Source organism: Nitratireductor pacificus pht-3B (genome assembly GCF_000300335.1).
Lineage (GTDB): Bacteria > Pseudomonadota > Alphaproteobacteria > Rhizobiales > Rhizobiaceae > Nitratireductor > Nitratireductor pacificus.
The window spans coordinates 1-55,807 of sequence record NZ_AMRM01000007.1 but is presented as its reverse complement, the minus strand read 5'-3'; the positions used below and the strand labels follow the sequence as shown (position 1 = coordinate 55,807).

Below are 55,807 nucleotides of genomic sequence, written 5' to 3'. Positions count from 1 at the left end.
GTCGTCGCCTGCGTCGTGCGGGAGCGGCGCGGCGCGCTGATCGAGTTGCGCGCCGAAACGGACTTCGTCAGCCGCAACGCGCAGTTCCAGACGGCAGCGGGGGATCTGGCGCGCATCGCCCTCGAGGCCGGCGGCGATCTCGCGCGCACGCTGGACGCGCCGTCGCCGGACGGGCGTGACACGGTTGCAGGCTATCTCCACCATCTGTCGGCACGGTTCGGGGAAGCCGTCACTCTGCATCGGACAGCCGGGATCGACACACCGGAAGGCTGCCTTGGCGCCTATGCGCACAACGGCCCGACGCCCGATGTCGGTCGCATGGCTGCCCTTGTCTCGGTCTCCGGCGGAGGAGCATCGGTCGAGATCGCCCGAAGACTGGCAATGCATGTGGTCGGCGCGGCCCCGTTGTGGACGTCTCCGGATGACGTGCCCGCGTCGGTCAGGGAATTGAAGCACACCGGAAGCGGCGACGGCTCCGGCGACGCAAACGAGAGCCACCGTGTCATCCAGAGCCGTCTCGACAGGTTCTATGGAATGACGGTGCTTCTGCACCAACCCTTCCTGTTCGATCCCGGTGTCACGGTCGCTGAGGCGCTGGCGGACGCTGCCGGCGATCAGGCACGCGTTGATGGTTTCGTCTGCTTTCGCGTCGGGGAGGACGCCGCCCATGACGCGCGCGTCGCACAGGCGGCCGCGTTCGAATGGACATTCGGAAACGACTGGTCGAGCGAAGCACCGGCTCACATTCGGGAGGTCGGCGAAGTCCGGATCTTCGAGGTCTCGCCGAACGGCCCGAAGCTTCGGGATGACCGCGACGCGGTCGACCTCATCAATGCCGCCTGGTCGCTGGGGATAACGTTCATCGCCCTGCCGACCGGGCGATTGCCGGGCGACTTCTTCCCCCTCAGCACCCGGAAAGCCGGAACCATCCTTCAGAAGTTCTCGAATCTGGGCGCACGCCTCGCCATCGTCGGCGACGTTTCGGTGGAGGTTGCCGAGAGCGCGGCATTGCGGGATTTCATCCATGAAGCAAATCGCGGCGAACACGTCTGGTTCGTCCCCGATTTCGACAGTCTTATGCGCCGGCTAAATATCCGAGCGCGATCCGGTTGAAGGCCGGCCCGGCCCTCAGGCGGCTTTCGGTCGGCGGATGCTTTCGGCGGCTTCCAGAACGAGCGGTGACAGCCCCTGTCCGCCACGCTCGATGATCTCGAACAGGTGGCGGCGCATGCGCGGCTCCCAGAAGCTGTTGATGTGGTCGGCCACGCCCTTCGCCGCATGGTTGCCCGGCTGTGATGTGAAGAACGTGGCGATCTGGTTCGCCATGTAGATCAGATGCTCCTCGCCGGTGTTGAACTTCTTGTCATGCGACATGTCTGGCCGCTCCAATCGTCACGCGTTCGGGATGGGTGAAAATGTCGAACTCCTCGCCGCGCACCAGTGCGACGAGCGTCATGCCGGCCGCTTCGGCGGTGCGGATCGCCAGCGCGGTGGGCGCTGAGACGGCGGCGATCAGCGGCGCGCCCATCGACGCCGCCTTCTGTACCATCTCGACGGAGACGCGCGAGGTGACGACCACCGCGCCCGACGCCCCGTCGACACCGGCCCGGGCGAGCGCGCCGGCGAGCTTGTCGAGCGCGTTGTGGCGCCCCACATCCTCGCGCGCCGCGACAATTCCTTTGCCGGCAACATAAAAACCCGCCGCATGCACCGCGCCGGTCTCATTGTGCAGCTTCTGGTGGGTCGAGAGCTGCGTGACAGCGCGGGTGATATCGCCCGACGAAAGGATGAAACCGTCGTCGCCAACCGCCGGCACCGCACGCATCGCCTCGTCGATGCTCTCGATGCCGCACAGGCCACAGCCGACCGGGCCGGCAAGCCGGCGCCGGCGCGCCTCGAAGCGCTTGTTTGCCTTGTCGCGCAGGCGGATCTGCAGGTCGATCCCGGCGCCGAGTTCCTGAACCTCGATGCTCTCGATCTCCTCGGCCGTCGCGACGATGCCTTCCGTGATGCTGAAACCCAGGGCGAAATCCTCGAGATCTGCCGGCGTCGCCATCATCACCGCATGGGTCGTGCCGCCATAGGACAGCGCGATGGGCATCTCTTCCGGCACCGCGCGCGCGGCAACCGCCGTCCCGCCGGTGCGGCGGGCGGTGCGGGTGACACGGGCGGTGGCGGGAAGGCGTGTCATAGCGATTGAAACCTCGCGGCGGCGATACCCCCCTCTGCCTTGCTAGGCATCTCCCCCTCAAGGGGGGAGATTGAGTGGCACGGACCCGCCGCCTTCTTGTCTACTTGAGCGATTGGCAAAAACCATCCCACCGCCTGATCTCCCCCCTTGAGGGGGAGATGGCCGGCAGGCCAGAGGGGGGCAACTGCACCACCACAGACCAGCATCGCTCCTACTCCGCCGCCTCCACATGCACGATGCGGCGGCTCTTCTTTGCGTGCGCGTCGTAGTCTTCCTGCCATTCGGTCGGCCCGTTGGAGGGGGAGACCTCGACGGCCGTGACCTTGTATTCGGGGCAGTTGGTCGCCCAGTCGGAATATTCGGTGGTCACCACATTGGCCTGCGTCGCCGGGTGGTGGAAGGTGGTGTAGACGACGCCCGGCGCGACACGCTCGGTGATCCTGGCGCGCAGGCTCGTCTCGCCGGAACGGCTCTTCAGCTTCACCCAGTCGCGGTCCCGGATGCCCCGGTTCTCGGCGTCGAAGGGATGGATCTCCAGGAGGTCCTCGTCGTGCCAGAGAACGTTGTCGGTGCGGCGCGTCTGCGCCCCGACATTGTACTGCGACAGGATGCGGCCGGTGGTGAGCAGCAGCGGGAAGCGCGGGCCGACCTTCTCGTCGGTCGCCACATAGGCGGTGCGGACGAACTTGCCCTTGCCGCGTACGAAGCCGCCGATATGCATGACCGGCGTGCCGGTCGGCGCCTTCTCGTTGCATGGCCACTGCACGGAGCCTTCGCGCTCCAGCAGATCATAGGTCACGCCGGCAAAGCTTGGCGTGGTGGCCGCGATCTCGTCCATGATCTCGGAGGGATGCGCATAGGTCCAGTCCTGGCCCATGGCGCGGGCCATTTCCTGCGTCACTTCCCAATCGGCATAGCCATTCTTCGGCGCCATCACCTTGCGCACGCGGTTGATGCGCCGCTCGGCATTGGTGAAGGTTCCGTCCTTCTCGAGGAAGGTCGATCCCGGCAGGAACACATGGGCGTAGTTGGCCGTCTCGTTCAGGAACAGGTCATGGACGACAACGCATTCCATCGCTTCGAGGCCGGCGGCCACATGGTGCGTGTTGGGATCCGATTGCAGGATGTCCTCGCCCTGGACATAAAGCGCCTTGAAGGAGCCTTCCACGGCGGCATCCAGCATGTTCGGGATCCGGAGGCCCGGCTCGTTGTCGAGCTTGACGCCCCACAGGCTCTCGTAAATGGCGCGCGTCGCATCCTCGGAGATGTGGCGATAGCCTGGCATCTCGTGCGGGAAGGAGCCCATGTCGCAGGCGCCCTGCACGTTGTTCTGGCCGCGCAGCGGGTTCACGCCGACGCCCGGCCGGCCGAGATTGCCGGTCGCCATGGCGAGGTTGGCGATCGCCATCACCGTGGTCGATCCCTGGCTGTGCTCGGTGACGCCGAGGCCGTAATAGATCGCGCCATTGCCGCCGGTGGCGTAGAGGCGCGCCGCGCCGCGGATCAGTTCGGCCGAGACGCCCGACGCCTTCTCGACGGCTTCCGGGCTATTTTCCGGCTGGAGGACGAAGCTCGCCCAGTCCTGGAACTCGTCCCAGTCGCAGCGCTCGCGGATGAAGGCTTCGTCGAACAGGCCCTCGGAAACGATGACATGGGCAAGGGCGGTCAGGACGGCGACATTGGTGCCCGGCCTGAGCGGCAGGTGGTAGCTTGCCTCCACATGCGGCGTGCGCACGAGGTCGATGCGGCGCGGGTCGATGACGATCAGCTTCGCGCCCTCGCGCAGGCGCTTCTTCAGGCGTGAGGCGAAGACCGGGTGGCCGTCAGTCGGATTGGCGCCGATGACCAGCACGACGTCGGTCTGCTCGACCGAATCGAAATCCTGCGTGCCGGCGGAGGTGCCGAAGGTGGTCTTCAGCCCGTAGCCGGTCGGCGAGTGGCAGACGCGCGCGCAGGTGTCGACATTGTTGTTGCCAAAGCCCTGGCGCACCAGTTTCTGGACGAGATAGGTCTCCTCGTTGGTGCAGCGCGACGAGGTGATGCCGCCCACGGCGCCCCGGCCGTACTGGTGCTGGATGCGGCGGAACTCGCTCGCCACATGGGAATAAGCTTCCTCCCAGGTCACCTCGCGCCACGGATCGCTGATCTTCTCGCGGATCATCGGGTTGAGGATGCGGTCCTTGTGGGTGGCATAGCCATAGGCGAAGCGGCCCTTGACGCAGGAATGGCCGCGATTGGCCTTGCCGTCCTTGTAGGGCACCATGCGGACGACTTCCTCGCCCTTCATCTCCGCCTTGAACGAGCAGCCGACGCCGCAATAGGCGCAGGTGGTGATCTCGGAATGATCGGGCATGCCCATCTCGATGACGGATTTTTCCTGCAGCGCGCCGGTCGGGCAGGCCTGCACGCAGGCGCCGCAGGATACGCATTCCGATTGCAGGAAGGGTTCGTCCATGCCGGCGGTGATGCGGCTTTCGAAGCCGCGCCCCTCGACCGTCAGCGCGAAGGTGCCCTGCTGTTCTTCACAGGCACGCACGCATAAGGAGCAGACGATGCACTTCGCCGGGTCATAGGCAAAATAGGGGTTGGAGACGTCCAGTTCCTTGAAGTTGATGCCGTGATCGTCGACCGACGGCGCCAGATGGTTGGCGCCTTCCATGCCATAGCGGTTCCCGCTGAGGCCGACCGTCTCGGCCATATGTGCCATCTCGCAATCGCCAGCGGCGCATGCGGCGCAATCGGCCGGGTGATCGGACATGTAGAGTTCCATCACGCCGCGGCGGATGGACTGGAGCCGCTCCGTTCCGGTACTGACCGAAATGCCGTCCGCCGCCGGCGTGGTGCAGGAGGCGGGCGTGCCGTTGCGGCCCTCGATCTCGACAAGGCACAGCCGGCAGGAGCCGAAGCTCTTGACCATGTCGTTGGCGCAGAGTTTCGGCACGACCACGCCGGCTTCCCGGGCGGCGCGCATGATCGACGTGCCCTCCGGCACGGTCACGGACCGGCCGTCGATGGTCAGCGTCACCGTCTTGTCGGATCTGGCTGCCGGCGTGCCATAGTCGATTTCCTCGACGAAGCGGTTTTCGGTTCCACACATGGTGCTTCCTCCTATTCCGCCGCTTCGCGCACGGGCGCGGGGCGGAAGTCTTCCGGGAAATGGGTGAGCGCGCTCATCACGGGATAGGGCGTGAAACCGCCAAGCGCGCACAGCGACCCGAATTTCATCGTGTTGCAGAGATCGGTGACAATCTCGATCTGCGCTTCCGGCGCGACGCCCTTTCTCAGGCGGTCGAGCACCTCGACGCCGCGCGTCGAGCCAACGCGGCAGGGCGTGCACTTACCGCAGCTCTCCACGGCGCAGAATTCCATCGCGAAGCGCGCCTGCTTCAGCATGTCCACCGTGTCGTCGAAGACCACGATGCCGGCATGGCCGATCAGGCCGTCCTTGGCGGCGAAGGCCTCGTAGTCGAAGGGCGTGTCGAACAGATCGCGCGGGAAATAGGCGCCGAGCGGCCCGCCCACCTGCACAGCGCGCACCGGGCGGCCCGTCGCCGTGCCGCCGCCGATCTCGTCAACGATCTCGCCCAGCGTCATGCCGAAGGCCGCCTCGAACAGGCCGCCATGTTTCACGTTGCCCGTGATCTGGATCGGGATCGTGCCGCGCGAGCGGCCCATGCCGAAATCGCGGTAATAGGCACCGCCCTTGTCGAGGATGATCGGCACGGACGCGAGCGAGATGACGTTGTTGATCACGGTCGGCCGGCCGAACAAGCCCTCATGCGCGGGCAGCGGCGGCTTGGCGCGCACCTGGCCGCGTTTTCCCTCGAGGCTGTCGAGCAGCGCCGTCTCCTCGCCGCAGACATAGGCGCCGGCGCCGACGCGCACCTCCATGTCGAACGCGTATTGCGAGCCGAGCACGCTCTTGCCGAGGATGCCGGCCTGGCGCGCGGCGTCGATGGCTTCGTTGAGGATGCGGTGGGCGTTCGGATACTCCGAGCGCAGGTAGATATAGCCTTTCGTGGCGCCCGTCGCGACACCGGCGATGGTCATGCCCTCGACGAGGACGAAGGGATCGCCTTCCATGATCATGCGGTCGGAGAAGGTGCCGGAATCGCCCTCGTCCGCATTGCAGACGATGTATTTCTGCGGACCGGCCGTATCGTGCACCGTCTTCCACTTGATGCCCGTCGGGAAGCCCGCGCCGCCGCGGCCGCGCAGACCGGATTCGGTCACCTCTTCGATGATCTCCAGCGGCGTCTTCGCAAGCGCGTTGCGCAGGCCGCCGAGGCCGCCATGCGCCTCGTAGTCGGCCAGCGAGACCGGGTCGGTGATGCCGCAGCGGGCGAAGGTCAGACGGGTCTGTTTCGCCAGGAAGGGGATCGCCTCGGGATCGCCGAGGCACAGCGCGTGGTCGCCTCCTTCGGCCAGCCCGGCATCGAACAGGCCGGCAACGTCGTCGGCCGTCACCGGGCCATAGGCGACGCGGCCGGCGGGCGTCTCCACCTCGACCATCGGCTCCAGCCAGTAGAGGCCGCGCGAGCCGTTGCGGACCACCGTCGCGTCGATATCGCGACCGGCGATCTCGGCCCCGACGGCGCGGGCGACCTTCTCGGCGCCCAGCGCCAGCGCGCCGGAATCGCGGGGGATGTAAATCTTCAGCGTCATGCCCGGACCTCCGCGGCGATCTCTTCGGCCTTCGCGTCATCGAGCCTGCCGATCACCTCGCCGTCGAGCATGGCCGAGGGCGCGCAGGCGCAGAGACCCAGGCAATAGACCGGCTCCAGCGTCACCGCGCCGTCGACGGAGGTTTCATGGAAGGCGATGCCGAGCAGTTTCTGCAATTTCTCGGCCACGGCGTCGCCGCCCATGGACTGGCAGGCTTCCGCCCGGCACAGTTTCAGCACATGGCGCCCCGCCGGCTTGTCGCGGTAGTCGTGATAGAAGGAGACGACGCCATAGACCTCAGCGCGTGTCAGGTTCAGCGCCTCGGCGATGACGGGGATGCTGTCGCGCGGCACATGGCCGAGTTCCCGCTGAATGCCATTCAGAATTGGCAGAAGCGGGCCTTCTTCGCCCTTCCACCGTTCGATGATCGGCTGGACGGCGGAAGCGATTTCGGTACGTGCGTGCTGCATCTTGCAGCGCCCTCCCTAACGATGCTCGTCTGGAGGAGAACCAAATCCGGACCAAGGATCAATACAGCATATCCGTCGATCGATAGAAAATCTCTATCAATCTTGCGCGAAACGCTCCGCCGCCAGCCGCGCCTCGTACAAAAGGGCGGAGACCAGCGGCGTGTGCGGCTCGCGCTCGACCGCCACCACGCCGACCAGATGGCTGGCGTCCGGCTCGACGATCGGGATGGCGCGGATCGGCTCCGAGAAACCAAGCACTTCCGCCAGGTTGAGCGGCATGATGGACGACCATTTCCCGGTGCGGATATGCGAGAACAGAACGATCATCGAGTTCGATTCCAGCGTCGGATGCGCGGTCGCGCCGACCTCCTCGAGGTGCTGGTTGATGATGCGCCTGTTCTGCATGTCGGGCGTCAGGAGGCACAGCGGCAGCTCCGCTACCTCCGCCCAGCTTATCGCCTCCCGCTCGGCATAGCGGTTCGTGGCCGCCGTGATGAGCTGGTAGCGCTCGGAATAAAGCGGCACGGACGCCACATGGCCGAGCGGCTCGTTGTCGAGATAGGTGATGCCGATGTCGATCTCGAAATTCTCCAGGAGGGAGAGCACTTCAAGCGAGGTGCGCGAGATGATCGAGAAGGTCACCTCGGGGTGTTTTTCGCGGAACGGCGTCGTCAGCTCGGGCACCATGGCGAGCGCCGTCGGGATGGCGGCGATGCGCACATGGCCGGCGAGGCCGCGCCGTGCCGCCTTCATCTCGGCGCGCAGGGTGCGCGTGTCGCCGACGATGCGGCGCGCCCATTCGAGAACGCGCTGGCCTTCCGGCGTCAGCCCCTGGAAGCGCGAGCCGCGCTGCACCAGCATCACGCCGAGCTGGTCTTCCAGCTGCTTGATGGCCGCCGACAGCGTGGGCTGCGTGATGCCCAGCTCGGCCGCCGCCCTGCCGAAATGCCGCTCCTTGGCGAGCGCGATGAAGAATTCCAGCTTGTCGATCATGGGCGCGACGCTACAGAAGCGCGCACCCGCCTGCAATGCGGATGCGATGTGCCGCAACGCACCCCCTGCGGGGTGGCGACGATCCGTCTCCCTTGGCCCCCGCCCCATTCTGCATTATCTGGGAACAAACAGAGGCAGAGGCACATGACTCTCGACAGACAGACCGTCATCGACCGATTGAGATCGGTCAAGGGACCGAACCTCGAAGGCGACATCGTCTCGCTCGGAATGGTCTCGGAGATCTTCATCGCCGACAGCAAGGTGTTCTTCTCCATCACCGTGCCGGCGAGGCAGGCGCAGGAACTGGAGCCGCTGCGCCAGGCCGCCGAGAATGCGGTCAAGACGCTGCCCGGCGTCAGGGGGGCGATGGTGGCGCTGACCGCCGAGAAGCAGGGCGGCGGCATGGGCACCACCGCGCAGCAGCCGGCGCGACCCGCCCCGGCGCGGCCGGCAGCCCCCCCCGCCCAGCAGCAGCCCGCCAAACAGGACGTGCCCGGCATCGAGGCCATCATCGCCGTCGCGAGTGGCAAGGGCGGCGTCGGCAAGTCCACGACCGCCGTCAATCTGGCGCTCGGGCTGAAGGCGCTCGGCCTTTCCGTCGGCATTCTGGACGCCGACATCTACGGCCCCTCCATGCCGCGCCTGCTCGGCCTCAAGGGCAAGCCCGAGACGGCCGGCGGCAAGGTGCTGAAGCCGATGGAGGCCTATGGCGTCAAGGTCATGTCGATGGGCTTCCTGGTGGAGGAAGACACGCCGATGATCTGGCGCGGCCCGATGGTCGTCTCGGCGCTGCGGCAGATGCTCCGCGAGGTGGCCTGGGGACCGCTCGACGTGCTGGTGGTCGACATGCCGCCCGGCACGGGCGACGCCCAGCTGACGATGGCGCAGCAGGTTCCGCTCGCCGGCGCCGTCATCGTCTCCACCCCGCAGGACCTGGCGCTGATCGACGCGCGCAAGGGCCTCAACATGTTCAGGCGGGTCGACGTTCCCCTGCTCGGCTTGGTCGAGAACATGAGCTACTTCCTTGCCCCCGACACCGGTGCCCGCTACGACATTTTCGGCCATGGCGGCGCGCGGGCGGAGGCGGAGCGGCTCGGCGTGCCGTTCCTGGGCGAGGTGCCGCTGACCATGGACGTGCGCGAGACCTCGGACGCCGGAACCCCGGTGGTGGCGTCGAACCCCGACGGCGCGCAGGCAAGAGTGTACCGCGCCATCGCCGAGAAGGTCCGGGCGCAGCTCAGCCTGGCCATGCAGGCAAGCGCCGAGGCGGCCCCGGCGATCGTCTTCGAATGAGGCAGGCCGGCCGCCGTACGCGATAATTTATGTTACGTATGTTTGCTCAACGAGCCGTTTTATGTAACGTAAAAATCCGCATCCGGAGGACGAGCGCATGAGTGCCGCAGACAACGAGACCATTCTTCACGACCGGCGCGACGGCTGGCACCGCATCACGCTCAACCGTCCGGAGAAGCTCAATTCCTTCAACGAGGCGCAGCATCTCGCGCTGCGCGCCGCCCTCGACGAGGCGGCAGCCAACGATGCATGCCGTGCGGTGCTGCTCACCGGCGCCGGGCGCGGTTTCTGCGCCGGGCAGGATCTTGGCGACCGCGACCCGGCGAAGCTCGACGACAAGCTGGACCTCGGGCATACGATCGAGACTTTCTATAATCCGCTCGTGCGGCAGATTCGCGGCCTCGCCAAGCCCGTGATCTGCGCGGTCAACGGCGTGGCAGCCGGCGCCGGCGCCAACATCGCGCTGGCCTGCGACATCGTGCTGGCGGCCCGCTCGGCGAAGTTCATCCAGGCATTCTCGCGAATCGGCCTCGTGCCCGATTCGGGCGGCACCTGGTTTCTCACCAGCCTGATCGGCGAGGCGCGCGCCAAGGCGCTGATGCTGACGGGCGAAGCCGTGTCTGCGGAGAAAGCCGCCGAATGGGGGATGATCTGGCGCATGGTCGAGGACGACGCCCTGACGGCGGAGGCGGAGGCGCTGGCCGAGCATCTGGCAAAGGGGCCGACATTCGCCTACGGGCTGATCAAGCAGGCGGCCCAGTCCGCCTCGGGCAACACGCTCGACGCACAGCTCGATCTCGAACGCGACCTGCAGCGCGAGGCCGGGCGCTCGAGCGACTATCGCGAGGGCGTCAGCGCCTTCCTGGAAAAGCGCGAGGCGGCGTTCAGCGGCAAGGCCTCACGCTGAGGCGGGCGTTTCCCCACCGCCGCCGACATGGTCGCTGAAACTTGAAAAGAACTGGCCCGCCAGCTTCTTCGAGGTCGACTGGATGAGCCGGCTGCCGAGCTGGGCCATCTTGCCGCCGACATCCGCCTTGGCGCTGTAGGACAGGATCGTCGCGTCGGCGCCGTCCTCCCGGAGCGCCACGTCGGCGCCGCCCTTGGCGAAACCGGCGACGCCGCCCTTGCCCTCGCCGCTGATTGTGTAGGAGTGCGGCGGGTTGAGGTTAGAAAGCTCCACCGCGCCGTTGAAGCGCGCCTTGATCGGCCCGATCTTGAGCGCGACGGTCGCCGCGAACTCGGTATCGGATGTCTTCTCCAGCTCCTCGCAGCCCGGGATGCAGGCTTTCAGGACCTCGGGATCGTTCAGCGCCCGCCACACGGCATCCACCGGCGCCTCGATCCGCTCTTCACCCTCGATGACCATGGCCATGGCGCGACCCTCCTGAAACAGCAGTCTCAAGACTGGCTAACGCACCGGCAACGCCTTGTCCATCCACCGCAGCCGGGATCAGGCCGCCGCGCGGCGATGTTCGGCGGCGGCGGCGGCGAGTTCGCGGATGCCCGGCTCCACATGCTGCGCGCCGATCGACGAGATGCCGAGCCGCATGAACGGCGTCGGGCTGGTGCGGCCGATGAAGAAGCGGCCGCCCGGCTCGATCAGAACGCTGCGCTCGGCGGCCGATTTCGCCAGCATGGCCGAATCGAGCCCCGCCGGCCCCTCCAGCCAGAGCGAGGTCCCGCCACGGATATCCGCGGCGCTCCAGTCCGGCAGGATGTCGCCGACCGCCTGCACCAGCTTCTCGCGGCGCTCCTCGAAGGCGGCAGAGATGCGGCGCACCAGCGTGTCGTGATGACCGAGCGAGAGGAACAGCGCCACGGCGCGCTGGTTGTTGGCCGGCGGATGGCGCAGCATGAAGCGGCGGAGGGCACGCAGCTCGGCGATCAGGTCGGCGGGGGCGACGATGTAGCCCATGCGCAGGCCGGGCGCGAGCGTCTTCGACATGGAGCCGACATGGATCACGCGACCGGTGCGGTCGAGGCCCTTCAGCGCCGCCTGCGGCCGCTCGTCGGCAAGCTGGCTGTCGTAATCGTCCTCGATGACGATCCAGTCGTTCTCCTCGGCCTTCGCCAGCAGCGCCTCGCGGCGCGGCTGGCTGAGCGGCACCATGGTCGGGCAGTGATGGCTGGGCGTGGCAAAGACGAAGTTCGCCTCCCGCGGGATCTGCGCCACGTCGATGCCCTGCCGGTCAACCGGCACGGGGATGATCTCGGCGCCCGCCAGCTCGAAGATCGAGCGGGCGTCGGGATAGCCCGGATTCTCCACTGCCACCCGGGACCCCTTGCGCATCAGAAGGGTCGCCAGCATGTACAGCGCATGCTGCGAGCCGAGCGTGATCAGGATCTCGTCGGGATTAGCGAAGATGCCGCGCCGCGGCAGGAGCCGCGCCTGGATCTGCTCGATCAGCAGCGGGTCGTCGCGGTCGACCATGTCGGCCGCCCAGTTGCGGATCTCCAGCACCGCCAGCGCCATGCGGTTGCACTCGCGCCATTCGGCGGTGGGGAACAGGGACGGATCGAACTGGCCGTAGACGAAGGGATAGGACGCCTTCATCCAGTCTTCGTTCTTGCGCGAATCCGGCATGCGGCTCGCCATGACCTGGAACCGGTTGCTCCAGTTGACGCCGTTCTTGCCGCCCTGCTTGCGCGGCGGGCGCGGCGGAGCGGCCAGCACCTCCGGATTGACGAAATGGCCGCGCCGCTCGCGGGCGATCAGGAAGCCCTGGTCGACGAGCTGCTGGAAGGCCAGCACGACCGTACCGCGCGCGACGCCGAGCTTCTCGGCCAGGATGCGGCAGGAGGGAAGCGGCATGGAGGGCGCGATCTGGCGGTCGAGAATGGCCGACACGATGGCCTGCCGGATCTGGGCCTGAAGCGTCTGGCCGGATTCAGGGGAAATCTTGAACAGGCCGGTCCATAAGGCGGTGTCATTTCTGGCTGGCATGGATTCTTCCTCTCGCGGGCGGAGCCTAACGCCGGGTCAAGGCATGTCAACCCTGGTACAATTGATTGTTCCAACAAAGAAATTGATGGGTGCCAGGAAACCGCACTGCAACGCCGTTTTCGCGCCAGATTCAGCAAGGGGTTCTGCGAAATCGGATTCCTGTTTTTCAACCGATGGGTTAGAACACGCCGTTTCTTTCAAGCGGAGCAGCCCATTGGACCAGGCAATCGAAACCGCGCTCGCCGCGCTGAGGACACACCGCGCCGCCAAGGCATCGATGGACATGCGGGCCGCTTTCGCCGGTGATCCGCAGCGTTTCGAACGGTTCTCGCTCGGGCTCGACGATCTGACGCTCGATTTCTCGCGCACGGCCGTGACCGAGGAAACCATCGCGCTCCTGACCGGGCTGGCGGAAGCGGCCGGGCTTTCGGCCGCGCGCGAGGCGATGTTCTCGGGCGAGCGCATCAACGGCACCGAGGATCGCGCCGTGCTGCACACGGCGCTGCGCGCCCTCTCGGGCGGGCCCGTGGTCGAGGCCGGCAAGGACGTGATGCCCGAGGTTCGCGCCGTCCTGGAGGCGATGGACGCCTTCGCGACGGGCGTGCGGACGGGCGCAATCCGCGGGGCGACGGGCAAGGCCTTCACCGATGTGGTCAACATCGGCATCGGCGGCTCGGATCTCGGCCCCGTGATGGTGACGCGCGCGTTGGCGCCGTTCCATGACGGGCCGCGCCTGCACTATGTCTCGAACATCGACGGCGCGCACATCGCCGACACACTGGCCGGGCTCGATCCGGAAACGACGCTGTTCATCATCGCCTCGAAGACCTTCACCACCATCGAAACGATGACCAACGCCGCCACCGCGCGGCAATGGGTGGCCGATGCGCTCGGGCAGGAAGCGACGGGCGACCACTTCGCAGCGGTTTCGACGGCGCTCGACAAGGTGTCGGCGTTCGGCATCGACAGGGCGCGCGTGTTCGGCTTCTGGGACTGGGTCGGCGGCCGCTACTCGCTGTGGGGCGCCATCGGCCTGCCGATCATGATCGCCGTCGGCGCCGACGATTTCCGACGGCTGCTGGCCGGCGCAGAGGCGATGGACCGGCATTTCCATTCGGCGCCGCCGGCGCGGAACCTGCCGGTCATGCTCGGCCTGATCGGCTACTGGCACCGCGTGATCTGCGGCTATCCGGCGCGCGCCGTGATCCCCTACGACCAGCGGCTCGAGCGGCTGCCGGCCTATCTGCAGCAGCTCGACATGGAATCGAACGGCAAGCGGGTACAGCTCGACGGAACCGCCGCCGAAACGCCGACCGGACCGCTCGTCTGGGGCGAGCCGGGCACCAACGGGCAGCATGCCTTCTTCCAGCTCCTGCACCAGGGCACGGACATCATTCCGGTGGAGTTCATCCTCGCCGCCGAGGGCCACGAACCACGGCTGAAGCACCATCACGACCTGCTCGTCGCCAACTGCCTGGCGCAGGCCGAAGCCCTGATGAAAGGACGCACCCGGGAGGAGGCCGAAGCCCAGCTCCTGGCGAAGGGCATGGATGCGAGCGAGGCGAAGCGGCTCGCGCCGCACCGCGTCTTCCCCGGCAACCGGCCCTCGGTGACGATCCTCCACCGCAGGCTCGACCCCTTCGCGCTGGGCCGGCTGATCGCGCTCTACGAGCATCGCGTGTTCGTCGAGGCGCGGCTCTACGGCATCAACGCCTTCGATCAGTGGGGCGTCGAGCTCGGCAAGGAACTGGCGACGGAGCTTCTGCCGGTGGTGGAGGGCAAGACTGGCGCCGGCGACCGGGATGCCGCGACGGCAGGGATGATCAGGCTGATCGCAGCGCTGCGCGGCGGTTGACGGGCGGCCGCACCACAAAACCGCCGCATCGGCGAGGTCTCTCTCAGGCAGCGATGTGGATCGACAGCACGGGTGGGCGACCGCGCACTTGCCAACGTCTCCGGCGTGCGGTCCATTCGCCCTGTCGATGACCCGTATCAGGAGACCCCCATGAAAACCGTCAAGAAGGCCTCTCTCGCGACGACGCGCGCCGCGATGCTCTGCGCCACCGTGGCCGCTCCGTTCGTCACCGGTCCGGCGGGCGCCGTGGACGCGTTCACCAGCGAGGTGGAGGCCATCACGCTTTCGTCGGGCGGCCTTGCCGAGATCAGGCGCGCGGCGCGGATCGACGGCACCGAAACGCTGGCCATCGACGTGCCCCTCGAGCAGGTCGACGACATCCTCAAGAGCCTCGTCGTGCGCGACCCCTCCGGCACCGTCGGCGGCCTGACGCTGGATGGTCTGTCGCCGGTCGAGGAAACATTCCGCCGCCTGCCGTTCCAGCCCGACACGATGGGTTCCCTGCCGGAGCTGGCGGCGTCCCTCCAGGGCATCCCCGTGCGCGCCTCATCCGGCGGGCGCACCGTCGAGGGCACGGTGCTCGGCGTGGGCAGCGAGCAGCGCGGCACGGGCGACGACGCCACCACCGAGCGCACGCTTTCCCTCATGACCGAAACCGGCCAGGTGGAGGTGCTGCGCCTCGGAACCGACACCGTGTTCGAGATCCTCGACGCCGCCATGCGCGACAAGCTGCGCGAGGCGGCGGCCGTCAGCGGGCGCGGCCGCATGGACGACGTGCGGCGGATCTCCATCGCGCTCCAGGGCGACGGGGCGCGCGACGTGAGCATCTCCTATGTCGTGCCGGCGCCCGTGTGGAAGACCGCATACCGCCTGGTCTCGCAGGAAGGCGGGGCGGCGCGCCTGCAGGCCTGGGCCGTCATCGAGAACGCCACCGGCGAGGACTGGCGGGATGTCGCCGTCACCCTGTCGTCCGGGGCTCCGGTCACGCTCGCGCAGCGCCTGCATCAACGCTACTGGCACGAGCGGCCGCAGGTGCCGGTCACGGCAGGCAGCACGACGCCGCCCCGCATCGACAACGCCGCCGGCATGGACGCCGAGGTCGCCGCCGACGCGATGGGCGGCGCGGCCCGGCAAAGGCGCGCCCTGACCATGGCGCCCGCGCCGGCCGCCGCGATGGAACATGCGTTTGCCGCGCCGACCGGCGCAGCCGCCACCCAGGAGGGGCAGACGAGCGCCTCCTATCGCCTCCCGTTCCCGGTCGCACTGAAGGCCGGACAGACCCTCTCACTGCCCTTCATCGACGCCGAGGTTCCCGCCGAGCAGGTTTCCGTCTTCCAGCCGGAGCGCGGCGAGATCCATCCGGTCGCCGCCCTGTTCCTGGAAAACAGAACCGAGGCCAGCCTGCCGCCCGGCATCCTGACCGTCTACGACCAGCGCGACGGCTATGTCGGCGACGCGCAGCTTGCCGGCGTGCCCGGCGGCGAAAGCCGCATGGTCAGCTTCGCCGCCGACCGCAAGGTCGAGATCACGACGCAGACGGACCCCCGCGAGACGGTCGGGCGGATCGCCGTCGCCGACGGCGTCCTGCGCGCCACCTCGGTTTCGCGACTGACGACCACCTATGCCATCAAGGGCGCAACCGATGCGCCACGCACTGTCATCGTCGAGCACCCGCGGCGCGACGGCTGGCAGATCGCCTCGGACGCGCTCGCCTCATCGACGCCGACCCATCACCGGTTGCGCGCGACGGTGGAAGCGGGCGGCACGGCCGAGATCAAGATCACGGCGGAGCGCAGCCGCATCGACAGCTTCGCTCTGGTCGACGCCGACGCCGAAGCCCTGTTCAACTGGGCAGGCGCGACCACCGACGCGCAGACCGCCGCCAAGCTCACCGAACTCGCCGAACTGCGCCGCAACGCCGTGCGCGCGCAACTCGACATGCAGGAGATCGAGGAGGCGGTTGCCCGCACGGCAGGCGATCAGGAGCGCATCCGCGACAACCTCGCCGCCGCGCCGGGCGACAGCGCGCTGGCCAAGCGCTATCTCGCCATGCTGGAGAAGACAGAGGACGAGATCGCCGCCCTCGCCACCCGCCGCGCGGCGGCAGAGACGCGGTACAGGACGCTGCAGGACGAGGTGCGCGACTTCATCCGCACGTTCTGAGCGGGGACCGGAACGCAGGGGCGCCGGAGCGGTTCAACCGGCGTTCCTGGCCCGGTGATGGGCCACCAGCGCATTGGCGTGGCCGTGCCCCAGCCCGTGTTCGCTCTTCAGCACCGAGACCATCTCCATGTGCTTCCTGTCCCGCATGCCGTCGAGCAGCGCCAGCCAGTGGTCGATCGGCTGGCCGTAGGTCTTCTCGATGGACGGGAAATAGGAAGCGGGGCCTTTCACCTTCTGGTCGGACATGGCGGTTTTCCTTTCCTTGTCGCTGCGCGTTTTTCCGAGGACGTCCGGTCGGCGGCGTATCCGACAGGCGCCGGCGATTTCGGCAGGACATTCCATCCGGCGGCATGAGACACTATGCCGGTTTCATTCGCGGCGCGATCGCGTATAGATCGCGGCTTTCCACGACCCGCCCATCGAGCCATCAGCCGGACCCCGCCATGACCGAGAAGACGTTCGACATCAATCTTTCCTGCGCCGACCGCCCCGGCATCGTCGCCGCCGTGACGACCGAACTTGCCGGACTGGGCGCCAACATCGCCGAATCCAACCAGTTCTGGGACCGGCAGACGAACCGCTTCTTCATGCGCCTGTCGATCACCGCGCCCGGGAGCGTCGAACGCGATGGCCTGCTGCGGGCGCTCGAACCGGCAATCGCCCGGTTCGACATGAAGACCGCGATCGCGGACCGCGCGCGGCGGCCGAAGATCATCATCATGGTGTCGAAGTTCGACCACGCCCTGCTGCACCTCCTCTACCAGATCCGCGTCGGCTGGCTCGACGCGGAGGTGGCGGCCATCGTCTCCAATCACGAGGATGCGCGCCGCACGGCGGAGATGGAGAGCATCCCCTTTCATCACTGGACGGTGAACAGGGACAACAAGGCCGAGCAGGAAGCAAAGCTCCTGGCGCTGTTCAACGAGACCGGCGCCGACCTCTTGATCCTCGCCCGCTACATGCAGGTGTTGTCCAACGACCTCTCCAACCGGCTCTACGGCAAGGTCATCAACATCCACCATTCCTTCCTGCCGAGCTTCAAGGGCGCCAAGCCCTATCACCAGGCCCATGAGCGCGGCGTGAAGCTGATCGGCGCCACGGCCCACTACGTGACGCCCGATCTCGACGAAGGGCCGATCATCGAGCAGGAAACCGAGCGCGTGACGCATGCGCTGAGCGCCGAGGATTTCGTCGCCGCCGGCCGTGACATCGAGAGCCGGGTGCTCGCCCGCGCCGTCAAGCTGGATCTGGAGAACCGCGTGATGCTGAACGGCCACAAGACGGTGGTGTTCGGTTAAGCCCTCTGCGCAGGCGTCCGGCGGAGCAAGGGCGAGGTGAAGCTGACGGGCGCTCCGCGCCCCTTGGATCGGTGGGCCGCGTCCCCATATGACGGAGAGCGCCACCACCCCGGAGCCCTCCATGATCCCCTTCTCCGTCCTCGACCTCGCCCCTGTCCCCGAAGGCGCGACCGTCGCCGACGCCCTGCGCAACACGCTCGACCTCGCCCGTCATGCCGAGGAATGGGGCTACCGGCGCTACTGGCTCGCCGAGCATCACAACATGGCGGGGATCGCCAGCGCCGCGACCGCCGTGCTGATCGGCCAGGTGGCGGCCGCGACGAAAACGATCCGCGTCGGCGCGGGCGGCGTGATGCTGCCCAATCACGCGCCGCTGGTCATTGCCGAGCAGTTCGGCACGCTGGCGACGCTCCATCCGGACCGCATCGATCTGGGTCTCGGGCGCGCACCCGGCACGGACATGGCGACGGCCAGGGCGTTGCGCCGCGGCCTCGAGGACGGCGACGGCTTTCCGCGGGACGTGGTGGAGCTGATGATCTATCTCGGCGACGAACAGCCCGGCCAGAAGGTGCGCGCCATTCCCGGCCGCGGCACGCATGTGCCGGTGTGGATCCTCGGATCCAGCCTCTACGGCGCGCAGCTCGCCGCCCATCTCGGCCTGCCCTACGCCTTCGCCTCGCATTTCGCGCCCGCAGCGCTCGAACAGGCGATCGATATCTACCGCCAGACGTTTCGGCCCTCCGAGCATCTGGAGAAACCGCATTTCATGATGGCGCTGAACGTCTTCGCAGCAGACACGGATGAAGAGGGCCTGCTCCTCAAATCGTCGATGCAGCAGGCTTTCGCCAATCTGCGCACCGGGCGTCCCGGCCCGCTGCCCCGCCCGGTGGAGAATGTCGAGGCCGGCTTCGACCCCGGCATCGCGGCAAGCGTCCGCGAGGCCCTTGCCTGCACGGCGGCCGGCGGACCCGAAACCGTCCGCGACGGGCTGCTGGGCTTCATCAGGCGTTATCGGCCCGACGAGATCATCCTGACCGGACAGATTCACGATCACGCGGCACGGCTGAAATCCTTCCGTATCGCCGCTGAGGTTCTTCGCGCGGCGGAGACCGAGAATCTCGCCGCAGAGTGAGAACGAAGAATGCTATTCTTCATTACATTTATGTATAACCATTTATATAATTATTGTTGCCGACAATATATATTCAAATAATCAACTTATTATTTTTAGCATAAAGTAAAAAACACTCTTCCTGCTCCGATCTTCATTCCCTAAAGATGCGAAGAAGCGCCACTGGACGTGTGCACGCGTCCGGTAGCGCCGTGCCCATCGCCTGAATGGCCGCGACGTGCGTGAAAGATGGGAGGCATGCATGACGGAACCGGAACGGAAACTGCCGAGCCTGCCACTGGCGCTGACGCCGGTGGTGCTGACGCTCGTGTTTCTCGGCGTGCAGCTCTTCTGGTTCAACGACTTCACGCCCCACGTGCCGCTTGCCATCGGGCTGGGAATCACCGGCCTCGTCGGCCTCAGGCTCGGCTTCACCTGGCAGCATGTCGAACAGGGCGCCTTTCACGTCATCCACGTATCGCTGCCGTCCGTTTCCGTGCTGATCACGGTGGGCATGATCCTCGGCGTGTGGATCGCCAGCGGCACGGTGCCGACACTGATCTATTACGGGCTTGCCGTCCTGTCGCCGCAGTTCTTTCTCGCCGCCGCGATGCTGCTGTGCTCGGTCGTCTCCCTGTCGCTCGGAACCTCGTGGGGCACGGTCGGCACGGTCGGCCTCGCCCTGATGGGCATCGGCGCGGGCTTCGGCATTCCCGCCTACTGGACCGCCGGCGCGGTGGTCTCCGGCGCCTTCTTTGGCGACAAGATCTCGCCGCTTTCCGACACGACCAACCTGGCCCCGGCGGTGACCGGCGTCGATCTGTTCTCGCATATCAGGAACATGCTTCCGACGACGGTCCCGGCCATGGCCGTGGCTCTCGCGATCTACCTGCTGGCGGGGTTCACCCGGACCGCACCGGCGGATGCGTATTTCGAGACCATCGCCCGCATCAACGGCGCGCTTATGGACAATTTCGTCATCTCGCCCTGGCTGCTCCTGCCGGTCGCTCTGGTGATCGTCATGGCGGTCAAGCGCATGCCGCCGATCCCCTCGCTTTTCGCCGGCGCACTGGCCGGTGGCCTCGCCGCGCTGTTCGTTCAGGGCGCCGGGCTGCACGACGTATTCACCTATGCCAACAGCGGCTACCGGATCGGGACCGGCGTGCCGATGGTGGACACGCTGCTCAACCGGGGCGGCATCCAGTCCATGATGTGGACCATCTCCCTCATCCTGATCGCGCTCGCCTTCGGCGGCGCGCTCGAGAAGACGGGCTGCCTGGAGACGATCATCCGGGCGATCATGCGTCGGGTGACGGGCTTTGCCGGCGTGCAGACGGCGGCGGTCGGCACGTCGATGGCGACCAATCTGGTCGCCGGCGATCCCTATCTCTCGATCGCCCTGCCGGGCCGCATGTATGCGCCGGTCTATCGCGGCATGGGCTACTCGACGCTCAACCTGTCGCGCGCGGTCGAGGAAGGCGGCACGCTGATCTCGCCGCTGATCCCCTGGAACGCCGGCGGCGCCTTCGTGATCAGCGCCCTGGCGCTCGGCATATCGGAGGGGCAGGTGGAGAACCTGCTCTACATTCCGCTCGCCTTCGCCTGCTGGCTCTCGCCGCTGATCGGCCTGATCTACGCGCGCGCCGGGCTGTTCTCGCCCCGCGCCACCCCGGAAGAAATGCAGGCCTGGCTCGAAAGCGGCGAGACCGTCGCCGATCTCGGCAACCCCGCCCCGGAAACGCCCCTCGGCCTGCGTCCCGCACCGGCGGAGTGAAGGTTGCGGAACTTGCAGCCAGGTTGATCTCAGGCTGTTCGCATGAAGGTGCGGAACCGGGCCGGCCTCAGCGCACCGGCAGGTGAAAGGGCGCGCCTTCGAAGGCATCGGCGCCCCGGCCGATGGTCTGGATCGCGTGCATCATGCGCCCCTCGCGGCGCAGAAGCGCATCGCCGAGCGCCACGATGCGGCGATTGGGCGTGGCGAAGGGCGCCCGCGCGCGCAGCATGCGGGCAAGCTCCAACTCGTCCGTCTCGCGCGCGAGTGCCACGGCGATCACATAGGCGGCGGCCGTCGAGCGGCTGATGCCCGCATAGCAATGCACCACCATCGGGGTGCGGCAATCCCAGGCGCGGGCGAAGGCGAGCAGCGCCTCCACATGTTCGCCCGAGGGCGCCACGAGGCCCGGCCGCTGCTCTGTGATGTCGTGCATCGCCAGATGCAGCCGGTTCTCCGCCGCAAGCCCCTCGACGGACGGGGGCGGCGCCTCGCTCGACGTCAAGGAGACGAGATGGCTGGCGCCTGTCGCGCGGAACGTCCGCTCGAGCTGGGACATCGGGCAGATGTAGAGCATCACGCGCTCCCCGCTGCGCCGGCGGCCCGCCATGTCTGAAAGGCATGCTCCAGCCGGGCGTGGTCGGCATCACTGCCGGGCAAGCCGAGGCGCAGGCAGTCTGGCCGGCCGGCAAAGCTGCGGACGAGGATGCCGTGCCGGCCAAGCGTCTCGAACAGGCCGGATGCCGCCGGCAGGCGCAGGAAGCGGAACAGGTCCGTGCCGCCGGAGACCGCAAGCCCCTGCGCGGCGAGCGTCCGGTCGAGCCGCGCGGCTTCCGCGGCAAGCCGCTTCCGCATCGTTTCCTGCCAGGCCGTGTCGGCAAGCGCCGTCATGCCGATCTCCAGCGCCGGGCCGGCGACCGCCCATGGCCCCAGCCAGCCGGAAAGGCGCGCGGCAATGGCGGGCATGGCGGCGGCAAAGCCGAGCCGGACGCCGGCAAGGCCGAAGAACTTGCCGAAGGAGCGGAGCACGACAAGCCCGCCCGCGCCGACATCGCCGGCAACGCTTTCGGCGCGCGGGCCGACATCCATGAAGGCTTCGTCGACCACCAGCAGGCCGCCCCTGCCGTGGAGATGCGCCGCCAGCGCCAGCAACCGGTCCCGCGGGATCACCCGGCCGTCTGGATTGTTCGGATTGACCACGACGGCCAGCCGCGCCTCGAAGAGACGCTCGAAATCCTCGACCTCCTCCACCGCATGGCCGGCAAGGGCAGCCGCCCGGGCATGTTCCGCATAGGTGGGCGCGAGCACCATGGCCGGTCCGGCGGGAAGCAGCGCGGCGACAAGCGGCAGCAGCACCTGCGTGCCGGGGGCCGCAACCAGATGCGCGCCGTCCGGCGCGCCGTAGACGCGGGCCGCCAGCGCCGCGAGTTCCGCCAGCCGCGCCTCCTCGGGAAGACGCGCATAGGCGGTGGCGGGCAGCGGCGGAAACGGGTAGGAGTGCGGATTGATGCCGGTGGACAGGTCCAGCCATGGCGTCGGCGCGCCCGGAAACAGCGCCGCCGCCCTGACGAGGCTGCCGCCATGGTCGGTTACCGCTTTCGCCGTGCCAGACAGTCGAGGCCTGATGTCCATCCTGATTGCGCTTTCCTCAGTCCTGGTCGAGCTTGCGGTGGGCTATCCGCAGCGTCTCTACCGCGTCATCGGCCACCCCGTCACCTGGATCGGCCGTCTTATCGCGTTGGCGGACGCGCGCTGCAATGTCGAAACCCTTTCGCCAGGCGCGCGCCGGATGAGCGGCGTGCTGGTCCTTGCCGCTATCGTCGCGCTGGCGGGCTTTACCGGATGGATGATCCAGACCAGCCTTTCCGGTTGGGCCGGGTTGCTGGTGGCCGCGCTCGTGGGCAGTTCGCTGATCGCCCAGCGGAGCCTTGCAAGCCATGTGAAAGCGGTGGCGGACGGGCTCGATGCGGGCGGACTGGCGGAAGGCCGAAGGGCGGTTTCGCAGATCGTCGGCCGCGATCCCGAAAGCCTCGACGAGGCCGGCGTTGCGCGCGCGGCCATCGAGAGCCTTGCCGAAAACTGCTCCGACGGCGTGGTGGCGCCGGTCTTCTGGCTCGCGGTTGGCGGTCTTGCCGGTGGTGCCGTCTACAAGGCCGCGAACACGGCCGATTCCATGATCGGACACAAGACCGTGCGGCATCTTCATTTCGGCTGGGCGGCGGCGCGTTTTGACGATCTCATCAACCTGCCGGCTTCGCGCCTTTCGGCGCTGCTGTTCATCGCTGCCGCGCTCTTCATGCGCGATGCTTCGGCTGAAGAAGCATGGCGCGCGGTGCGCCGCGATGCGCGCCATCATCGCTCGCCCAATGCCGGCTGGCCGGAAGCGGCCATGGCGGGCGCGCTCGGCCTGGCGCTGGCCGGCCCGCGCCGCTATGGCGGCGTGACCGTCGACGACGCCTTCATGGGCGAGGGCGGAAGACGCGAAGCCGACGCCGAGGACATCCGCCGGGCCCTCGCGCTCTACCGGATTGCAGACGGGTTCCTGATCGGTCTTGTGGCGATGGCGGCGGGACTGTGGCATCTGGTTTTGTGAGGCTGGCGGACTGGATAAGAGACTTGGGACCGCTTCCGGTTGTTTCCGATCTCGTGGCAACAGCGCGGTGCGTGGTTCGACAAGCTCACCATGAGGGAGGGAGAGACGCTGCGCCACCCGTCCTCCGTGTTGATGAACAGACTTGCAGGACACAACCTCCCTCATGGTGAGCTTGTCGAACCACGCACGGCGTCAAAGCAGTGCGCTCTAGAACTCCACGCCCTTCTGCGCCTTCACCCCGGCGGCGAAATGGTGCTTGACCTGGCCCATCTCGGTGACGAGGTCGGCTGCCTCGACCAGCGCCGGCTTGGCGTTGCGCCCGGTGACGGCGACATGCAGGTCGTCGCGCCGCGCCTTGAGCGTCTCGACCACGGTTTCGAGATCGAGATAGTTGTAGCGCAGGGCGATGTTCAACTCATCCAGCACGACCAGGCCGATCGACGGATCGGCCATCAGCTCGACAGCCTTCGCCCAGGCCCGCTCGGCGGCAGCGATGTCGCGCTGAAGATCCTGCGTTTCCCAGGTGAAGCCCTCGCCCATCGTGTGCCAGGAGACCCGGTCGCCGAAGGCCTCGAAGGCATCCTTCTCGCCGCTGTGCCAGGCGCCCTTGATGAACTGGACGACGCCGACGCGCCGGCCATGACCCAGCATGCGCAGCGCCAGGCCGAAGGCGGCCGTCGTCTTGCCCTTGCCCGGCCCGGTGTTGACGATCAGCAGGCCCTTCTCGACGGTCTTCGCGCCGACCTCCGCGTCCTGCACGGCCTTGCGCTTGGCCATCTTCGCCTTGTGCCGCTCGGCTTCCCGGTCGTCGATCTCACGCATTCACTTCACCTTCATGGGCAGGCCGGCGACGACGAGGATGACCGCGTCGGCCGCCGCTGCGGTTTGCTGGTTCAGCCGGCCCGCCGCGTCGCGGAAGCGCCGCGCCAGCGCATTGTCCGGCACGATGCCGAAGCCGACTTCGTTGGAGACCACCACGCTGGGGCCAGGCCGGGCCGCGAGCAGGCGGAGGAGACCCGCGCTTTCCGCCTCGATGTCCCGCTCCGCCAGCATGAGATTGCTGAGCCAGAGCGTCAGGCAATCGAGCAGCAGGGGCCGGTCGCCCGGCAGGACGGCCAGCGCGGCCACCAGATCGAGCGGCGCCTCGAGCGTGTGCCAGCCCGTCGCGCGCCTGGCCTGATGCACGCCGATGCGGGCCTGCATCTCGTCGTCATGGGCCTGCGCCGTCGCCACATAGGTCCACGGCGCGGGATGCGCCGTGACGAGGCTTTCGGCATGCGCGCTCTTGCCGGAGCGCGCACCGCCGAGCACCAGGGTCAGCCGGTCGGGATCACGCAAGGCTGCGCTGCTGCCGTGTCGAGGGAGCGAGCGCGAACCGCTTGCGCACAAGCGCGACGGCCACCCCCAGAAGCAGCCAGAACACCAGATTGGTGATCGTTACGGCGACGACGAAGCGATGATGCAGCTCCGCCGGCACGGGCGTCTCATGACTGACCGGTTGCGGCGCGCCGACGATATGCGGCGCAACGATGAGCACCACGCCGATCAGCGCCCACAGCGGTGCCGCGCGAAAGGCGATCAGCGCCAGGCCGGCGGCCGTGGCAACCACCGTCCCGACCCACCACACCTGGCGGGCGGCGAGTTCGGCGGCCTGCATTGCCGGCAGCTCCGGTGGCAGGCCAAGACCCGGCGCCAGCGTGAAAACGGCAAAGCCGGCAAACCCCCAGATCAGGCCCTGGCGCCAGCCAGCGATGCCGCCGGCGGCTTCCGACACGGCGACCAGCAGCAGCGCGAAGCCGATGCCCGTAACGATGTTCGCGAGCGCGGTGTAGGCCAGGCGCTCGAAGCCGTCGGCCGGCGCCCAGGCCTCGCCGTCATGGCTGTGGCCCGCGGCGGCGTGGTCATCGGCGGCGGGTTCCGCTGCCTCAGGGGCGGTCGCGGCGTGGCTGTGCGCCGGCGCGGCGCCCTCGAAGGTCTCTGCCTGGAGAATGAGCGGGACGGTATAGCCGGCCTGCATAAAGGTCATGACGATGCCTGCCAGCAGGCCCGCCAGCGCCGCGGTGAAAACGGCGTTGCGAAAGATGTTCATGAGCTCGCTCCCGCGTCAGTGGCAGGGAAACGCCATGGAATGGCGATAGTCGTGACCGGCATTGTGCACCGCCTCGACATGGGAGAAGCCCATGAATCCGACGATGAACAGGCCGAGCACGCCCGCCAGGGAGAGCTGGAGAACGCGTGACTGCGTGGAAGCGGCCACACCAGGCGTTGTCGAAGCAGATGTCATCATGCGTCCTTTCCCCTCCACCCGAGGGTCTGGTTTCTGTTTCCGTCACCGGCAGGTTTCCTGGCTTGCGGATCTGCGCTTCTTCCTGCCTTCCCAGAGCGGAAGCTCCAGTGGCGTCGTCGGAAAAAGCTCTCCGCCTACAGTTGCGGGGGCAGCCGCGGCTTCGGCGCTTGCGCGCCACACCGCATTCCCTTCTGGTCCGCTTGCGCGGCACCGATGACGGGCGGAAGCATAACGAAAATGCCGACCGCGGCAAACCGTTTGTTGTGCGCATTGACAGTCGCATTCGGCGCGCCGTAAATGCGTCGATGACGGTCCTCCTTCCGTAACGGAGGAGGCTAAGAGGGAATGCGGTGCGGGTGCCTGACCCAAGACCGCAGCTGTCCCCGCAACTGTAGGCGGAGAGCTTTTTCCGACGACGCCACTGGAGCTTCCGCTCTGGGAAGGCAGGGAAAAGCGTCGATCCGTGAGCCAGGAAACCTGCCGTCGACAACAGAAATCCTGACCGCCCGGCGGGTGTCCCGGGCAAGGAGCGTGAATTGTGACCGTCGACAGCGCCATCGCGCGCGATCCCCTGACCGATTGCGAAAGCCCTGCCGGCGAAGCGGAAGCGGAAGATGCCGTGACCGTGATCGTCTGCAGTTCCTGCCGGCACCCCGAGATTCCCGCCGGAGAGACCGAGGCCGCCCCGCGTCCCGGCTCCCTGCTCGCCGCCGCCACGGCGCGCGCCGCGGAAAACACCGATATCACCGTCAAGCACATCGCCTGCCTCGGAAACTGCAAGCGCGGCCTTTCCGCCGCCATGCTCAAGCCGGGCGCATGGAGCTACGTCTTCGGCGGCCTCGACGTCGACAGCGGCCCCGACCTGATTGCCGGCGCCGAGCTGTTTGCCGGCTCAGAGGACGGTTTCATGCCGTTCCGTGCCCGGCCCGAAAGCCTCAAGCGCGGCCTCATCGCCCGCATTCCCACATTCGACAGCCTGAAGGATCTGCCATGACCGCTTCCCTCGACCGCGTCCCCTGCACCGTCGTCACCGGCTTTCTCGGCGCCGGCAAGACCACGCTCATCCGCAACGTGCTCGAGCAGAGCAACGGCAAGCGGCTGGCGATCATCGTCAACGAGTTCGGCGACGCCGGCATCGACGGCGAGATCCTGAAAAGCTGCGGCGTCGAGAACTGCCCGGAAGAGAACGTGCTGGAACTTGCCAATGGCTGCATCTGCTGCACCGTGGCCGACGATTTCGTGCCGGCGCTCGACCAGATCCTGGCGCGCGAGCCGAAGGTGGACCACATCCTGATCGAGACCTCGGGCCTGGCGCTGCCCAAGCCGCTGGTGCAGGCCTTCCAGTGGCCGGCAATCAAGAACCGCGTGACCGTGGACGGTGTCATCGCCGTGGTCGACGGGCCGGCGCTCGCCGAGGGCCAGGTGGCCTCGGACATGGACGCGCTCGACGCCCAGCGCGCCGCCGACGAAACGCTCGATCACGACGATCCGATCGAGGAAGTGTTCGACGACCAGGTGGCCTGCGCCGACCTCATCATCCTGTCGAAGAGCGACCTTCTGGACCCGGCGGCCGCCGAGCGGGCGCGCGCGCGGATCGAGGCGCATCTGGCGCGCAACGTCACCATCGTGCCGTCGGCGCAGGGCAAGGTCGATCCGGCGCTGCTGCTCGGCCTCGGGCTCGCGGTCGAGGACGATATCGAGAACCGCAAGACGCATCACGACGGCGCCGACGACCATGAGCACGACGATTTCGACACCTTCGTCGTCGACCTGCCGGCCGTGCTGCATCCCGACGACCTGCAGCGCCGCGTCAGCGCCGCCATCGATACCGGCGAAGTGCTCAGGCTGAAGGGCTTTGCCCATGTGAAGGGCAAGCCGATGCGCCTTCAGGTGCAGGCGGTCGGCCCGCGCGTCTCGCATTATTACGACCGCCCGTGGAAGGCCGGCGAACTGCCGGAGACGCGGCTTGTGGTGATCGGCCTGAAGGGCATCGACCGGTCGCGCATCGAGACGCTCCTGTCCGCCTGATCCGATGCATATCCTCGCCACCACCACCGCCTCGCTGGACGACCTGATCGAACCCGTCGATCTGCGTCTGGCGCCGGCGGAGATGGTGGCGCTGTCTTTCACCGACAGCGACCTGGCGGGCATGGCCGCCGCATGGCGGACGGAGCGCGACACGCTGCCCTCGCTGCGGCTTGCCGCCCTGCGCGACCTGCGCCACCCCATGTCGGTCGACCTCTGGCTCGACGGCACGGCGGCGCAGGCCCGCGTCATCCTGGTCCGCGTGCTGGGCGGCTATGACTGGTGGCGCTATGGCTGCGACCAGCTTTGCCGGCTGGCACGCGACAGGAACATCGCCCTGGCGCTGCTGCCGGGCGAGGGGCAGGCCGACGACGCAAGACTTGCCGAACGCTCGACCGTTTCGCCGAAGGAGCGCATGGCGCTGCTCGCCTGCTTCCGCGAAGGCGGGCCGGACAATATGCGCGCGGCGGTGCGGCGCATGGCGCGGCTTGCCGGACGCGCCGTCGATGCGCCCGAGGCGAAGCCGCTCGCCAGGGCCGGCTTCTATGCGCCGGGCCAGGGCATCGTGCCGCTGGATTTCTTCACGACCGCACCCGACGCCGCACGGCCGGTCGTGCCGATCCTGTTCTACCGCTCGATGCTGCTGGCCGCCGACATCGCCCCCATCGACGCGCTCGCGGACGCGCTTGCGGAGCAGGGCATCAGCCCGGTGCCGGTCTTCGTCTCCAGCCTGCGCGAAGCCGAGGCGGCGGATCTCGTCGCCGAAGCCGTCCAGCAGCTCGGCGCGTCGGCGCTGGTCACCGCGACCGCGTTTTCCAGTGGCGCGGAACCGGGCGCTCAGGCCCTCTTCGACCGGCTCGGCCTGCCCGTCTTCCAGGTGGTGACCGCCACCACGAGGCGGCAGGCCTGGGAGGAGGGGCAGCGCGGCCTCGCGCCGGCCGATCTCGCCATGCATGTGGTGCTGCCGGAGCTCGACGGCCGGATCATGGCCGGCGCCATCTCGTTCAAGGACGATGCGGCGCTGGACGAGGGCCTGTCTTTCGGCGTGCAGCGCAACCGCCCCGAGGCAGGCCGCATAAGGCAGGTCGCCGCACGCATTGTGGCCGTCCTCGCCCTGGGGGTAAAACCGGCGGCGGAGCGGCGGCTGGCGATCCTGCTGCCCGACTATCCGAGCGCGCCGGGACGCACCGGCTATGCCGTCGGCCTGGACGTGCCGGCCAGCGTTCTCGCCATGCTGCACGATCTGAAAGAAGCCGGCTATGCAGTTTCCGGTATTCCGGAAACCCCGCGCGCCCTCATGCAGGCGCTGAAAGATGCTTCCGAGAGCATTTCATTAGTCGACTACAAAAGATCCTTATCGGGCCTGCCCAAGGCGGCGCGAGACACGCTGGACGCCACCTGGGGACCGGCCGGGGACGACGCCGAGGATGGCGTCTTCGGTTTTCGCGCCGCGCGTTTCGGCAATGTCACGGTGGCGCTGGCGCCGGATCGCGGCCGGGCCGCCGACCGGCGCGTCGATTACCACGACCCGGCGCTCGCCCCGCGCCATGCGCTGGTCGCCTTCGGCTTCTGGCTGCGCGGGGCGCTCGGGATCGACGCGCTGATCCATGTCGGCGCGCACGGCACGCTGGAATGGCTGCCGGGCAAGACCGTCGCGCTGACGGAGAACTGCTTTCCCGAGATCGTCGCGGGCGCCCTGCCCGTCATCTATCCCTTCATCGTCAGCAATCCCGGCGAGGCCGCGCAGGCCAAGCGGCGCATCGGCGCGGTAACCCTCGGCCATCTCACGCCGCCGCTGATCGGCGCCGGCCTTTCAAGCGACCAGCAGGAGCTGGAAAGGCTGGTCGACGAATATGCGCAGGCGGACGGGCTCGACCGCCGCCGCCGCGACCGGCTGGCCCGCCTGATCGTCGAGACGGCGGAGCGCACCGGTCTCACCCGCGAAGCCGGCGTGTCGGACGCGGCGGACACGGACGCGGCCCTGATGCAGATCGACGCCTGGCTGTGCGACCTGAAGGATTTCGCCATCAAGGACGGCCTGCACATCTATGGGCGGGCATCCGAAGCCGGAAACACGCCGGAGCGCGCAGCTTGCGCCGACGCCGAGCGCGCCGCGCTGCTCGCCGCACTCGATGGCCGGCACATCCCGCCCGGCCCGTCCGGGGCGCCGGCGCGCGACCGCACGGATGTCCTGCCGACGGGCCGCAACATGTTCACCGCCGATCCGCGCACCCTGCCGACGCCGACCGCAACGGCGCTCGGCAAGCTTGCCGCCGACGAAGCCGTGCGCGCCTATCTCCAGGAGCATGGCGACTGGCCGCGCGCGCTGGTGATCGACCTTTGGGGCAGCGCCAGCCTGCGCACGGGTGGCGAGGAGATCGCGCAGGGTCTCGCGCTGATGGGCTGCCGCCCGCAATGGGACGCCGCGACGGGCCGCGTGACCGGCATCGAGGTGCTGCCGCCGGCCAGCCTCGGCCGGCCGCGCGTCGACGTCACCTGGCGTATTTCCGGCCTGTTCCGCGACATGTTCCCGACGCAGATCGCCCTGCTCGACACCGCCTCGGCCGCCGTCGCCGCGCGCGACGAAGGCGACGACGAGAACCCGCTGGCCGCCGCCGCACGGGCCGGCGGCGCGATCCCGCCACGCGTGTTCGGCTCGGCCCCCGGCACCTATGGCGCAGGCCTCGAAGAGAAGCTGGCGCGCGGCGACTGGCATGACCGCGCGGAACTGGGCCAGGCCTATCTGGATGGCGCATCCCATTCCTTCGGCGGCGCCGAGGGCGAGGGCAGGCCTGCCGAAGGCGCCTTCGCGGCGCAGGTCGCCGCGGCCGACATGCTGCTCCATACGGGCGACGACGCCGGCCGCGACATCCTCGAAGGATCGGCCGACGTGGCCTTCATCGGCGGGTTCGCAGCAGCCGTCGAGGCGCTGGGCGGCAAGGCCGATCTGGTGGTGCTCGACACCACCGATCCGCAGCGCCCGCGCGCCCGCTCCCTGGCGCAGGCGATCGCCCGCACGGTGCGCGCCCGGGCGGTCAACCCGGGCTTCATCGCCGGGCAGTTGCGGCACGGGCCGCGCGGCGCGGCGGAGCTGGCCGAGACGGTGGACCGGCTGGTGGCCTTCGCCGAAACCACTGACGCCGTTCCCGGCGCGCTGATCGAAGCCGTGTTCGACGCCTATCTGGGAGACGAGGCCGTTCGCGCCTTCCTGCTGCACGAGAACCCGGAAGCCGCCCGTGCCATGGCCGAGCGGTTCGCGGCGGCGCGGCGGCGAGGCCTTTGGCACCCGCGCCGCAACGCCATCGACGGCGACCTCGCGGCGCTGATCGCGGAGGCCGCGGCATGACGATGCGGCGCGGCGCCTGCCCCACCCTCCTCAAGCCCATGCAGACCGGCGACGGCCTTCTGGTGCGCTTCGCGCCCGCGCCGGGCCGGCTCACGCCCTCGCGGCTGAAGGCAATCGGCGAGGCGGCGGAGCAACACGGCAACGGCCTCGTCGAGATCACCTCGCGCGGCAAGCTGCAGGTGCGCGGACTGACGGCGGAGAGCGCGCCGCTCCTTGCCGAGCGCATCTGCGAACTGGAACTCGGCCTCGCCGACGGGCTGCAGGTGGAGACCGGACCGCTCGCCGGCTCCGCCGCCGACGAGATCGCCAACCCCCTGCCCCTCGTGGACAGGATCACGCGGCTGATCGCAAAGAACGGTCTGGCCGAAGCGCTCGCGCCGAAGGTTTCGGTCATGGTCGATGGCGGCGGCGCCCTGCATCTGGCGGAGATCAGCGCGGACATCAGGATCGAGGCGGCGCCGGATGGCCAGTGGCGCATCGGCGTCGGCGGCAATGGCGCAACCGCCCGTTGGCTCGGCCAGGCCGACGCCGACCATGCCGCCGCGACCGCCGTCGCCATCCTCGGCCTGCTGGTCGACAGGACCGGATTGATGCGCGCCCAGCATCTGCGCGACGAGGTGCTGGATGAACTCGCGGGGGGGCTGACGCCGGCATCCTCCCCCCCGGCGTTCGATCACCCGACGCCGGTCGGCGATTTCCCTCTGCGCGGCGGAGAGACGGCCCACGGCTTCGCCATGTCCTTCGGCCAGGCGCGCGGCGCGGACCTCGCCCGCTTCGCCGAGGCGGCGGACGGCGCGCGCGAGATCCGGCTGGCGCCGGGCGGCGGGCTGGTCGTCCTCGGCCTGCCGCACGGCAGGGTGACCGCGCTGCGCGCCACCGCCCGGGAGCTGGATTTCATCGTGGATGCCGAAGACACCCGTCTTCTCATCGTCGCCTGCGCCGGCGCGCCGTCCTGCGCCGCCGCCTTCTTCGACGCCAAGGCCGTCGGGCGGGACCTCGCCGGGTCGGGCCTGCTCGACGGGTCCTTCCGCGTGCATCTTTCCGCCTGCGTCAAGCTTTGCGCGCAGCCCTTCGGTCGCAAGGCTACGCTGATCGGCCGCAAGCGAGACTGCATCCTTTCCGCCGATGGCGCCATGCCGGACGGCGCCCTCGAGACCTTCCTCACCGAGCGTGGCGAAGCGCATCGCACCACGCCCCGCCGAAAGAAATCCTGATGCCTGAAACCGACTACATCCGCGACGGCAACGCCATCTACGCGCGGTCCTTCGCCATCATCCGCGCCGAAGCGGACCTTGCCCGCTTCTCGGACGACGAGGCGGATGTGGCCGTGCGCATGATCCACGCCTGCGGGCTGGTCGAGGCGGCGCGGCACTTCGTCTTCTCGCCGGGCTTCGTCGAGGCCGGGCGCGGGGCGCTGAAAGCCGGTGCACCGATCCTGTGCGATGCGGAGATGGTGGCGCGCGGCGTCACCCGCACGCGCCTGCCCGCCGACAGCGACGTCATCTGCACCCTGCGCGATCCGCGCACGGCGGTGCTGGCGGAGGAGATCGGCAACACGCGGTCGGCGGCGGCGCTGGAACTGTGGGGCGAGCGGCTGGAGGGCGCGCTGGTCGCCATCGGCAACGCGCCGACCGCCCTGTTCCACCTGCTCGACATGCTGGCCGCCGGCGCGCCCAGGCCCGCCGCCATCATCGGCATGCCCGTCGGCTTCGTCGGCGCGATGGAATCGAAGGAGGCGCTGGCCGAGAGCGGCCTCGGCATTCCCTTCGCCATCGTCCGCGGGCGCATGGGCGGCAGCGCCATGACGGCCGCTGCCGTCAACGCACTGGCGAGGGCCGGCCTATGACCGGTACCTTAATCGGCGTCGGCACCGGCCCCGGCGATCCCGAGCTTCTGACCCTGAAGGCCCTGCGCGTTCTGGAGAGCGCCGACGTGGTGGCGCATTTCGCCAAGCGCGGGCGCAAGGGCAATGCGCGCCGCACGGTCGAGGGCCTGCTGAAACCATCGGTCGTCGAACTGCCGCTCGACTATCCCGTGACCACGGAGATCGACAAGGCGCATGCCGACTATATCGGCGCCATCCAGAGCTTCTATGCGGAGTCCGCCGCACGCGTCGAAGACCATCTGCGCGCCGGCCGCGACGTGGCGGTGCTAAGCGAGGGCGACCCGCTGTTCTACGGCTCCTACATGCATCTGCATGTGCGGCTCGCATCACGCTATCCCGCGCGCGTCATCCCCGGCATCACCGCCATGTCCGGCTGCTGGTCGCAGGCCGGCCTGCCCATCGTGCAGGGCGACGACATTCTCAGCATCCTGCCCGGCACCTTGCCGGAGGCGGAACTGATCCGCCGGCTGTCGGACACGGAAGGCTTCGTCATCATGAAGGTCGGGCGCAACCTGGCGAAGATCCGCCGGGCGCTGGCAGCCGCCGGCAAGCTCACCGGCGCGGTCTATGTGGAACGCGGCACGATGGACGACACGCGGACGCAGGACCTCGCCGACAAAGCCGACGACGAAGCGCCCTATTTCTCGCTCATCCTCGGCCCCGGCTGGCAGGCGAAGCCGCAGGGAGAAGCCGCATGAGCGGGCGCCTCACCATCATCGGCACCGGCCCCGGCAATGCAGCGCAGACGACGCCGCAGGCGCGCGCGGCGATTGCCGCGGCGACCGACTTCTTCGGCTACGCGCCCTATCTCGACCGGCTCGACCTGAACGACCGGCAGGCGCGCCATGCCTCGGACAATCGCGAGGAACTGGCGCGCGCCCGCGCCGCGCTGGAGATGGCGGCCTCGGGGAGAAGCGTCGCCGTCGTCTCCGGGGGCGATGCCGGCGTCTTCGCCATGGCCGCCGCCGTCTGCGAGGCCATCGAGCACGGCCCGGCCGAATGGCGCGCGCTCGAGCTGGAGATCGTTCCGGGCATCACCGCCATGCTGGCCGTCGCAGCCCGCGTCGGCGCGCCGCTGGGGCATGATTTCTGCGCGATCTCGCTGTCCGACAATCTGAAGCCCTGGACGCTGATCGAGGAACGGCTAGCCGCCGCTGCCGGCGCCGGCTTCGTCATCGCGCTCTACAACCCGATCAGCCGCGCCCGCCCCTGGCAGCTCGGCAAGGCGCTGGAAATCGTGCAGGGAATTTTGCCGGCTACAACGCCGGTCGTGTTCGGCCGGGCCGCCGGCCGGCCCGACGAGCGCATGACGGTCGTGCCGCTCGCCGAGGCGCGCGGCGAGATGGCCGACATGGCGACCTGCGTGATCATCGGATCGCCGGAGACCCGCCTCATCGCCCGCGACGGCCTGCCGCCGCTGGTCTATGCGCCGCGCTCCGCGGCAGGGAGGCCGACATGATCGCCGATCCACTGCAGCGCGTCATCGACCGTCCCGACAGTGGCGACGCCGGTCTGCTTGGGCCGGTCGATCATGATCACGGGCAGGCCCAGCGCGCGGGCTGCGGCGATCTTCGCATAGGTCGCCGCACCGCCGCTGTTCTTGGCGATCACAATCTCGCAGCGATGCTCCTTCAGCAGCGCGGTTTCATCACTTTCAGAGAACGGGCCGCGCGCAAGGATGCACTCGGCATCGGGCGGCAGATGCGCCGGGTCGACCGGCTCGACGCTGCGCACCAGATAGTGATGTTGCGGCGCGCCGGCGAAGGCGCCGACCTCCTGCCGGCCGATGGCGAGGAACACGCGGCACGGCACGTCGCCGAGCAGGCGCGCCGCCTCGGCCATGCTGGCCGCCGCGCGCCAGTCGTCGCCGGCGACGGGCTGCCAGGGCGGCCGCATCAGGGTGATCAACGGGATTGCCGTTTCCGCCGCCGCCTCTGCCGCGTTGCGCGCCATGCGCGCGGCGAAAGGGTGCGTGGCGTCGACCATCAGGCCGATGTTCTCGTCGCGCAGATAGCGGGCAAGGCCCTCCGGCCCGCCGAACCCGCCAACGCGCACGACGCCCGCCGGCATCTGCGGCGCGCTGGTCCGTCCGGCAAGCGAGGTGACGACGCGCAGCTCCGTGCGGCCGGCAAGCCTTTCCGCCAGCCGCCGCGCCTCGCCCGTTCCGCCAAGGATGAGGATGTGGGTGGCCATGGGGTTTTCTAGAATGTTTCGGCTGCCGCTGGAAGCGCAGGCGCGTGGCGCGCATCTCTCTGGCCTCCTGAGCTTGTCGAATGGGGCGGCCATCTGCTGGAGATGCGCAGGGACATCGCCTCAGACGGCGCGGTACCCCCACCCCTTACCCCTCCCCTCAAGGGGGAGGGGGATGATGAAGCGCGGCGACTTTCTTCCCTCCCCCTTGAGGGGAGGGGTCGGATTCGCTCGCGATCGGCGAAACCCATCCCACCGCCGATCTACCCCCTTGAGGGGGAGATGGCCGGCAGGCCAGAGGGGGGTGTGCCGCGCGCCGCGCGCGCCCAGAAGCCGATGAAGCCCGTCTCTCCCAAGAACTCCGGCACCCGTCCGTGGCTCACCATCGTCGGCATCGGCGAGGACGGTGTAGCGGGCCTGAGCAGCGCCGCGCGCGATGCGGTCGGCGACGCCGAATTCGTCTTCGGCGGCCACCGCCATCTGGCGCTGGCGGAAGCGCTGATCGCCGGCGAGCGATGCCCCTGGCCGTCGCCGTTCGAGAAGGCCATCGACGCCATCGAAGCGCTGCACGGCCGTCGCGTCTGCGTCCTCGCGTCGGGCGACCCGTTCCAATTCGGCGTCGGCGCGACGCTGGCGCGGCGCATCGACGCCGGCGAGATGCGCGTTCTTTCCGCACCCTCCGCCTTCAGCCTCGCCGCCGCCCGGCTCGGCTGGCCGCTGCAAGCGGTGGAGACGGTGTCGCTGCATGGCAGGCCCATCGCCCCGATCCGCCCGCTGCTGCATCCGAGCTGCCGCATCCTCGCCCTCACCTCCGACGGCAAGGCGCCGGCGGCGATCGCCGCGCTCATGACCGAGGCGGGTTTCGGCGGTTCCCGTTTCCATGTGCTCGAAGCGCTGGGCGGGCCGCGCGAAAGCCACGCGGCCTTCACGGCAGGGACGGTCGGGGATCGCCGCTTCGACGATCTCAACGTCATCGCCATCGAGGTCGTCGCCGCGCCGCAGGCCCGCGTCCTGCCGCTCGGCACGGGGCTGGACGATGCGTTGTTCGAACATGACGGCCAGATCACCAAGCCGGAAGTGCGCGCCGTGACGCTGGCCGCGCTGCAGCCCCGGCGCGGCCAGCTTCTCTGGGACATCGGCGCGGGATCCGGCTCGGTCTCCATCGAGTGGATGCGCCAGCACGGCTCGCTCTCGGCCATCGCCATCGAGGCCGACGCGGCGCGCGCCGGGCGCATCGGCCGCAACGCCGAAGCGTTCGGCGTGCCCGATCTCCGCGTGGTGACCGGCGCGGCACCGCAGGCGCTCGGCGACCTGCCCGCGCCCGACGCGGTCTTCGTCGGCGGCGGCGGCAGCGCGCCGGGCGTCATGGACGCCGCCGTCGCGGCGCTCGCGCCCGGCGGAAGGCTCGTCGCCAATGCGGTGACCCTGGAGATGCAGGCCGTCCTGCTCGAGCGCCATGCGGCGCTCGGCGGTGACCTGGTGGAGATCGCCATCGCCCGCGCCGCGTCGGTCGGCGGCATGACGGCGCTGCGGCCGTCGCTGCCCGTCCTGCAATGGCGCTGGAGCAAGCCATGATCTGCGCCGGGCTGGGAAGCAGGAGCGATGTCGTGCCCGACACGGTGCTGGCGGCCATCGACCGGGCGCTCGGCGCGCACGGGCTAACGCGCGCCGTGCTGTCGGCGCTCGCCACCGTGCCGCGCAAGGAGGGCGAACCGGCTTTCCGCGAGGTCGCGCACCGTCTCGGTCTGCCGCTGATCGTTCCCGACGAGGACGCCCTTCGGGACGCCGCGCCGCGCTGCCTCACCACTTCCAGCGCCTCGCTGCGCGCCACCGGCGCCGGCTCCGCCAGCGAAGCCGCCGCCCTTGCCGCCTGCGGTCCAGTGGGCCGCCTGCTCGGCCCGAGACACGTCCACAACGGCGCCACCTGCGCCATCGCCATAACCGGAAACCAACCATGACCGTTCATTTCATCGGCGCCGGCCCCGGCGCCGCCGACCTCATCACCGTGCGCGGGCGCGACCTCATCGGACGCTGTCCCGTCTGCCTCTATGCCGGCTCTCTGGTGCCGCCGGAGCTTCTGGCGCACTGCCCGGAAGGCGCACGCATCGTCAACACCGCGCCGATGGCGCTGGAGGAGATTGAGGCCGAGTATATGGCCGCCCACGCGGCGGGGCACGACGTGGCTCGGCTGCATTCGGGCGATCTCTCCGTGTGGAGCGCCGTCGCCGAGCAGATGCGCCGGCTCGACCGGCTGGGCATCCCCTATACGTTGACGCCGGGCGTGCCGTCCTTCTCGGCCGCCGCCGCCGCACTCGGCCGCGAGCTGACCATTCCCGAGGTGGCGCAGAGCCTCGTCCTGACGCGCATCTCGGGCCGGGCCTCAAAAATGCCTGCGGGCGAGACGCTGCCGGGCTTCGCCGCCACCGGAGCGACGCTTGCCATCCACCTGGCGATCCATGCGCTCGACCGCGTCGTCGCCGAGCTGACGCCCTTCTACGGCGCGGACTGCCCCGTCGCCATCGTCGTGCGCGCCACCTGGCCGGACGAGCGCATCCTGCGCGGAACGCTCGGCACCATCGAGGCGGCGGTGGCGAAGGATCCCATCGACCGCACGGCGCTGATCTTCGTCGGGCCGGGCCTGGCGGCGGAGGATTTTCGCGAAAGCGCGCTCTACAGCGCCGAATACCAACGCCGCTTCCGCGGACGCGAGGGCCTATGAGCACGATCACCGCCCTCGACCGGCTCGGCTTCGCGCCGGAACACTTCGAACCCGGCCACGTCTGGCTGGCCGGCGCCGGCCCCGGCGGGCTTTCATGCCTGACGCTCGGCGTGCTGGCGGCGCTCTCCGAGGCCGACAGCGTCGTCTACGATGCGCTGGTCGATCCCGCCGTGCTGAAGGCCGCACCGCAGGCCGCGCATCACTATGTGGGCAAGCGCGCCGGGCAGCCCTCGACAAGCCAGGACGAGATCAACCGGCTGCTGGTCGCGGAGGCAAGGGCGGGCCGCCGCGTCCTGCGGCTGAAGGGCGGCGATCCGAACATGTTCGGACGCGGCGGCGAGGAGGCCTTCGTGCTCGCCCGCGCCGGCATTCCGTTCCGCTTCCTGCCGGGCATCACCTCGGCGGTCGGCGCGCTCGCCGATGCCGGCATCCCGGCAACCATGCGCGGCGTGAACAAGGCCGTCATCTTCGCCACCGGCCACGCCGCCGGAACGCCGGACGATCTCGACTGGACGGCGCTCGCCCGGACCGGGCAGCCCATCGTCATCTATATGGGCATGCACAGGCTGAAGCTGATCGTCGCGGCGCTGACGGAAGGCGGACTTGCCGCCGAAACGCCGGCCGCGCTGATCATGGACGCGACAACCCCGCGCGAACGCATCCTCACCGCCGATCTGGGCAACCTGGTCGAAGAGGCGGAACGCCAGGGTTTCGGCTCGCCGGCGATCATCGTCGTCGGCGGCATCGTGGCGCTCCGGGAGCAGCTCCGGTGACCGCCCGTGCGCTCATCATCGGCGCGGCGCGCTCCGGCTCCGGCAAGACCAGCGTCACCATCGGCCTGATGCGCGCGCTGAAGCGGCGCGGGCTTGCCGTCCATGGCGCCAAGTCGGGTCCCGACTATATCGACCCCGGTTTCCACACCGCCGCCACCGGCCATCCGGGCGTCAATCTCGACAGCTGGGCGATGCATCCCGACCTGCTGGCGCATCTGGCCGGGAAGCAGGCGGCGGGTGCCGACATGCTGCTCATCGAAAGCGCCATGGGCCTGTTCGACGGTATCGTTTCGGAACCGGGACGATCCGGGGCTGCGGCCGATATCGCGCGCCTTTACGGCGTGCCGTGCCTTGTCATCCTCGACGTCTCCGGCCAGTCGCAGACGGCCGCGGCGCTCGCCACGGGCTTCGTCACCTACGATGCGCGCGTGCCGATCGCCGGCGTGGTGCTCAACCAGGTGGCGAGCGAGCGGCACGAGACCATGGCGCGCCAGGCCATCGAGGCCGCCGGCATCAGGGTGCTGGGCGCGGTGCACCGCAATCCGGACATGGCGCTTCCCGAGCGCCATCTGGGACTGGTGCAGGCCAGCGAGCACGATGCGCTCGAAGCCTTCATCGAACGCCTCGCCGACGTGATGGAGAAATCGATCGACCTCGACGCGGTGATCGACGCGGCGCAACCATTGGCGATTGCCCCGGGAACGACACAGCAGATGCTGCCGCCGCCCGGCCAGCGCATCGCCATCGCCCGCGACCGCGCCTTCAGCTTCGTCTACCCGCATGTGGCGGCGCATTGGCGCGCGGCCGGCGCCGAGCTTCTGCCCTTCTCGCCGCTCGCCGACGAGGCGCCGGACGCGTCCGCCGATGCCTGCTGGCTCCCCGGCGGCTATCCCGAGCTGCACGCGGCAACGCTCGCCGCCGCCGGGACCTTCCGCGCCGGCATGCAGGCCTTCGCCGAGACCCGCCCCGTGCATGGCGAGTGCGGCGGGTTCATGGTGCTCGGCCAGGCTCTGGAAGATGCCGACGGCGTGACCCATCCCATGCTCGGCCTGCTCGGTCATGTCACGAGCTACGCGAAGCGCAAGATGAATCTCGGCTACCGGCAGGCGCGCCTGCTGGCCGACTGCCCCATCGGCGCAGCCGGCGCGACCATACGCGGCCACGAGTTCCACTATTCGCGGCTGGTCGACCCCGGCGCCGACGCGCCGCTCGCCGAACTGGCGGACGGCCAGGGCCGCGCGCTCGGCCCCTCGGGCGCACGGCGCGGCCGGGTGACCGGCACCTATTTCCACGCGATCGCACGGGGATAGGGCATGAGCGAACCACGCCCGGCCCTCTCGCCGCTTCGCGACATCGCCGCCTGCATCGGCTTCTACACGCGGCTGCCACTGCCGGCCTTCGCCATGCCGGCGCGCGGCTTCGCCGAAGCGCAATGGGCAGCACCCGTCGCCGGCCTTCTGGTCGGCTTCATCGGCGGCGCGGCGATGCTGGCAGCGCTGGCGCTCAGCCTGCCGGCGACGGTCGCCGCGGCGCTGACGCTCGCCGCCACGCTGCTCGTCACCGGCGCGCTGCATGAGGACGGGCTGGCCGATGTCGCCGATGGTTTCGGAGGCGGAACGACCCGCGAGCGCAAGCTCGCCATCATGAAGGACAGCCGCATCGGCGCCTATGGCGTGGCGGCGCTGGGGCTGTCCTTGCTGCTGCGCTGGTCGGCGCTCGCCACGCTCGGCTGGGCCGCCTTTCCCGCCCTTCTCGCAGCCCACGCCACCTCGCGCGCGCTGATGCCGGCGCTGATGCGCCTCCTGCCGCCGGCACGCGCCGATGGGGTCTCGGCGGGCGCGGGCAGACCGGGCGGCATGGCTGTCGTCACGGCTCTGCTGATCGGCGGCTTCGTCCTGCTTGCCGCCGGACCCGGCCTGTTTCTCGTCGCCGCGCCCCTGCTGGCGATCGCCCTCTTCCTCGTCAGGCGTCTCGCCGCGCGGCAGATCGGCGGCCAGACCGGCGACGTGCTCGGCGCGCTGCAGCAGGGGGCCGAGGCGCTGGTCCTCGTCGCCGCCACACTCCATCTCACCTGAAGGACCGCTCCATGACCGCTTTCTCCACCGTCGAAGACCTGCGCGCCGCCTGCCGCGCCCTGCCCGATGGCGACACGGACGCCGCCCGCGCCGCCACTGCACGCCAGGCGGTGCTCACCAAGCCGCCGGGCAGCCTCGGCCGGCTGGAGGACGCGGCCGTCCTGCTGGCCGGCTGGCAGCGCCGCGCCCTGCCCGAGCTGGACCGTGTCCATGTGCTGGTCTTCGCCGGGGCGCATGGCGTCACCGCGCGCGGCGTGTCGGCCTTTCCGGCGGAGGTGACAGCGCAGATGGTGGCGAACTTCGCCGCCGGCGGCGCGGCGATCAATCAACTCGCCCGGCAGGCCGGCGCGACGTTGACCGTGACGCCGCTCGACATCGACCACCCGACGGAGGATTTCACCCAGGCGCCGGCGATGGACGAGACCGCCTTCCTCGCCGCCGTGCGGGCCGGCCATGACGCCGTGCCGGCCGACGCCGATCTCGTCGCGCTCGGCGAGATGGGGATCGGCAACACCACGGCGGCGGCGGCGGTCGCGGCGGGCCTGTTCGGCGGGCAGGGCGCCGACTGGGCCGGGCGCGGCACCGGCGTCGATGATGCCGGCCTCGCCCGCAAGGCCGAGGCGGTCGACATGGCGCTCGCCCGCCACGCGGACGTGCTTGCCGATCCGCTGGCCGTGCTGCGCTGTCTCGGCGGACGCGAGCTGGCGGCGATGTTCGGCGCGGCGCTCGCCGCGCGGCAAAGGCGCATCCCGGTCCTGCTCGACGGTTTCGTCTGCGGGGCCGCCGTCGCGCCGCTCGCCCGGCTGAACGGGGCGGGGCTGGCGCATGCCATCGCAGGCCATGTCTCGGCCGAACCCGGCCACCGCAAGCTGCTCGCGGCGCTCGGCCTCGCGCCTCTGCTCGACCTCGGCATGCGGCTCGGCGAAGCCTCGGGCGCGTGCCTGGCGATCAACGTGCTGCGCGGCGCGCTCGCCTGCCACAACGGCATGGCGACCTTCGCCGAGGCCGGCGTTTCGGAGGGATAGGCTGGTGCGGACGCTTTCGGTCATCGGCATCGGCACGGGCAATCCCGAGCACATGACGGTGCAGGGCATCAAGGCGCTGAACCGCGCGGAGATTGTCCTCATCCCGCGCAAGGGCGAGGCCAAGGAAGACCTCGCCGATCTGCGCCGCGCCATCTGCGAACGGTTCCTCGACAATCCTGAGACGCGCATCGTCACGTTCGACCTGCCGGTGCGCGACGCCGGCAATCCGTCCTATCGCGACGGCGTGGACGACTGGCATGCGGCCATCGCGCGGCTCTATGCGGACCTGCTTTCCGAGCACATCGGCGCGGACGGCCACGCCGCCTTCCTCGTCTGGGGCGACCCGTCGCTCTATGACAGCACGCTGCGCATCATCGAGCGCCTGCGGGTGGAGACGGACGCGGCCTTCGCGCTCGAGGTGGTGCCCGGCATCACCAGCCTGCAGGCGCTGGCGGCAAGCCACCGGATGCCGATCAACACGATCGGCGGGGCGATCCAGATCACCACCGGCCGCCGCCTGCGCGCCGAAGGCTTCCCGCCGAACGCCGACACGCTGCTCGTCATGCTCGACGGCAACTGCGCCTTCGAAACCCTGCCGGGCGACGCGTTCGACATCTACTGGGGCGCCTATCTCGGCACGGAGGACGAGATCGCCATCGCCGGCCGCCTGAAGGAGGTCGCCGCGGCCATCGTCGAGGCGCGGCGCGAGGCCCGCAGCCGCAAGGGCTGGCTGATGGACACCTATCTCCTGCGCCGCCGCTGAGCGGCCGGCGTTTTCTCCTCGGGCGGGACGACACCCTTCTTGAGGATGAGGTTGCCGTAGAAGCGGCGCTCGCCGGTCTGCACCACGGCGAACGCGTTGCGCGCCCGCTCGTAAAAGGCAAAGCGCTCGAGCGGCCGGATGCGGGCGGGATTGTCCGCCGCCTCGTCGATCACCTTCTGGAACTCGGCGACCACCGGCGGAGATCCTTCGGGATCATCGACCATTTGCATGCTGATCGCGGGATGGTTGACGAAGGTGTCGAGCGGCAGAACGCTGAGAATGGCCGTCAGCACGCGCGGAGCCGGCAGGCCGTCGAGCCGGATCAGGCGCCGGGCGGTCGCCTCCGCCGGAAAATTGGCATCGACGATGACGATCTCGTCGCCATGCCCCATCGCCGCCAGCGCATGAAGCAGGTCGGGTGAGAGGAGCGGGTCCAGATTGCGCAGCATGCACTCTCCTCCTGAATTCGCGCCCGACAGGCTCCACGCTTTTTTGTTGCCGCGGGTTCATCGCACTGTAACATAGCGGGAATAACCGCTGCGATCACCAATGCAACGGAACAATGGGAGTGCTTTTCATGACACTGATCAAACGACGCAATTTCATAAAGGGCGCGGCTTCCGTCGCCGGACTGTCGCTCGCCGCTCCCTTCATCTCGCGCTCCTATGCGCAAGGGTCGTCCGGTGCCGTCAACATCTTCGCCTGGGCCGGCTATCTCAACGACGACATGCTGGCCGCCTTCGAGAAATCGACCGGCATCAAGGCGAAGTACACGCCCTACGGCACCAATGACGAGCTTCTGAACCAGCTCCGCGCCAACAATGGCGGCGGCTTCGACATCATCTGGCCGACGGTCGACCGCGTGCCGAACTATGTCGAGTTCGAGCTGGTCCAGCCGATCGACGAGAGCAAGGTCAACGTCGACAAGTGCCTGCCGAGCGCCTGGAAGAACTCCGAGAATCTCGGCGCCGTGATCGACGGCAAGCGCTACCAGGTGCCGACCGACTGGGGCACAGAGGCGATCTCCTTCGACAAGGACCAGGCGCCGCTCGAATACGGCACCGCATCCTATGGCGACATCTGGAAGCCGGAGATGCAGGGCAAGGCCACCGTGCGCGGCCATTCGGGCCTGGTCGGTCTCGGCCTGTGGCTCGAGGCCGAGGGCAAGCTGCCCATGCCGATGGCCGACGCCTTCAAGTCGGAAGAGAACATGGTCAAGATCTACGACGCGATCCTGGCCGAGGCGATCGCCCGCAAGGGCAATATCGCGCAGTTCTGGTCGAACGAGAACGAGGCGCAGGGCGCGTTCCGCGTCAATGGCTGCGCCATCGGCCAGACCTGGGACTCGACCGCCGCAGCGCTCGGCAAGGAAGGCCTGCCGGTCAGCTTCATCGCGCCGAAGGAAGGCGCGCTCGCCTGGATGGAAGGCGTGGCGATCCCGAAGGGGGCGGAAAACCTCGATCAGGCCTATGCCTTCATCAACTGGTTCCTGACGCCGGAGGCGGGCGCCATGTATTCCGACGCCACGTCGATCAACTCGACCGCCGTCGGCGCCGCCGAGATGACCTCGGACCAGGCCAAGGCCTTCTTCGCCGCCGCCTATCCGGGCGACGCGCTGGACAAGTTGTGGTGGTGGCCGATCCAGGAAAGCTGGTTCGTCTCCAAGCGCAACGAGTACCAGGACCGCTTCCTGTCGGCCTGAGGCTGGCGGGAACAAGGCGACGGGCGTCGCGCTCGCCCCTCATCCGCCTGCCGGCACCTTCTCCCCGCCCGCGGGCAGAAGGAAGATGACCGCAACGTGGAAGCCCCCCTCTCCCCGTTCACGGGGAGAGGGTAAGGGTGAGGGGCGAGCGCAGGCAGCCAGCAACAGCAGACTCGGGGGACCATGTCGCATTCCGTAGAACTGCATCAGGTCGGCGTGACGTTCGGCGCGACCCGCGCCGTCGACGATGTTTCCTTCAACGTCGAGGGCGGCGAGTTCTTCTCCATCCTCGGCCCGTCGGGCTGCGGCAAGACCACGCTGCTCAGGGTCATCGCCGGTTTCCTGCATCCGACGGAAGGCCGGATCCTGATCGGCGGCAAGGACATGGCCGCGCTCGGTCCCAACCAGCGCCCGACCGCGATGATCTTCCAGTCGCTGGCGCTCTTTCCGCTGATGCCCGTCTGGGAGAACATCGCCTTCGGGCTGGAAGCGCGCGGCGTCGCCAAGGCGGAACGCCGCAGGAAGGCCGACGAACTGCTCAGGCTGATCGCGCTCGAAGGGTTCGGCGACCGCATGCCGGGCGAACTCTCCGGCGGCCAGCGCCAGCGCGTCGCGATTGCCCGCGCGCTCGCCGTCGAACCGCAGGTGCTGCTGCTCGACGAACCGCTCTCGGCGCTTGACCTCAAGCTGCGCCAGCACATGCGCGCCGAGCTGCGCTCCCTGCAGAAGCGCACCGGCGTCACCTTCATCTACATCACGCACGACCAGTCGGAGGCGCTCGCCATGTCCGACCGTGTCGCCGTGATGAGCGCCGGCGTGGTGCAGCAGGTGGGCGCGCCGCGCGAACTCTACGACAATCCCGCAACGCCCTTCGTCGCCGGCTTCGTCGGCGAGACCAATGCCATTCCCTGCACGGTGAAGCGCATCGAGGCGGGCATCGCCACGGTCGACAGCCCGCACGGGACGCTGACCGCGCGCGCCGGCAGCGCCCTTGCCGCCGGCAAGGCGAAGCTCTATGTGCGGCCCGAGGCGCTGAAACCCGGCAATGCGGCGGAGAACGCCCTGTCGGCCACCATCGAGCGGATCGATTTCGAGGGCGCGTTCGCGCTGGCGCACGGCGCCACCGACGACGGCAAGCGGCTCATCGCCTCCATCGCCAGCACCGACCTTGCCGCCGCCCCGGCCATCGGCGCGCGGGCGCGGTTCGGCTTCGACCGGGCGAACGCCGTGGTGCTGCCCGATGGCTGAGCTCTACAGGCGGTTCGGCGGCGGCCTCGGCACGCTGTTCCTGGCGCTGGTCGGCGCGTGGCTCGCCGGCATGGTGCTGGCGCCGAACGTCATGATGATCGACTACGCGCTCAGGCCGAACCTGCCGCCCTCGCAGATCGGCGGGCCGAGCGACGTCTATTCGCTCGACAACATCCTCTACCTCGCCAATGAGGGCGTGCACCGGGCGATCTTCTTCAAGACCGTCTGGGCCAGCGCGCTGGTCGCGCTGGTCACTTTCCTGGTCTGCTATCCGCTCGCCTTCTGGCTGGCGCAGCACGCGACGCCGAATCAGGCGGCGGTGGTGCTGCTCGGCCTGACCATCCCCTTCTGGATCAACGAGGTGCTGCGCACGCTCGCCTGGTACATCCTGCTTGCCTTCCGGGGGCCGCTCAACGCCTTCCTGCTGTCGCTCGGCATCATCGACGAGCCGGTGCGCTGGTATGGCGACGGCGGCGTTCTGGCCGGCATGGCCTATGCCTACATCCTGTTCATGCTGTTCCCGATCTACAATTCGATCGAATCCCTCGACAAGTCGCAGATCGAGGCGGCGCGGGATCTCGGCGCGTCCACCTGGCGCATTCACTGGCGCGTGGTCATCCCGCACGCCAAGGCCGGCATCGCCACCGGCTGCGTCTTCACCTTCATGCTCGCCGCCGGCAGCTATGTGGCGCCCGCCCTGCTCGGCGCGCCGGGCAGCCGCTGGTTCACCGAGATCATCTACAACTGGTTCTTCGAGGGCGGCGACTGGAACCGCGGCGCTGCCTATGCGCTGGTGCTCCTGGTGCTCTGCCTCGCCGTCGTGCTCGTCACCCTTCGCCTCGCCCGCGTCAGCCTGACGGAGGTGGCGAAGTGAGGACGCAGCGCCACCCGGACCGCAAGGCTCCCTTCCTCTCCCCCGCATCGCGGGGGAGAGGAACGCTTTCATTGATGCACGACCCCCTTCCCGCCTCCGTTTGCAGGAACGAAGGTGAGGGGCGGCGTGGAGCTTTCCCCCCAACCCCGAGGCCCAGATCATGAGCGCCGCCGACCGCATCGCGCGCGCCCTGTTCGGCTTCTACATGGCGGCGTTCTTCGTCTACCTCTTCGCCCCGCTCGCCATCATGGGCATCGCCACCTTCAACACCAGCCGCTTCCCGACCGTCACCCCGTGGCAGGGGACGACGCTGAAGTGGTTCCAGGAACTATCGACCGACACCGGCATGTGGCAATCGCTGTGGACGTCGGTCGTCGTCGCCTTCTGCGTCGTCGTCGTGGCGCTGCCGATCGGCACGGCCGCGGCGCTGGTGCTGACCAGCCTGCATTCGCGCGCCCGCAGCTTCCTCTACGCCGTGATGGTCTCGCCGTTGCTGACGCCGGGCGTCGTCATCGGCATCGCGACGCTGGTGCTGTGGCGCCAGCTCGGCATCGGCGGCGGCGTCATGCTGATCGTCATCGCCCAGGCGAGCTTCATCATCTGCTACGTCATGCTGATGGTGACGGCCCGCCTGCAGCGCTTCGACCCGACGCAGGAGGAGGCGGCGCTCGGTCTCGGCGCGTCGAAATTCATGGTCTTCCGCCGCGTCCTGCTGCCATTCCTGAAACCGGCGCTGATCGCCGCCGGCTTCCTGGCCGTGCTGCAATCCATCGAGAACTACAACACGACGCTCTTCGTGCGCGGCTTCGACACGCCGCTGACCGTCTACATCGCCACCAAGGTACGCACCGGTCTGACGCCGGCGGTCAACGCGCTGGCGCTGATCATGATCGTCATCACCATCGCCGGCGCCGTCGCCTACGAGTTCGCCCGCCGGCGCCAGGCCGCGCGGCTCGGCGCCGGCTGAAGCGTTTTGTAGCCGGGCGGAATCATCCGACGTCCGATAAACGCGGGAACACGAAGAGATAGACCCGTTCATGCATCAGAACCGGTTGAGGGCGCCGGCCGCCTCCGCCACCAGCGGCGCGAAACGGCGGCAATAGGTTTCCGCGTCCCACTCGCTGAGCGACCCGGCGATGTGGATCGCCCCGAGCGGCGTGCCGTCGGGCGCGAGCAGCGCGGCGGCAATCGCGATCTCCCCCTGCAGGATCTCCTCCAGCGCCAGCGCATAGCCGTTCTCGCGCGCTTCCCGCACCTTGGCGCGGATCTCCTCGGGATCGGTGATCGTCTTCGGCGTGATCTCGCGCCGGTCCGAACGGGCGATGATCTCGTCCACCTCGGCGTCGCTCAGATGCGCCATGACGGCGCGGCCGCCGGACGTGCAGTAGATCGGCACGCTCTGACCGACCAGCGTGGCGAAGAAGGTCTCGCGCTTGCTCTGCAGGCGCGCGGCATAGACGAGCCGCAGTCCGTCCCGCAGGCTGAGATCGACGCGCTCGCGGACATTGCGCCGGAGTTCCATCAGCACCGGCGAAGCGCGCACCACCAGCGGGTTGAGGCGCAGATAGTCGCGTGTGTGGTCGAGGACGCGGATGCCCGGCACATAGCCGCGGTCGTCGGCGTCGCGCTCGATGTATCCGAGCTGCCGGAGCGTATGAACGACGCGTTGCGCGGCGCTCCGGCCCATGCCGCTCTGCGCGGCGATCTCGTTCAGGGTCAGCGGCTTCCCGGTATCGTGAAAGGCCGAGAGAACCTGCATGGCGCGGGCGATGGCCTGCACGAACAGAGGGTCGCCATCGTCGACGCTCGTCGCCGGGGGGACCCCGTATTCGGCTCTCTGCACGTAACGCAAGCCACACCTCCAAAAACCGTTTGACTCGGCAACCGTAGCACACCTATCGTATCACCGATACAAATGTATCGCATAGCGATACTTTGTCCTTCACCCTATCACGCGTTCTTCGGGCGTCGATCCGAAAATTGCGGTTGAGCGAAAACGGTGGCGCGTGAGTTTCACGGCGCATTGCGGTCTGGGGGATGGAATGACAATGCGGGTGGCGCTTGCCGGATTCCTGCACGAAACCAACACCTTCGCCCCGTCGAAGGCGACCTATGCGCATTTCGTGCAGGGTGGCGGCTATCTCCCGATGTCGCGCGGTGCGGACATCCTGGAGCGCTGCCCGGGCGTCAATCTCGGCATTTCCGGCATCGTTGCCCATGGCCGGGAGGCCGACTGGGAGATGGTGCCGGTGCTATGGACCGGCGCGATCCCTTCCGCCCATGTGACCCGCGACGCCTATGAGCGCATCGCCGGCGAGATCGTGGACGGGATCGCCGCCGCGGGTGCGCTCGACGGCGTGTGCCTCGACCTGCACGGGGCCATGGTGGCCGAGCACCTGGACGACGGCGAGGGAGAACTGCTCGCCCGTATCCGCCGCGTGGTGGGGCCGGACGTGCCCATCGCCGCCAGCCTCGACCTGCACGGCAACACGACGCAGAGAATGGTCGATGCCGCCGACCTGCTCGTCGCCTTCCGCACCTATCCGCATGTGGACATGGCCGAGACCGGGCGCCGCGCGGCCGAGGGGCTCGGCCGGCTGATGGAGCGCGGCAGGCCGTTTGCCAGGGCATTCCGGCGGCTTCCCTATCTGACGTCGATCCCCTGGCAGTGCACCTTCATCGAGCCGGCGAAAAGCCTTTACGCGGAGGTCGCCGCGCTGGAAGCCGGGGCGGTCGCCAGCATGTCCTACTGGATGGGCTTTCCCGCCGCCGACATCGAGGAATGCGGCCAGACGGTGCTCGCCTATGGCGAGACGCAGGAGGCGGCCGACCGCGCCGCCGATCATCTCCACGCGCGCATCATGGCGAGCGAGAGCGCCTTCGCCGGGCGCGCCTACCAGCCGGACGAGGGCGTGCAGGAGGCGATGCGCATCGCACGGGAGGCAAGCCGCCCGGTGGTCATCGCCGACACCCAGGACAATCCCGGCGCCGGGGGCGATTCCAACACGACCGGCATGCTGCGCGCGCTGCTGCGCAACGGCGCCACGAATGCGGCGATCGGCATGATCGTCGATCCCGACGCGGCGCAGGCGGCGCACGAGGCCGGAGAAGGGGCCGATATCGACATCGCTCTGGGCGGCCAGTCCGGCATTCCGGGCGACGTGCCGCTGGCGGCCACCTTCCACGTCGAGAAACTGTCGAATGGCGACCTGCATGCGACCGGCCCTTATTACGGCGGCACGCACATCAATGTCGGCCCCTCGGCCTGTCTTTCAGTCGGTGGGGTGAGGATCGTCGTCGCGAGCCACAAGGCGCAGATGGCCGATCTCGCCATGTACCGTTTCGTCGGCATCGAGCCGACAGAGGCGGCGATCCTCGTCAACAAGAGCTCCGTGCATTTCCGCGCAGATTTCGATCCCATCGCCGAGACGGTGCTGGTCTGCACGGCGCCCGGTCCGATGCCGCTCGATGCCGCCGACCTGCCCTGGACGCGGCTTGCCGACGGCATGCGCCTTTCGCCCAACGGTCCTGTTTTCCGGCGCGCCGACGCACGCCGAGCGATGGAGGTCTGATCAACAAGCGTGGCAGTAGAACCGGGCGCACGAATGTCACCGAACGCAAGAACCCACCCATAACGAATGAGGGAACATCATGTTGCGTATTCAGGAGAGACTTCACCACTGCAAGGGATATGCCCGGGGCGCCGCCCTGGGGCTGTTAGCCGGCGCTGCGCTCGTCAGCGGCGCGGGTCTTGCGACACCCGCCTTCGCCCAGGACAAGACGATCACGGCGGTCATGCATTCGGGCCTGCGCGTGCTCGACCCGATCATCACCACCGCCCACATAACCCGTAACCACGGCTACATGATCTATGACGTGCTGGTGGCTGTCGACGAGAACTTCAAGCCGCAGCCGCAGATGGCCGACTGGACCATCTCCGACGACAATCTCGTCTATACCTTCACCCTGCGCGACGGTCTGAAATTCCATGACGGCGCGGCGGTGACGGCGGCGGACGCCGTCGCCTCGCTCACGCGCTGGGGCAAGCGCGATTCCGGCGGGCAGCTCATCTTCGACATCACCGAAAGCCTCGAGGCGAAGGACGACAAGACCATCGTCTGGACACTGAAATCGCCGTTCCCCGCTCTGCTCGACACGGTCGGCAAGCAGTCCGCCGTTCCGCCCTTCATCATGCCCGAGCGCGTGGCGAGCGGTTCGCCGGACGAGGCGATCACCGAATATGTCGGCTCCGGCCCCTTCGTCTTCGTGCAGGAAGAATACCAGCCCGGCGTCTCGGTGACCTACAAGAAATTCGCCGACTACGTGCCGCGCGAAGGCGCGGCGAGCTGGATGGCCGGCGGCAAGAACGTCAAGGTCGATACGGTGAAATGGGTCACGATGCCGGACGCCCAGACGGCGATCAACGCCATCATGTCGGGTGAGATCGACTATATCGAGCAGGTGCAGATCGACCTTCTGCCGATCCTCGCGGCCAGCGAGGACGTCACCGTCGAGACGCGCGACGACCTCGGCTACCAGACGATCGGCCGCATGAACTTCAAGCATCCGCCCTTCGACAACAAGAAGATCCGCCAGGCGGCGCAGATGGCGCTCAGCCAGGAGGACGTGCTCGGCACGCTGATCGGCAATGCCGACTACTACAAGGTCTGCGGGGCGATCTTCGGCTGCGGCACGCCGCTCGGCGACGAATCGGGATCGCAGACGCTGACCTCCGGCGGCGACGTGGAGGGCGCCAAGAAGCTGCTCGAGGAAGCCGGCTATGACGGAACGCCGGTCGTCCTCATGCAGCCGACCGACGTGGTCAGCCTGACGGCGCAGCCCGTGGTGGCGGCGCAGGCACTGCGCAATGCCGGCTTCAACGTCGACATGCAGGCCATGGACTGGCAGACGCTGGTGACGCGCCGTGCCAGCCAGTCCAAGCCCGCCGAGGGCGGCTGGAACCTCTTCTTCACCAACTGGATGGTGCCGGAGATCAACTCGCCGCTGATCAGCCCGATGCTCAACGGCCGCGGCGATGGCGCCTGGTTCGGCTGGCCGAAGGACGACGCGGTCGAGGCCCTGCGCGCCGACTTCATCGCCGCCGACACGCCCGAGAAGCAGAAGGAGGTGGCTGTCGCCATCCAGAAGCACAATCTGGACGAGGTGCTCTACATCCCGCTGGGCGAGTATGCCGTGCCGCAGGCGCGCAGCAACAAGCTGACCAACATGATCCCGTCGCCGGTGCCGGTGTTCTGGAACATCGAGAAGGCGGACTGACAGTGGAATGAGCGGGGCGGTTCTCACAGGACCGCCCTGCCTGTCCCACCCCCCCTCTGCCCTGCCGGGCATCTCCCCCTCAAGGGGGGAGATCGGCTGTCATCGATGCTTCGTTCACTTCGGATGGGAGAAGCGAAACACGACGACGCTGTGATCTCCCCCCTTGAGGGGGAGATGGCCGGCAGGCCAGAGGGGGGGGTGCGAAGGATCCCGAAGTGAAACCGAGGGTACGGCAAACCCCATGCTAGGCTACATCATCCGGCGCATCCTGGCGGTCATACCGGTCATGACCATCGTCGCCATCTTCGTCTTCCTGCTGCTCAGGCTGACGCCGGGCGATCCGGCGGCGATCATCGCGGGCGACATGGCGACGCCGGCGCAGCTTGAGCGCATCCGCACCTCGCTCGGCCTGTCCGACCCGCTGCATGTGCAGTTCGTCACCTGGGTCGGCTTGCTCCTGAAGGGCGAGCTCGGCACGTCGCTCATCTCCAACACGCCTGTGACGCAGATGATCGGCCAGCGCATCTGGCCGACCTTCAACATCGCCGTCCTGACCATCGTCCTGTCGGTGCTGATCGCCGTGCCCATGGGCGTGCTTGCCGCCTGGCGGCACCGCACCTGGGTCGACTACGCCGTGATGGCCTTTTCGGTTCTGGGCTTCTCCATACCCGTCTTCGTCATCGGCTATCTGTTCATCCAGGCCTTCGCCATCGAGCTGCGCTGGTTTCCCGTGCAGGGCTACGCCGCGCCCTCCGAGGGTTTTGGCAAATTCCTGGCGCGCGCCATCCTGCCCTGCCTGACACTTGCCACCATCTATGTGGCGCTGATCGCCCGCATGACGCGCGCCTCCATGCTCGAGGTGCTCGGCGAGGACTATATCCGCACCGCCCGCGCCAAGGGCGTGAAGGAGACGGTCGTCCTGTTCCGCCACGCGCTGCGCAACGCGGCCGTGCCGATCATGACCATCATCGGCACCGGTTTCGCGCTGCTGATCGGCGGCGTCGTGGTGACGGAGAGCGTGTTCAACATTCCCGGCATCGGCCGGCTCACCGTCGACGCCATCCTGGCGCGCGACTATCCCGTGATCCAGGGCATGATCCTGCTGACGAGCGGGCTCTACGTGTTCATCAATCTCGTCATCGACCTCTCCTACACCTTCTTCGACCCGAGGATCCGCTACTGATGGCCGCCAGTCCGCAACCCGCAGCCCGCCTGCAATGGCTGTTCGGCGCCATCGCCCTGCCGCGCGGCTGGCGCGTCGGCGCCGGGCCGCTCATCGCCGCCGCCGTGCTCGTCGTCATCGTCGCCGCGACGCTCGCCGCCCCGCTGATCGTCCCGCATGACCCGATGGCGATGGACGCGCTGCAGCGCCTCAAGGGGCCGAGCGACGTCTACCCGCTGGGCACCGACGCCTATGGCCGCGACATGCTCTCGCGCGTCGTCACGGGCGGCCGCGTCTCGCTGCTGATCGGCATCGGGGCGGCCGTGATCAGCGTGGCGATCGGCCTCATGATCGGCCTCGTCTCCGGCTTCTTCCGGCTGGCGGATGCCATCATCATGCGCGTCATGGACAGTTTGATGGCAATCCCGTCGATCCTGCTCGCCATCGCACTGGTGGCGCTCAACGGGCCGAGCATCTGGTCGGTGATGGGGGCGATCACCATCCCCGAGATCCCGCGTGTGGTGCGGCTCGTCCGCTCGGTGGTCCTGTCGGCGCGCGAGGAACCCTATGTGGAGGCGGCGCTGGCGCTCGGCTCCTCCATGCCGAAGATCCTGTGGCAGCACCTGATGCCGAACACGCTCGCCCCGCTCATCGTGCAGGGCACCTATATCTGCGCCTCGGCGATCCTGACGGAGGCGATCCTGTCCTTCCTCGGCGCCGGCGTCTCCACCGAGATCCCCACCTGGGGCAACATCATGGCCGAGGGCCGGGTCTATTTCCAGTTGAAGCCGTCGCTCATCTTCTGGCCGGGCCTGATGCTGTCGCTGTGCATCCTGTCGATCAACCTGCTCGGCGACACGGCGCGCGACCTGCTCGATCCGCGCCTGAAGAAGCGGGAGGCTTGAAATGACCGCGTCCCCTGATACCCCCCTCCGGCCTGCCGGCCATCTCCCCCTCAAGGGGGGAGATTGGTCGGCCGCGAGGGTTTCGCCAATGGCCGGCGTTGCAAAAGGAGCGATGCGCTTCTGCCAGCCGATCTCCCCCCTTGAGGGGGAGATGCCTGGCAGGGCAGAGGGGGGCGCATCCCACCAGCGCTTCCAGCCCCATACACCGGAGCACGGATCATGAAGTTCAAGACCCGCAGCTTCGACGCCGCGCCGAGCGTTCTGGAAATCGAGGACCTGACGGTCCAGCTCGCCGGCAACAGGACGGCGGCGCCGGTGCTCGACAAGGTGTCGCTGAAAATCCGCCAGGGCGAGACGGTCTGCCTCGTCGGCGAATCCGGCTCGGGCAAGTCCGTCACCTCGCTTTCCGTCATGGGCCTCTTGCCCAAGGGCGCGCTGGAAGCGACCGGCGGGCGCATCGGGCTGGAGGGCCGGAACCTGCTCGAGCTCGGGCCGCAGGCCATGCGCGAGATGCGGGCGCAGAAGATCTCCATGATCTTCCAGGAACCGATGACGGCGCTGAACCCGGTGATGCGCGTCGGCGACCAGATCGGGGAAGTGCTCGACACGCACACCAGGCTCCCCGCCCGCGAGAAGCGCGCGCGCGTGCTCGACATCATGAACCAGGTGCACCTGCCCGACGTGGAGCGCATCCACCGCTCCTATCCGCACCAGCTTTCCGGCGGGCAGCGGCAGCGCATCATGATCGCCATGGCGCTGATCCTCGAGCCGCAGTTGCTGATCGCCGACGAGCCGACCACGGCGCTCGACGTGACGACGCAGAAGCAGATCCTCGGCCTGATCGCCGAATTGCAGGAGAAGCATGGAACCGCCGTCCTCTTCATCACCCACGACATGGGCGTGGTGGCGGAGATCGCGGACACGGTGCATGTCATGAAGCTCGGCCGGATCGTCGAGCATGCGCCGGTCGAGGACCTGCTGCGCCGCCCGCGGGAGGACTACACGAAGCAATTGCTGCAGTCCGTGCCGAGCCTGACGCCGCGCCCGGCGCGGCCCGAGCCGCAGGGCGGCGCGGTGCTGTCGGTCAGCGGGCTGCAGAAGACCTATGGGGCGCATGGCGTCTTCGCGCGGCGCGAGGCGACGCGGGCGGCGAACGACGTGAGTTTCTCCATCCCGCGCGGCCGGACGCTCGGCATCGTCGGCGAAAGCGGCTCGGGCAAGTCCACCGTCGCCCGCTGCATCATGCGGCTGATCGATCCGACGGAGGGCGATATCCGCGTCGCCGACCGCGAGATCGCCCGCCTGTCGCGCCACGCGCTGAGGCCTTATCGCAAGCACATCCAGATCGTCTTCCAGGATCCGTTCCGCTCGCTCAACCCGCGCTGGACCATCGGCCGGAGCCTGATCGAGGGGCCGCTCAACATCGGCGCCGACAGGAAGGCGGCGCTGAAGCGGGCGGCGGAGCTCCTGACGCTGGTCGGCCTGCCGGACGACGCGGTGAACCGCTATCCGCACCAGTTCTCCGGCGGCCAGCGGCAGCGCGTGGCGATCGCCCGCGCCATCGCCATGGAGCCGGACGTGCTGGTGGCCGACGAGGCGGTCTCCGCCCTCGACGTGTCGGTGCAGGCACAGGTGCTCGACCTGCTCGACGAACTGCAGAAGAAGCTCGGCATCGCCATCCTCTTCATCACCCACGATCTGCGCGTCGCGGCGCAGATCTGCGACGAGGTGGTGGTGATGCAGCATGGCCATGTGGTCGAGCACGACACGGCGGCCAACGTGCTCGCCAATCCGCAGCACGCCTACACGCGCGCCCTGATCGAGGCGGCGCCGGGGCGGCTGTGGGACTTCGCCAATTTCCGTGAACTGAAAAGCGCGTGAGGCGCCGGGTTGAGGAACCTCAACGCCCTTGCACGCCCATCCTTGATCCATCCCTCATCCCACAACGATCCCGCCGGAGACCAACATGCCCGTACTGCCGAAAATCGCCGCCTATGCCGATGAGCTGACCGAGATCCGCCGCGATTTCCACGAACATCCCGAGATCGGCTTCGAGGAGGTGCGCACCTCCGGCATCGTCGCCGAGCTGTTGCGGAAATGGGGCGTCGACGAGGTGCATACGGGTCTCGGCAAGACCGGCGTCGTCGGCATCATCAACGGCAGCAGGGAGGGTGGCCGGACGGTCGGCCTGCGCGCCGACATGG

The 55,807-nt window shown here is 68.6% G+C and carries 51 protein-coding genes, 1 pseudogene and 2 riboswitches (1 of these 54 cut by a window edge); of the genes and pseudogenes, 34 read left to right on the top strand and 18 right to left on the bottom strand.

Annotated features, from left to right (window positions below; translation table 11 throughout):
- Window positions 1–1,113 carry the 3' portion of a translation elongation factor Ts gene (tsf, locus tag NA2_RS07870; RefSeq protein WP_008596034.1) on the top strand. Its footprint begins 177 nt before the window's first position, so only the last 1,113 of its 1,290 coding nucleotides appear in the window; its start codon lies off the left edge, out of view; its stop codon occupies window positions 1,111–1,113.
- Window positions 1,114–1,128: 15 nt separating this feature from the next.
- On the opposite strand, the gene NA2_RS07865 is transcribed toward tsf, so the two are convergent.
- The 6 genes from NA2_RS07865 to NA2_RS07840 all read right to left on the bottom strand — a co-directional run bounded on the left by NA2_RS07865 (window position 1,129) and on the right by NA2_RS07840 (window position 8,319).
- A complete protein-coding gene (locus tag NA2_RS07865) occupies window positions 1,129–1,374 on the bottom strand; it encodes a formate dehydrogenase subunit delta (protein ID WP_008596033.1) in 246 nt (81 codons plus the stop codon).
- Window positions 1,364–2,191, bottom strand: coding sequence for a formate dehydrogenase accessory sulfurtransferase FdhD (gene fdhD / locus NA2_RS07860; protein WP_008596032.1), 828 nt, complete (start codon window positions 2,189–2,191; stop codon window positions 1,364–1,366). Before fdhD ends, NA2_RS07865 begins: the two co-directional genes overlap by 11 nt.
- A gap of 211 nt (window positions 2,192–2,402) precedes the next feature.
- Entirely contained in the window at window positions 2,403–5,288 is a 2,886-nt protein-coding gene (gene fdhF / locus NA2_RS07855) for a formate dehydrogenase subunit alpha (protein ID WP_008596031.1), read from the bottom strand.
- 11 nt (window positions 5,289–5,299) lie between these two features.
- Complete coding sequence (locus NA2_RS07850; protein ID WP_008596029.1) at window positions 5,300–6,856, bottom strand: formate dehydrogenase beta subunit; 1,557 nt, start codon at window positions 6,854–6,856, stop codon at window positions 5,300–5,302.
- On the bottom strand, window positions 6,853–7,326 hold the full coding sequence (locus tag NA2_RS07845; RefSeq protein WP_008596027.1) for a formate dehydrogenase subunit gamma: 474 nt from the start codon (window positions 7,324–7,326) through the stop codon (window positions 6,853–6,855). Before NA2_RS07845 ends, NA2_RS07850 begins: the two co-directional genes overlap by 4 nt.
- Before the next feature lie 96 nt (window positions 7,327–7,422).
- On the bottom strand, window positions 7,423–8,319 hold the full coding sequence (locus NA2_RS07840; protein ID WP_008596026.1) for a LysR family transcriptional regulator: 897 nt from the start codon (window positions 8,317–8,319) through the stop codon (window positions 7,423–7,425).
- Window positions 8,320–8,463: 144 nt separating this feature from the next.
- On the opposite strand from NA2_RS07840, the gene NA2_RS07835 reads away from it, so the two are divergent.
- The gene (locus NA2_RS07835) at window positions 8,464–9,612 is read left to right on the top strand and encodes an Mrp/NBP35 family ATP-binding protein (RefSeq protein ID WP_008596024.1); all 1,149 of its coding nucleotides are present in this window, start codon (window positions 8,464–8,466) and stop codon (window positions 9,610–9,612) included.
- A gap of 97 nt (window positions 9,613–9,709) precedes the next feature.
- Entirely contained in the window at window positions 9,710–10,519 is an 810-nt protein-coding gene (paaG, locus tag NA2_RS07830; protein WP_008596023.1) for a 2-(1,2-epoxy-1,2-dihydrophenyl)acetyl-CoA isomerase PaaG, read from the top strand.
- Here the strand turns inward: paaG and NA2_RS07825 are convergent.
- Together NA2_RS07825 and pdxR are read right to left on the bottom strand one after the other, a co-directional pair.
- Window positions 10,511–10,984: an SRPBCC family protein gene (locus tag NA2_RS07825; protein ID WP_008596022.1), complete on the bottom strand. Its 474-nt coding sequence runs from the start codon at window positions 10,982–10,984 to the stop codon at window positions 10,511–10,513. The genes paaG and NA2_RS07825 overlap by 9 nt on opposite strands.
- A gap of 78 nt (window positions 10,985–11,062) precedes the next feature.
- Entirely contained in the window at window positions 11,063–12,556 is a 1,494-nt protein-coding gene (gene pdxR / locus NA2_RS07820) for a MocR-like pyridoxine biosynthesis transcription factor PdxR (RefSeq protein ID WP_008596021.1), read from the bottom strand.
- A 214-nt stretch (window positions 12,557–12,770) separates the two neighbouring features.
- Between pdxR and pgi the strand changes: the two genes are divergently transcribed.
- Together pgi and NA2_RS07810 are read left to right on the top strand one after the other, a co-directional pair.
- A complete protein-coding gene (gene pgi / locus NA2_RS07815; protein WP_008596020.1) occupies window positions 12,771–14,411 on the top strand; it encodes a glucose-6-phosphate isomerase in 1,641 nt (546 codons plus the stop codon).
- Window positions 14,412–14,561: 150 nt separating this feature from the next.
- Window positions 14,562–16,574 (top strand): DUF4139 domain-containing protein, encoded by a 2,013-nt coding sequence (locus NA2_RS07810; protein ID WP_008596019.1) that lies wholly within the window; start codon window positions 14,562–14,564, stop codon window positions 16,572–16,574.
- Window positions 16,575–16,607: 33 nt separating this feature from the next.
- Here NA2_RS07810 and NA2_RS07805 read toward each other — a convergent pair whose 3' ends face one another.
- Entirely contained in the window at window positions 16,608–16,820 is a 213-nt protein-coding gene (locus NA2_RS07805; protein ID WP_008596018.1) for a DUF4287 domain-containing protein, read from the bottom strand.
- 197 nt (window positions 16,821–17,017) lie between these two features.
- On the opposite strand from NA2_RS07805, the gene purU reads away from it, so the two are divergent.
- From purU to nhaC, 3 genes are all read left to right on the top strand, one after another.
- Window positions 17,018–17,872: a formyltetrahydrofolate deformylase gene (gene purU, locus NA2_RS07800; protein WP_051011588.1), complete on the top strand. Its 855-nt coding sequence runs from the start codon at window positions 17,018–17,020 to the stop codon at window positions 17,870–17,872.
- A gap of 121 nt (window positions 17,873–17,993) precedes the next feature.
- Window positions 17,994–19,004, top strand: a complete 1,011-nt coding sequence (locus NA2_RS07795) for an LLM class flavin-dependent oxidoreductase (protein WP_008596016.1) — start codon at window positions 17,994–17,996, stop codon at window positions 19,002–19,004.
- 241 nt (window positions 19,005–19,245) lie between these two features.
- Window positions 19,246–20,757: a Na+/H+ antiporter NhaC gene (gene nhaC, locus NA2_RS07790; RefSeq protein WP_008596015.1), complete on the top strand. Its 1,512-nt coding sequence runs from the start codon at window positions 19,246–19,248 to the stop codon at window positions 20,755–20,757.
- A 67-nt stretch (window positions 20,758–20,824) separates the two neighbouring features.
- On the opposite strand, the gene NA2_RS07785 is transcribed toward nhaC, so the two are convergent.
- Window positions 20,825–21,331, bottom strand: a complete 507-nt coding sequence (locus NA2_RS07785) for a tyrosine phosphatase family protein (protein WP_040677226.1) — start codon at window positions 21,329–21,331, stop codon at window positions 20,825–20,827.
- Window positions 21,331–22,386: a threonine-phosphate decarboxylase CobD gene (gene cobD / locus NA2_RS07780; RefSeq protein ID WP_008596013.1), complete on the bottom strand. Its 1,056-nt coding sequence runs from the start codon at window positions 22,384–22,386 to the stop codon at window positions 21,331–21,333. The genes NA2_RS07785 and cobD overlap by 1 nt, the downstream gene beginning before the upstream one ends.
- On the opposite strand from cobD, the gene cbiB reads away from it, so the two are divergent.
- Window positions 22,379–23,347, top strand: a complete 969-nt coding sequence (cbiB, locus tag NA2_RS07775) for an adenosylcobinamide-phosphate synthase CbiB (RefSeq protein WP_008596012.1) — start codon at window positions 22,379–22,381, stop codon at window positions 23,345–23,347. The two genes, cobD and cbiB, sit on opposite strands and share 8 nt — an antisense overlap.
- Window positions 23,348–23,554: 207 nt before the next feature.
- Here cbiB and cobO read toward each other — a convergent pair whose 3' ends face one another.
- The 4 genes from cobO to NA2_RS07755 are packed head-to-tail and all read right to left on the bottom strand — an operon-like array spanning window position 23,555 to window position 25,631.
- Window positions 23,555–24,169, bottom strand: coding sequence for a cob(I)yrinic acid a,c-diamide adenosyltransferase (gene cobO / locus NA2_RS07770; RefSeq protein WP_008596011.1), 615 nt, complete (start codon window positions 24,167–24,169; stop codon window positions 23,555–23,557).
- Window positions 24,170–24,685 (bottom strand): bifunctional adenosylcobinamide kinase/adenosylcobinamide-phosphate guanylyltransferase, encoded by a 516-nt coding sequence (gene cobU / locus NA2_RS07765; protein WP_008596010.1) that lies wholly within the window; start codon window positions 24,683–24,685, stop codon window positions 24,170–24,172.
- On the bottom strand, window positions 24,678–25,436 hold the full coding sequence (locus NA2_RS07760) for a CbtA family protein (RefSeq protein ID WP_008596009.1): 759 nt from the start codon (window positions 25,434–25,436) through the stop codon (window positions 24,678–24,680). Before NA2_RS07760 ends, cobU begins: the two co-directional genes overlap by 8 nt.
- 15 nt (window positions 25,437–25,451) lie before the next feature.
- On the bottom strand, window positions 25,452–25,631 hold the full coding sequence (locus NA2_RS07755) for a CbtB domain-containing protein (RefSeq protein WP_040677224.1): 180 nt from the start codon (window positions 25,629–25,631) through the stop codon (window positions 25,452–25,454).
- A gap of 33 nt (window positions 25,632–25,664) precedes the next feature.
- Window positions 25,665–25,864, bottom strand: a riboswitch (cobalamin riboswitch).
- Window positions 25,865–25,926: 62 nt separating this feature from the next.
- Window positions 25,927–26,133, top strand: a riboswitch (cobalamin riboswitch).
- A gap of 39 nt (window positions 26,134–26,172) precedes the next feature.
- On the opposite strand from NA2_RS07755, the gene NA2_RS07750 reads away from it, so the two are divergent.
- Genes NA2_RS07750 through NA2_RS07720 form a run of 7 tightly spaced genes read left to right on the top strand, consistent with a single transcriptional unit; the run spans window position 26,173 to window position 34,349 of the window.
- Complete coding sequence (locus NA2_RS07750; RefSeq protein ID WP_008596007.1) at window positions 26,173–26,628, top strand: DUF1636 family protein; 456 nt, start codon at window positions 26,173–26,175, stop codon at window positions 26,626–26,628.
- Window positions 26,625–27,662 (top strand): cobalamin biosynthesis protein CobW, encoded by a 1,038-nt coding sequence (cobW, locus tag NA2_RS07745; RefSeq protein WP_008596006.1) that lies wholly within the window; start codon window positions 26,625–26,627, stop codon window positions 27,660–27,662. The genes NA2_RS07750 and cobW overlap by 4 nt, the downstream gene beginning before the upstream one ends.
- A 4-nt stretch (window positions 27,663–27,666) precedes the next feature.
- Entirely contained in the window at window positions 27,667–31,005 is a 3,339-nt protein-coding gene (gene cobN, locus NA2_RS07740) for a cobaltochelatase subunit CobN (protein ID WP_008596005.1), read from the top strand.
- The gene (gene cobG, locus NA2_RS07735; RefSeq protein ID WP_008596004.1) at window positions 31,002–32,219 is read left to right on the top strand and encodes a precorrin-3B synthase; all 1,218 of its coding nucleotides are present in this window, start codon (window positions 31,002–31,004) and stop codon (window positions 32,217–32,219) included. Before cobN ends, cobG begins: the two co-directional genes overlap by 4 nt.
- A complete protein-coding gene (locus tag NA2_RS07730; RefSeq protein WP_008596003.1) occupies window positions 32,219–32,851 on the top strand; it encodes a precorrin-8X methylmutase in 633 nt (210 codons plus the stop codon). Before cobG ends, NA2_RS07730 begins: the two co-directional genes overlap by 1 nt.
- A complete protein-coding gene (locus NA2_RS07725; RefSeq protein ID WP_008596002.1) occupies window positions 32,848–33,588 on the top strand; it encodes a precorrin-2 C(20)-methyltransferase in 741 nt (246 codons plus the stop codon). The genes NA2_RS07730 and NA2_RS07725 overlap by 4 nt, the downstream gene beginning before the upstream one ends.
- Window positions 33,585–34,349 carry a precorrin-3B C(17)-methyltransferase gene (locus tag NA2_RS07720; protein ID WP_008596001.1) on the top strand — a complete coding sequence of 255 codons (765 nt, stop codon included), beginning with the start codon at window positions 33,585–33,587 and terminating at the stop codon, window positions 34,347–34,349. The genes NA2_RS07725 and NA2_RS07720 overlap by 4 nt, the downstream gene beginning before the upstream one ends.
- Here the strand turns inward: NA2_RS07720 and NA2_RS07715 are convergent.
- Window positions 34,313–35,083: a cobalt-precorrin-6A reductase gene (locus NA2_RS07715; RefSeq protein ID WP_008596000.1), complete on the bottom strand. Its 771-nt coding sequence runs from the start codon at window positions 35,081–35,083 to the stop codon at window positions 34,313–34,315. The two genes, NA2_RS07720 and NA2_RS07715, sit on opposite strands and share 37 nt — an antisense overlap.
- 333 nt (window positions 35,084–35,416) lie before the next feature.
- Here NA2_RS07715 and NA2_RS07710 point away from each other — a divergent pair, with 333 nt between their 5' ends.
- From NA2_RS07710 to cobF, 8 genes are read left to right on the top strand one after another with little or no spacing between them, the layout of a single operon-like run.
- A complete protein-coding gene (locus NA2_RS07710; protein WP_040677218.1) occupies window positions 35,417–36,655 on the top strand; it encodes a bifunctional cobalt-precorrin-7 (C(5))-methyltransferase/cobalt-precorrin-6B (C(15))-methyltransferase in 1,239 nt (412 codons plus the stop codon).
- The gene (locus NA2_RS07705; RefSeq protein WP_008595998.1) at window positions 36,652–37,038 is read left to right on the top strand and encodes a cobalamin biosynthesis protein; all 387 of its coding nucleotides are present in this window, start codon (window positions 36,652–36,654) and stop codon (window positions 37,036–37,038) included. Before NA2_RS07710 ends, NA2_RS07705 begins: the two co-directional genes overlap by 4 nt.
- The gene (gene cobM, locus NA2_RS07700; RefSeq protein ID WP_008595997.1) at window positions 37,035–37,799 is read left to right on the top strand and encodes a precorrin-4 C(11)-methyltransferase; all 765 of its coding nucleotides are present in this window, start codon (window positions 37,035–37,037) and stop codon (window positions 37,797–37,799) included. Before NA2_RS07705 ends, cobM begins: the two co-directional genes overlap by 4 nt.
- On the top strand, window positions 37,796–38,572 hold the full coding sequence (cobA, locus tag NA2_RS07695; protein ID WP_008595996.1) for a uroporphyrinogen-III C-methyltransferase: 777 nt from the start codon (window positions 37,796–37,798) through the stop codon (window positions 38,570–38,572). The genes cobM and cobA overlap by 4 nt, the downstream gene beginning before the upstream one ends.
- Window positions 38,569–39,882, top strand: a complete 1,314-nt coding sequence (locus tag NA2_RS07690; RefSeq protein WP_008595995.1) for a cobyrinic acid a,c-diamide synthase CobB — start codon at window positions 38,569–38,571, stop codon at window positions 39,880–39,882. The genes cobA and NA2_RS07690 overlap by 4 nt, the downstream gene beginning before the upstream one ends.
- Window positions 39,883–39,885: 3 nt before the next feature.
- On the top strand, window positions 39,886–40,647 hold the full coding sequence (gene cobS, locus NA2_RS07685; RefSeq protein ID WP_008595993.1) for an adenosylcobinamide-GDP ribazoletransferase: 762 nt from the start codon (window positions 39,886–39,888) through the stop codon (window positions 40,645–40,647).
- Between the two features lie 11 nt (window positions 40,648–40,658).
- Window positions 40,659–41,672, top strand: a complete 1,014-nt coding sequence (gene cobT, locus NA2_RS07680; RefSeq protein WP_008595992.1) for a nicotinate-nucleotide--dimethylbenzimidazole phosphoribosyltransferase — start codon at window positions 40,659–40,661, stop codon at window positions 41,670–41,672.
- A gap of 4 nt (window positions 41,673–41,676) precedes the next feature.
- The gene (cobF, locus tag NA2_RS07675; RefSeq protein WP_008595990.1) at window positions 41,677–42,435 is read left to right on the top strand and encodes a precorrin-6A synthase (deacetylating); all 759 of its coding nucleotides are present in this window, start codon (window positions 41,677–41,679) and stop codon (window positions 42,433–42,435) included.
- On the opposite strand, the gene NA2_RS07670 is transcribed toward cobF, so the two are convergent.
- Entirely contained in the window at window positions 42,414–42,884 is a 471-nt protein-coding gene (locus tag NA2_RS07670) for an RbsD/FucU family protein (protein ID WP_008595988.1), read from the bottom strand. The two genes, cobF and NA2_RS07670, sit on opposite strands and share 22 nt — an antisense overlap.
- 128 nt (window positions 42,885–43,012) lie before the next feature.
- Here NA2_RS07670 and NA2_RS07665 point away from each other — a divergent pair, with 128 nt between their 5' ends.
- The 4 genes from NA2_RS07665 (at window position 43,013) to NA2_RS07650 (ending at window position 47,226) form a co-directional block, all read left to right on the top strand.
- Entirely contained in the window at window positions 43,013–44,137 is a 1,125-nt protein-coding gene (locus tag NA2_RS07665) for an extracellular solute-binding protein (RefSeq protein ID WP_040677215.1), read from the top strand.
- Between the two features lie 183 nt (window positions 44,138–44,320).
- Window positions 44,321–45,385 (top strand): ABC transporter ATP-binding protein, encoded by a 1,065-nt coding sequence (locus NA2_RS07660; protein ID WP_008595986.1) that lies wholly within the window; start codon window positions 44,321–44,323, stop codon window positions 45,383–45,385.
- Window positions 45,378–46,259: an ABC transporter permease gene (locus tag NA2_RS07655; RefSeq protein WP_008595985.1), complete on the top strand. Its 882-nt coding sequence runs from the start codon at window positions 45,378–45,380 to the stop codon at window positions 46,257–46,259. Before NA2_RS07660 ends, NA2_RS07655 begins: the two co-directional genes overlap by 8 nt.
- Before the next feature lie 160 nt (window positions 46,260–46,419).
- Window positions 46,420–47,226, top strand: coding sequence for an ABC transporter permease (locus tag NA2_RS07650; protein ID WP_008595984.1), 807 nt, complete (start codon window positions 46,420–46,422; stop codon window positions 47,224–47,226).
- 75 nt (window positions 47,227–47,301) lie between these two features.
- Here the strand turns inward: NA2_RS07650 and NA2_RS07645 are convergent, their stop codons facing one another.
- On the bottom strand, window positions 47,302–48,111 hold the full coding sequence (locus NA2_RS07645; protein WP_008595983.1) for an IclR family transcriptional regulator: 810 nt from the start codon (window positions 48,109–48,111) through the stop codon (window positions 47,302–47,304).
- Between the two features lie 190 nt (window positions 48,112–48,301).
- Between NA2_RS07645 and NA2_RS07640 the strand changes: the two genes are divergently transcribed.
- The 6 genes and pseudogenes from NA2_RS07640 to NA2_RS07615 all read left to right on the top strand — a co-directional run.
- On the top strand, window positions 48,302–49,831 hold the full coding sequence (locus tag NA2_RS07640; RefSeq protein WP_040677162.1) for a M81 family metallopeptidase: 1,530 nt from the start codon (window positions 48,302–48,304) through the stop codon (window positions 49,829–49,831).
- A 79-nt stretch (window positions 49,832–49,910) separates the two neighbouring features.
- On the top strand, window positions 49,911–51,536 hold the full coding sequence (locus tag NA2_RS07635) for an ABC transporter substrate-binding protein (protein ID WP_008595981.1): 1,626 nt from the start codon (window positions 49,911–49,913) through the stop codon (window positions 51,534–51,536).
- A gap of 241 nt (window positions 51,537–51,777) precedes the next feature.
- On the top strand, window positions 51,778–52,719 hold the full coding sequence (locus NA2_RS07630; protein ID WP_008595980.1) for an ABC transporter permease: 942 nt from the start codon (window positions 51,778–51,780) through the stop codon (window positions 52,717–52,719).
- Window positions 52,719–53,603, top strand: coding sequence for an ABC transporter permease (locus tag NA2_RS07625; protein ID WP_008595979.1), 885 nt, complete (start codon window positions 52,719–52,721; stop codon window positions 53,601–53,603). The genes NA2_RS07630 and NA2_RS07625 overlap by 1 nt, the downstream gene beginning before the upstream one ends.
- 219 nt (window positions 53,604–53,822) lie before the next feature.
- Complete coding sequence (locus NA2_RS07620; RefSeq protein WP_008595978.1) at window positions 53,823–55,484, top strand: ABC transporter ATP-binding protein; 1,662 nt, start codon at window positions 53,823–53,825, stop codon at window positions 55,482–55,484.
- A gap of 85 nt (window positions 55,485–55,569) precedes the next feature.
- Window positions 55,570–55,807, top strand: a pseudogene (locus tag NA2_RS07615) (amidohydrolase); the annotation flags it as partial.

What these genes read in the sequence shown, in the direction of transcription:
- NA2_RS07865 (WP_008596033.1), bottom strand. Translation starts at nt 1,374, where the DNA reads ATGTCGCATGACAAGAAGTTCAACACCGGCGAGGAGCATCTGATCTAC.
- fdhD (WP_008596032.1), bottom strand. Translation starts at nt 2,191, where the DNA reads ATGACACGCCTTCCCGCCACCGCCCGTGTCACCCGCACCGCCCGCCGC.
- fdhF (WP_008596031.1), bottom strand. Translation starts at nt 5,288, where the DNA reads ATGTGTGGAACCGAAAACCGCTTCGTCGAGGAAATCGACTATGGCACG.
- NA2_RS07850 (WP_008596029.1), bottom strand. Translation starts at nt 6,856, where the DNA reads ATGACGCTGAAGATTTACATCCCCCGCGATTCCGGCGCGCTGGCGCTG.
- NA2_RS07845 (WP_008596027.1), bottom strand. Translation starts at nt 7,326, where the DNA reads ATGCAGCACGCACGTACCGAAATCGCTTCCGCCGTCCAGCCGATCATC.
- NA2_RS07840 (WP_008596026.1), bottom strand. Translation starts at nt 8,319, where the DNA reads ATGATCGACAAGCTGGAATTCTTCATCGCGCTCGCCAAGGAGCGGCAT.
- NA2_RS07835 (WP_008596024.1), top strand. Translation starts at nt 8,464, where the DNA reads ATGACTCTCGACAGACAGACCGTCATCGACCGATTGAGATCGGTCAAG.
- paaG (WP_008596023.1), top strand. Translation starts at nt 9,710, where the DNA reads ATGAGTGCCGCAGACAACGAGACCATTCTTCACGACCGGCGCGACGGC.
- NA2_RS07825 (WP_008596022.1), bottom strand. Translation starts at nt 10,984, where the DNA reads ATGGCCATGGTCATCGAGGGTGAAGAGCGGATCGAGGCGCCGGTGGAT.
- pdxR (WP_008596021.1), bottom strand. Translation starts at nt 12,556, where the DNA reads ATGCCAGCCAGAAATGACACCGCCTTATGGACCGGCCTGTTCAAGATT.
- NA2_RS07810 (WP_008596019.1), top strand. Translation starts at nt 14,562, where the DNA reads ATGAAAACCGTCAAGAAGGCCTCTCTCGCGACGACGCGCGCCGCGATG.
- NA2_RS07805 (WP_008596018.1), bottom strand. Translation starts at nt 16,820, where the DNA reads ATGTCCGACCAGAAGGTGAAAGGCCCCGCTTCCTATTTCCCGTCCATC.
- purU (WP_051011588.1), top strand. Translation starts at nt 17,018, where the DNA reads ATGACCGAGAAGACGTTCGACATCAATCTTTCCTGCGCCGACCGCCCC.
- NA2_RS07795 (WP_008596016.1), top strand. Translation starts at nt 17,994, where the DNA reads ATGATCCCCTTCTCCGTCCTCGACCTCGCCCCTGTCCCCGAAGGCGCG.
- nhaC (WP_008596015.1), top strand. Translation starts at nt 19,246, where the DNA reads ATGACGGAACCGGAACGGAAACTGCCGAGCCTGCCACTGGCGCTGACG.
- NA2_RS07785 (WP_040677226.1), bottom strand. Translation starts at nt 21,331, where the DNA reads ATGCTCTACATCTGCCCGATGTCCCAGCTCGAGCGGACGTTCCGCGCG.
- cbiB (WP_008596012.1), top strand. Translation starts at nt 22,379, where the DNA reads ATGTCCATCCTGATTGCGCTTTCCTCAGTCCTGGTCGAGCTTGCGGTG.
- cobD (WP_008596013.1), bottom strand. Translation starts at nt 22,386, where the DNA reads ATGGACATCAGGCCTCGACTGTCTGGCACGGCGAAAGCGGTAACCGAC.
- cobO (WP_008596011.1), bottom strand. Translation starts at nt 24,169, where the DNA reads ATGCGTGAGATCGACGACCGGGAAGCCGAGCGGCACAAGGCGAAGATG.
- NA2_RS07760 (WP_008596009.1), bottom strand. Translation starts at nt 25,436, where the DNA reads ATGAACATCTTTCGCAACGCCGTTTTCACCGCGGCGCTGGCGGGCCTG.
- NA2_RS07755 (WP_040677224.1), bottom strand. Translation starts at nt 25,631, where the DNA reads ATGACATCTGCTTCGACAACGCCTGGTGTGGCCGCTTCCACGCAGTCA.
- cobW (WP_008596006.1), top strand. Translation starts at nt 26,625, where the DNA reads ATGACCGCTTCCCTCGACCGCGTCCCCTGCACCGTCGTCACCGGCTTT.
- cobN (WP_008596005.1), top strand. Translation starts at nt 27,667, where the DNA reads ATGCATATCCTCGCCACCACCACCGCCTCGCTGGACGACCTGATCGAA.
- cobG (WP_008596004.1), top strand. Translation starts at nt 31,002, where the DNA reads ATGACGATGCGGCGCGGCGCCTGCCCCACCCTCCTCAAGCCCATGCAG.
- NA2_RS07730 (WP_008596003.1), top strand. Translation starts at nt 32,219, where the DNA reads ATGCCTGAAACCGACTACATCCGCGACGGCAACGCCATCTACGCGCGG.
- NA2_RS07725 (WP_008596002.1), top strand. Translation starts at nt 32,848, where the DNA reads ATGACCGGTACCTTAATCGGCGTCGGCACCGGCCCCGGCGATCCCGAG.
- NA2_RS07720 (WP_008596001.1), top strand. Translation starts at nt 33,585, where the DNA reads ATGAGCGGGCGCCTCACCATCATCGGCACCGGCCCCGGCAATGCAGCG.
- NA2_RS07715 (WP_008596000.1), bottom strand. Translation starts at nt 35,083, where the DNA reads ATGGCCACCCACATCCTCATCCTTGGCGGAACGGGCGAGGCGCGGCGG.
- NA2_RS07710 (WP_040677218.1), top strand. Translation starts at nt 35,417, where the DNA reads ATGAAGCCCGTCTCTCCCAAGAACTCCGGCACCCGTCCGTGGCTCACC.
- NA2_RS07705 (WP_008595998.1), top strand. Translation starts at nt 36,652, where the DNA reads ATGATCTGCGCCGGGCTGGGAAGCAGGAGCGATGTCGTGCCCGACACG.
- cobM (WP_008595997.1), top strand. Translation starts at nt 37,035, where the DNA reads ATGACCGTTCATTTCATCGGCGCCGGCCCCGGCGCCGCCGACCTCATC.
- cobA (WP_008595996.1), top strand. Translation starts at nt 37,796, where the DNA reads ATGAGCACGATCACCGCCCTCGACCGGCTCGGCTTCGCGCCGGAACAC.
- cobS (WP_008595993.1), top strand. Translation starts at nt 39,886, where the DNA reads ATGAGCGAACCACGCCCGGCCCTCTCGCCGCTTCGCGACATCGCCGCC.
- cobT (WP_008595992.1), top strand. Translation starts at nt 40,659, where the DNA reads ATGACCGCTTTCTCCACCGTCGAAGACCTGCGCGCCGCCTGCCGCGCC.
- NA2_RS07670 (WP_008595988.1), bottom strand. Translation starts at nt 42,884, where the DNA reads ATGCTGCGCAATCTGGACCCGCTCCTCTCACCCGACCTGCTTCATGCG.
- NA2_RS07665 (WP_040677215.1), top strand. Translation starts at nt 43,013, where the DNA reads ATGACACTGATCAAACGACGCAATTTCATAAAGGGCGCGGCTTCCGTC.
- NA2_RS07660 (WP_008595986.1), top strand. Translation starts at nt 44,321, where the DNA reads ATGTCGCATTCCGTAGAACTGCATCAGGTCGGCGTGACGTTCGGCGCG.
- NA2_RS07655 (WP_008595985.1), top strand. Translation starts at nt 45,378, where the DNA reads ATGGCTGAGCTCTACAGGCGGTTCGGCGGCGGCCTCGGCACGCTGTTC.
- NA2_RS07650 (WP_008595984.1), top strand. Translation starts at nt 46,420, where the DNA reads ATGAGCGCCGCCGACCGCATCGCGCGCGCCCTGTTCGGCTTCTACATG.
- NA2_RS07640 (WP_040677162.1), top strand. Translation starts at nt 48,302, where the DNA reads ATGACAATGCGGGTGGCGCTTGCCGGATTCCTGCACGAAACCAACACC.
- NA2_RS07635 (WP_008595981.1), top strand. Translation starts at nt 49,911, where the DNA reads ATGTTGCGTATTCAGGAGAGACTTCACCACTGCAAGGGATATGCCCGG.
- NA2_RS07630 (WP_008595980.1), top strand. Translation starts at nt 51,778, where the DNA reads ATGCTAGGCTACATCATCCGGCGCATCCTGGCGGTCATACCGGTCATG.
- NA2_RS07625 (WP_008595979.1), top strand. Translation starts at nt 52,719, where the DNA reads ATGGCCGCCAGTCCGCAACCCGCAGCCCGCCTGCAATGGCTGTTCGGC.
- NA2_RS07620 (WP_008595978.1), top strand. Translation starts at nt 53,823, where the DNA reads ATGAAGTTCAAGACCCGCAGCTTCGACGCCGCGCCGAGCGTTCTGGAA.